The sequence below is a fragment of the Bradyrhizobium sp. 35 genome, assembly GCF_023073215.1.
Classification (GTDB): Bacteria; Pseudomonadota; Alphaproteobacteria; order Rhizobiales; family Xanthobacteraceae; genus Bradyrhizobium; species Bradyrhizobium canariense_D.
The window spans coordinates 56,282-110,585 of record NZ_JADPJC010000092.1; the positions used below are offsets into that span (position 1 = coordinate 56,282).

At 64.3% G+C, this 54,304-nt stretch carries 55 protein-coding genes and 1 pseudogene (1 of these 56 only partly in view); 36 read left to right on the forward strand and 20 right to left on the reverse strand.

Annotated features, from left to right (window positions below; all coding sequences use genetic code 11):
* Window positions 1-32 carry the end of a tripartite tricarboxylate transporter substrate binding protein BugD gene (locus IVB36_RS19915; protein WP_018458053.1) on the forward strand. The gene continues 937 nt to the left of window position 1, outside the view, so only the last 32 of its 969 coding nucleotides appear in the window; its start codon lies off the left edge, out of view; the stop codon is at window positions 30-32.
* A gap of 32 nt (window positions 33-64) precedes the next feature.
* Here the strand turns inward: IVB36_RS19915 and IVB36_RS19920 are convergent, their stop codons facing one another.
* The 3 genes from IVB36_RS19920 to IVB36_RS19930 form a co-directional block, all read right to left on the reverse strand.
* On the reverse strand, window positions 65-451 hold the full coding sequence (locus IVB36_RS19920; protein WP_018458052.1) for a response regulator: 387 nt from the start codon (window positions 449-451) through the stop codon (window positions 65-67).
* A gap of 85 nt (window positions 452-536) precedes the next feature.
* Window positions 537-1,208 carry a response regulator transcription factor gene (locus tag IVB36_RS19925; RefSeq protein ID WP_247369927.1) on the reverse strand — a complete coding sequence of 224 codons (672 nt, stop codon included), beginning with the start codon at window positions 1,206-1,208 and terminating at the stop codon, window positions 537-539.
* Window positions 1,205-3,640 carry a PAS domain-containing sensor histidine kinase gene (locus IVB36_RS19930; protein ID WP_247369931.1) on the reverse strand — a complete coding sequence of 812 codons (2,436 nt, stop codon included), beginning with the start codon at window positions 3,638-3,640 and terminating at the stop codon, window positions 1,205-1,207. Before IVB36_RS19930 ends, IVB36_RS19925 begins: the two co-directional genes overlap by 4 nt.
* Before the next feature lie 744 nt (window positions 3,641-4,384).
* Here IVB36_RS19930 and IVB36_RS19935 point away from each other — a divergent pair.
* Genes IVB36_RS19935 through IVB36_RS19945 form a run of 3 tightly spaced genes read left to right on the forward strand, consistent with a single transcriptional unit; the run spans window position 4,385 to window position 5,295 of the window.
* On the forward strand, window positions 4,385-4,753 hold the full coding sequence (locus IVB36_RS19935; protein ID WP_231188449.1) for a hypothetical protein: 369 nt from the start codon (window positions 4,385-4,387) through the stop codon (window positions 4,751-4,753).
* Window positions 4,750-4,938, forward strand: coding sequence for a hypothetical protein (locus IVB36_RS19940; RefSeq protein ID WP_039800268.1), 189 nt, complete (start codon window positions 4,750-4,752; stop codon window positions 4,936-4,938). The genes IVB36_RS19935 and IVB36_RS19940 overlap by 4 nt, the downstream gene beginning before the upstream one ends.
* 57 nt (window positions 4,939-4,995) lie before the next feature.
* Window positions 4,996-5,295 (forward strand): hypothetical protein, encoded by a 300-nt coding sequence (locus IVB36_RS19945; RefSeq protein ID WP_247392810.1) that lies wholly within the window; start codon window positions 4,996-4,998, stop codon window positions 5,293-5,295.
* Window positions 5,296-5,386: 91 nt separating this feature from the next.
* Here IVB36_RS19945 and IVB36_RS19950 read toward each other — a convergent pair whose 3' ends face one another.
* Entirely contained in the window at window positions 5,387-7,576 is a 2,190-nt protein-coding gene (locus tag IVB36_RS19950) for a lytic transglycosylase domain-containing protein (RefSeq protein ID WP_018458046.1), read from the reverse strand.
* A 324-nt stretch (window positions 7,577-7,900) separates the two neighbouring features.
* Between IVB36_RS19950 and IVB36_RS19955 the strand changes: the two genes are divergently transcribed.
* The 5 genes from IVB36_RS19955 to IVB36_RS19975 all read left to right on the forward strand — a co-directional run bounded on the left by IVB36_RS19955 (window position 7,901) and on the right by IVB36_RS19975 (window position 11,386).
* Entirely contained in the window at window positions 7,901-9,637 is a 1,737-nt protein-coding gene (locus IVB36_RS19955; protein ID WP_018458045.1) for an adenylate/guanylate cyclase domain-containing protein, read from the forward strand.
* Window positions 9,638-9,742: 105 nt separating this feature from the next.
* Entirely contained in the window at window positions 9,743-9,919 is a 177-nt protein-coding gene (locus IVB36_RS19960; RefSeq protein WP_018458044.1) for a hypothetical protein, read from the forward strand.
* Between the two features lie 149 nt (window positions 9,920-10,068).
* Entirely contained in the window at window positions 10,069-10,281 is a 213-nt protein-coding gene (locus tag IVB36_RS19965) for a hypothetical protein (protein ID WP_018458043.1), read from the forward strand.
* Window positions 10,282-10,347: 66 nt separating this feature from the next.
* Window positions 10,348-10,650 (forward strand): hypothetical protein, encoded by a 303-nt coding sequence (locus IVB36_RS19970; RefSeq protein WP_247296609.1) that lies wholly within the window; start codon window positions 10,348-10,350, stop codon window positions 10,648-10,650.
* 157 nt (window positions 10,651-10,807) lie between these two features.
* Complete coding sequence (locus IVB36_RS19975; RefSeq protein ID WP_204511293.1) at window positions 10,808-11,386, forward strand: hypothetical protein; 579 nt, start codon at window positions 10,808-10,810, stop codon at window positions 11,384-11,386.
* 26 nt (window positions 11,387-11,412) lie between these two features.
* Here IVB36_RS19975 and IVB36_RS19980 read toward each other — a convergent pair whose 3' ends face one another.
* Together IVB36_RS19980 and IVB36_RS19985 are read right to left on the reverse strand one after the other, a co-directional pair.
* On the reverse strand, window positions 11,413-11,634 hold the full coding sequence (locus IVB36_RS19980) for a hypothetical protein (RefSeq protein ID WP_018458040.1): 222 nt from the start codon (window positions 11,632-11,634) through the stop codon (window positions 11,413-11,415).
* The gene (locus IVB36_RS19985; protein ID WP_204511292.1) at window positions 11,634-11,900 is read right to left on the reverse strand and encodes a hypothetical protein; all 267 of its coding nucleotides are present in this window, start codon (window positions 11,898-11,900) and stop codon (window positions 11,634-11,636) included. The genes IVB36_RS19980 and IVB36_RS19985 overlap by 1 nt, the downstream gene beginning before the upstream one ends.
* Window positions 11,901-12,600: 700 nt before the next feature.
* Between IVB36_RS19985 and ilvD the strand changes: the two genes are divergently transcribed.
* Window positions 12,601-14,325, forward strand: coding sequence for a dihydroxy-acid dehydratase (gene ilvD / locus IVB36_RS19990; protein WP_027518135.1), 1,725 nt, complete (start codon window positions 12,601-12,603; stop codon window positions 14,323-14,325).
* Window positions 14,312-15,133: a tetratricopeptide repeat protein gene (locus IVB36_RS19995; protein ID WP_007590646.1), complete on the forward strand. Its 822-nt coding sequence runs from the start codon at window positions 14,312-14,314 to the stop codon at window positions 15,131-15,133. Before ilvD ends, IVB36_RS19995 begins: the two co-directional genes overlap by 14 nt.
* A gap of 15 nt (window positions 15,134-15,148) precedes the next feature.
* Here the strand turns inward: IVB36_RS19995 and xth are convergent, their stop codons facing one another.
* The gene (xth, locus tag IVB36_RS20000; protein WP_007610740.1) at window positions 15,149-15,946 is read right to left on the reverse strand and encodes an exodeoxyribonuclease III; all 798 of its coding nucleotides are present in this window, start codon (window positions 15,944-15,946) and stop codon (window positions 15,149-15,151) included.
* A gap of 133 nt (window positions 15,947-16,079) precedes the next feature.
* Here xth and IVB36_RS20005 point away from each other — a divergent pair, with 133 nt between their 5' ends.
* Window positions 16,080-18,410, forward strand: a complete 2,331-nt coding sequence (locus tag IVB36_RS20005) for an ATP-binding protein (RefSeq protein WP_247392811.1) — start codon at window positions 16,080-16,082, stop codon at window positions 18,408-18,410.
* Window positions 18,411-18,419: 9 nt separating this feature from the next.
* Here the strand turns inward: IVB36_RS20005 and erpA are convergent, their stop codons facing one another.
* On the reverse strand, window positions 18,420-18,749 hold the full coding sequence (erpA, locus tag IVB36_RS20010; RefSeq protein WP_007610737.1) for an iron-sulfur cluster insertion protein ErpA: 330 nt from the start codon (window positions 18,747-18,749) through the stop codon (window positions 18,420-18,422).
* Between the two features lie 132 nt (window positions 18,750-18,881).
* Here erpA and IVB36_RS20015 point away from each other — a divergent pair, with 132 nt between their 5' ends.
* The 12 genes from IVB36_RS20015 (at window position 18,882) to surE (ending at window position 31,003) form a co-directional block, all read left to right on the forward strand.
* Window positions 18,882-20,090, forward strand: a complete 1,209-nt coding sequence (locus IVB36_RS20015; RefSeq protein ID WP_085362127.1) for a deoxyguanosinetriphosphate triphosphohydrolase — start codon at window positions 18,882-18,884, stop codon at window positions 20,088-20,090.
* 9 nt (window positions 20,091-20,099) lie between these two features.
* Window positions 20,100-21,890 carry an arginine--tRNA ligase gene (argS, locus tag IVB36_RS20020; RefSeq protein WP_247392812.1) on the forward strand — a complete coding sequence of 597 codons (1,791 nt, stop codon included), beginning with the start codon at window positions 20,100-20,102 and terminating at the stop codon, window positions 21,888-21,890.
* Window positions 21,891-22,029: 139 nt separating this feature from the next.
* On the forward strand, window positions 22,030-23,604 hold the full coding sequence (locus IVB36_RS20025; protein ID WP_247392821.1) for an SPOR domain-containing protein: 1,575 nt from the start codon (window positions 22,030-22,032) through the stop codon (window positions 23,602-23,604).
* 45 nt (window positions 23,605-23,649) lie between these two features.
* A complete protein-coding gene (nagZ, locus tag IVB36_RS20030; protein ID WP_247392813.1) occupies window positions 23,650-24,678 on the forward strand; it encodes a beta-N-acetylhexosaminidase in 1,029 nt (342 codons plus the stop codon).
* On the forward strand, window positions 24,675-25,514 hold the full coding sequence (locus IVB36_RS20035) for a ScpA family protein (RefSeq protein ID WP_027518127.1): 840 nt from the start codon (window positions 24,675-24,677) through the stop codon (window positions 25,512-25,514). The genes nagZ and IVB36_RS20035 overlap by 4 nt, the downstream gene beginning before the upstream one ends.
* A 21-nt stretch (window positions 25,515-25,535) precedes the next feature.
* Window positions 25,536-26,288 carry an SMC-Scp complex subunit ScpB gene (gene scpB / locus IVB36_RS20040; protein WP_018458030.1) on the forward strand — a complete coding sequence of 251 codons (753 nt, stop codon included), beginning with the start codon at window positions 25,536-25,538 and terminating at the stop codon, window positions 26,286-26,288.
* Between the two features lie 166 nt (window positions 26,289-26,454).
* The gene (locus IVB36_RS20045) at window positions 26,455-26,691 is read left to right on the forward strand and encodes a twin-arginine translocase TatA/TatE family subunit (RefSeq protein ID WP_007610722.1); all 237 of its coding nucleotides are present in this window, start codon (window positions 26,455-26,457) and stop codon (window positions 26,689-26,691) included.
* 88 nt (window positions 26,692-26,779) lie between these two features.
* Window positions 26,780-27,334 (forward strand): Sec-independent protein translocase protein TatB, encoded by a 555-nt coding sequence (gene tatB / locus IVB36_RS20050; protein WP_247392814.1) that lies wholly within the window; start codon window positions 26,780-26,782, stop codon window positions 27,332-27,334.
* Window positions 27,331-28,143, forward strand: coding sequence for a twin-arginine translocase subunit TatC (gene tatC, locus IVB36_RS20055; RefSeq protein WP_018458028.1), 813 nt, complete (start codon window positions 27,331-27,333; stop codon window positions 28,141-28,143). Before tatB ends, tatC begins: the two co-directional genes overlap by 4 nt.
* A gap of 199 nt (window positions 28,144-28,342) precedes the next feature.
* Complete coding sequence (serS, locus tag IVB36_RS20060) at window positions 28,343-29,674, forward strand: serine--tRNA ligase (protein WP_247392815.1); 1,332 nt, start codon at window positions 28,343-28,345, stop codon at window positions 29,672-29,674.
* Between the two features lie 94 nt (window positions 29,675-29,768).
* Window positions 29,769-30,131: a hypothetical protein gene (locus tag IVB36_RS20065; protein WP_247392816.1), complete on the forward strand. Its 363-nt coding sequence runs from the start codon at window positions 29,769-29,771 to the stop codon at window positions 30,129-30,131.
* A gap of 104 nt (window positions 30,132-30,235) precedes the next feature.
* Complete coding sequence (surE, locus tag IVB36_RS20070; RefSeq protein WP_085353192.1) at window positions 30,236-31,003, forward strand: 5'/3'-nucleotidase SurE; 768 nt, start codon at window positions 30,236-30,238, stop codon at window positions 31,001-31,003.
* 35 nt (window positions 31,004-31,038) lie between these two features.
* Here surE and IVB36_RS20075 read toward each other — a convergent pair whose 3' ends face one another.
* Complete coding sequence (locus IVB36_RS20075; RefSeq protein WP_007590670.1) at window positions 31,039-31,410, reverse strand: response regulator; 372 nt, start codon at window positions 31,408-31,410, stop codon at window positions 31,039-31,041.
* 225 nt (window positions 31,411-31,635) lie between these two features.
* On the opposite strand from IVB36_RS20075, the gene IVB36_RS20080 reads away from it, so the two are divergent.
* Both IVB36_RS20080 and IVB36_RS20085 read left to right on the forward strand, forming a co-directional pair.
* Window positions 31,636-32,286 carry a protein-L-isoaspartate(D-aspartate) O-methyltransferase gene (locus IVB36_RS20080; protein ID WP_026233485.1) on the forward strand — a complete coding sequence of 217 codons (651 nt, stop codon included), beginning with the start codon at window positions 31,636-31,638 and terminating at the stop codon, window positions 32,284-32,286.
* Between the two features lie 109 nt (window positions 32,287-32,395).
* Window positions 32,396-33,781 (forward strand): LysM peptidoglycan-binding domain-containing M23 family metallopeptidase, encoded by a 1,386-nt coding sequence (locus tag IVB36_RS20085; protein WP_204511287.1) that lies wholly within the window; start codon window positions 32,396-32,398, stop codon window positions 33,779-33,781.
* Window positions 33,782-33,938: 157 nt separating this feature from the next.
* Here IVB36_RS20085 and IVB36_RS20090 read toward each other — a convergent pair whose 3' ends face one another.
* Complete coding sequence (locus IVB36_RS20090) at window positions 33,939-34,955, reverse strand: ATP-binding protein (RefSeq protein WP_204511286.1); 1,017 nt, start codon at window positions 34,953-34,955, stop codon at window positions 33,939-33,941.
* 180 nt (window positions 34,956-35,135) lie between these two features.
* On the opposite strand from IVB36_RS20090, the gene yajC reads away from it, so the two are divergent.
* The 6 genes from yajC to IVB36_RS20120 are packed head-to-tail and all read left to right on the forward strand — an operon-like array spanning window position 35,136 to window position 40,789.
* Window positions 35,136-35,501: a preprotein translocase subunit YajC gene (gene yajC, locus IVB36_RS20095; protein WP_007610701.1), complete on the forward strand. Its 366-nt coding sequence runs from the start codon at window positions 35,136-35,138 to the stop codon at window positions 35,499-35,501.
* A 59-nt stretch (window positions 35,502-35,560) separates the two neighbouring features.
* Complete coding sequence (secD, locus tag IVB36_RS20100; RefSeq protein ID WP_018458020.1) at window positions 35,561-37,165, forward strand: protein translocase subunit SecD; 1,605 nt, start codon at window positions 35,561-35,563, stop codon at window positions 37,163-37,165.
* Between the two features lie 10 nt (window positions 37,166-37,175).
* Entirely contained in the window at window positions 37,176-38,195 is a 1,020-nt protein-coding gene (gene secF / locus IVB36_RS20105) for a protein translocase subunit SecF (RefSeq protein WP_018458019.1), read from the forward strand.
* A 60-nt stretch (window positions 38,196-38,255) separates the two neighbouring features.
* Window positions 38,256-38,639 (forward strand): Mth938-like domain-containing protein, encoded by a 384-nt coding sequence (locus IVB36_RS20110; protein WP_204511285.1) that lies wholly within the window; start codon window positions 38,256-38,258, stop codon window positions 38,637-38,639.
* Window positions 38,636-39,499 (forward strand): phytoene/squalene synthase family protein, encoded by an 864-nt coding sequence (locus tag IVB36_RS20115; protein ID WP_204511284.1) that lies wholly within the window; start codon window positions 38,636-38,638, stop codon window positions 39,497-39,499. The genes IVB36_RS20110 and IVB36_RS20115 overlap by 4 nt, the downstream gene beginning before the upstream one ends.
* Window positions 39,500-39,544: 45 nt before the next feature.
* A complete protein-coding gene (locus IVB36_RS20120) occupies window positions 39,545-40,789 on the forward strand; it encodes a threonine ammonia-lyase (RefSeq protein WP_018458016.1) in 1,245 nt (414 codons plus the stop codon).
* A 16-nt stretch (window positions 40,790-40,805) separates the two neighbouring features.
* Here IVB36_RS20120 and IVB36_RS20125 read toward each other — a convergent pair whose 3' ends face one another.
* The 5 genes from IVB36_RS20125 to IVB36_RS20145 form a co-directional block, all read right to left on the reverse strand.
* Window positions 40,806-41,984, reverse strand: coding sequence for an aminotransferase class V-fold PLP-dependent enzyme (locus IVB36_RS20125; protein ID WP_231188453.1), 1,179 nt, complete (start codon window positions 41,982-41,984; stop codon window positions 40,806-40,808).
* 78 nt (window positions 41,985-42,062) lie between these two features.
* Entirely contained in the window at window positions 42,063-42,641 is a 579-nt protein-coding gene (locus tag IVB36_RS20130) for a CAP domain-containing protein (protein WP_247392817.1), read from the reverse strand.
* Between the two features lie 84 nt (window positions 42,642-42,725).
* Window positions 42,726-43,820, reverse strand: coding sequence for a serine/threonine protein kinase (locus tag IVB36_RS20135; RefSeq protein WP_247392818.1), 1,095 nt, complete (start codon window positions 43,818-43,820; stop codon window positions 42,726-42,728).
* 7 nt (window positions 43,821-43,827) lie between these two features.
* The gene (gene trmFO, locus IVB36_RS20140; RefSeq protein ID WP_247392819.1) at window positions 43,828-45,255 is read right to left on the reverse strand and encodes a methylenetetrahydrofolate--tRNA-(uracil(54)-C(5))-methyltransferase (FADH(2)-oxidizing) TrmFO; all 1,428 of its coding nucleotides are present in this window, start codon (window positions 45,253-45,255) and stop codon (window positions 43,828-43,830) included.
* 126 nt (window positions 45,256-45,381) lie between these two features.
* Entirely contained in the window at window positions 45,382-45,534 is a 153-nt protein-coding gene (locus IVB36_RS20145) for a DUF1127 domain-containing protein (protein ID WP_018458011.1), read from the reverse strand.
* Between the two features lie 617 nt (window positions 45,535-46,151).
* On the opposite strand from IVB36_RS20145, the gene IVB36_RS20150 reads away from it, so the two are divergent.
* Complete coding sequence (locus IVB36_RS20150; protein ID WP_018458010.1) at window positions 46,152-46,478, forward strand: hypothetical protein; 327 nt, start codon at window positions 46,152-46,154, stop codon at window positions 46,476-46,478.
* Window positions 46,479-46,554: 76 nt separating this feature from the next.
* Here the strand turns inward: IVB36_RS20150 and IVB36_RS20155 are convergent, their stop codons facing one another.
* Complete coding sequence (locus IVB36_RS20155; protein WP_018458009.1) at window positions 46,555-47,379, reverse strand: lytic murein transglycosylase; 825 nt, start codon at window positions 47,377-47,379, stop codon at window positions 46,555-46,557.
* 128 nt (window positions 47,380-47,507) lie between these two features.
* The gene (locus IVB36_RS20160) at window positions 47,508-48,416 is read right to left on the reverse strand and encodes a DUF2189 domain-containing protein (RefSeq protein ID WP_026233481.1); all 909 of its coding nucleotides are present in this window, start codon (window positions 48,414-48,416) and stop codon (window positions 47,508-47,510) included.
* 334 nt (window positions 48,417-48,750) lie between these two features.
* Here IVB36_RS20160 and IVB36_RS20165 point away from each other — a divergent pair, with 334 nt between their 5' ends.
* Window positions 48,751-49,134: a DUF3597 domain-containing protein gene (locus tag IVB36_RS20165; protein WP_085384623.1), complete on the forward strand. Its 384-nt coding sequence runs from the start codon at window positions 48,751-48,753 to the stop codon at window positions 49,132-49,134.
* Between the two features lie 53 nt (window positions 49,135-49,187).
* Here IVB36_RS20165 and IVB36_RS20170 read toward each other — a convergent pair whose 3' ends face one another.
* Together IVB36_RS20170 and IVB36_RS20175 are read right to left on the reverse strand one after the other, a co-directional pair.
* Window positions 49,188-49,463: a GNAT family N-acetyltransferase gene (locus IVB36_RS20170; RefSeq protein WP_247370322.1), complete on the reverse strand. Its 276-nt coding sequence runs from the start codon at window positions 49,461-49,463 to the stop codon at window positions 49,188-49,190.
* Between the two features lie 248 nt (window positions 49,464-49,711).
* The gene (locus IVB36_RS20175; RefSeq protein ID WP_018458005.1) at window positions 49,712-50,068 is read right to left on the reverse strand and encodes a hypothetical protein; all 357 of its coding nucleotides are present in this window, start codon (window positions 50,066-50,068) and stop codon (window positions 49,712-49,714) included.
* A gap of 179 nt (window positions 50,069-50,247) precedes the next feature.
* Here IVB36_RS20175 and IVB36_RS20180 point away from each other — a divergent pair, with 179 nt between their 5' ends.
* Both IVB36_RS20180 and IVB36_RS20185 read left to right on the forward strand, forming a co-directional pair.
* Window positions 50,248-51,855 carry an acyl-CoA synthetase gene (locus tag IVB36_RS20180; RefSeq protein ID WP_085353178.1) on the forward strand — a complete coding sequence of 536 codons (1,608 nt, stop codon included), beginning with the start codon at window positions 50,248-50,250 and terminating at the stop codon, window positions 51,853-51,855.
* 9 nt (window positions 51,856-51,864) lie between these two features.
* Complete coding sequence (locus IVB36_RS20185) at window positions 51,865-52,725, forward strand: DUF296 domain-containing protein (protein WP_085353176.1); 861 nt, start codon at window positions 51,865-51,867, stop codon at window positions 52,723-52,725.
* 16 nt (window positions 52,726-52,741) lie between these two features.
* On the opposite strand, the pseudogene IVB36_RS20190 reads toward IVB36_RS20185, so the two are convergent.
* A pseudogene (locus IVB36_RS20190) lies at window positions 52,742-54,196 on the reverse strand (DUF1217 domain-containing protein); the annotation flags it as partial.
* Window positions 54,197-54,304: the final 108 nt, after the last annotated feature.

A 54,304-nucleotide genomic window follows, 5' to 3' on the forward strand; every position in this document is an offset into this window, starting at 1 on the left:
TGATCAAGGCGGCGAACATCAAGGTAGAGTGAGCGCCGTGTCGCCAGGGCTCGGCGCCAGCGTATCACGTCTCGGTTTGATCGGAGCCGGACAGGGCCATCCGCAGACATTCAAGCAGAGCGGGCGTGGAGAACGGCTTCGCCAGAAAGCAGATAGCGCCCGCTTTCAGCGCGCGGTCGCGCACGGCATCGTCGGGAAAAGCCGTCATGAAAATGAAGGGCGTGTGGTGACCAAGGCTGCGCATGTGCGTCAAGAGCTCAAGGCCGCCCATCAACGACATCTGCACATCCGCGATCACGCAGGACGTCGTCTTCAGTTCGGCCGATTGAAGAAATTCGTCAGCGGAGCGAAAGATGTTGACCGTGTATCCCCGCGACGTCAGCAGATTATTGGTCGCAAGGCGGACTGATCGATCATCGTCGATGACGGAAATGGCCGAGGGGATTGACAAAATGATCGCTCCTGATCGGGGAGCCGCCGATCACGGTGCCGCACTTGACGAAAGTGAGCCCTTGGAGCGAGCTTGAAAAGCATACTTAGGTTTGCACCTTTCCGCCCGGGCGTGAGATTCCGAGCGCCTCCACCATTCTGACGAGATCGGCCAACGACTTGGCGCCCATTTTCCGCATGATCTGCCCGCGGTAGATCTTGACGGTAATCTCAGCCAATCCGAGCTCGGCAGCGACTTGCTTGTTCATCAGGCCGGACGCCACCAGGGCGAGGATGTCGCGCTGGCGCGCGCTCAAACCCTCGAATCGGGACCGCACTCCCGCGACCGACTCCTCGGCATTGCGTCGCTTGCGATCCCGTTCGATCGCGGCCTGAACCGCATCCAGCATGTCCTGGTCGCGCACCGGCTTGGTCAGAAAATCGATGGCGCCGCTCTTCATGGCCCTGACGGTCATCGGAATATCACCATGACCGGTGATGAAGATAATGGGCGTGTGAATGTTCGCCTTCGCTAGGTCCGACTGCAGGTCAAAGCCGCTTGAGCCCGGCAGGCGGATGTCGAGCACAAGGCAGCTGGGGACCGCCGGTGGCTTGGCTTCCATGATCTCCGCCGCGGAGCCGAAAGCCTCGACCTTGAGGCCGACGGATTGAAAGAGGTTGGTGAGCGCACGGCGCATCGATGGATCGTCGTCGACGATCAAGACGATCGGATCGTCGGAACTCGTCTGCACCGTCGCCACCTTGAGATGGTCGGTCACGACGTGTCCTCGATCGGCAAGGGCAGGGCAATCTGGAATGTTGCTCCGCTTCCGTCATTGGGGAAGGCCGAGAGCCGGCCCGCATGAGCCTCGATGATCGATCGGCAGATCGACAGTCCCATCCCCAGGCCGCTCGGCTTTGTCGTGAAGAAAGGTGTGAAGATGCGCTCCGTCGCGCCGTCGCCGAGGCCGACCCCGCTGTCTGTCACGATCAGGAGCATGCGGCCTTCGCCGTGCTCGCTCGCCTGGCTGGAGCGGATCGCAAGCTCGCGCGGACGGTCCACATTGGCGTGCATGGCTTCAATCCCGTTCATGACCAGGTTGATCAGCACCTGCTGCAGCTGGATCCGGTCGCCGCAAACGCTGGGTAGAGCGGACGCCAGCTCCATTCGTACCGACACGGCATGGGTGGCAAGCTCGCGGCGGACGAGCGCCACCGTCTCCCTGACGAGCTGGTTCATGTCGACCGGAGCCATCTCGATCTCGGTCTTCTTCGCAAGCGTTCTGATCCGGCGGATCACCTCGCTGGCGCGATTGGCGTCCTCGACGATCCATTCCACGGAACGGCGTGCGGCATTCAGTTGGGCTGGTTCGCGGCCGAGCCATCCGATACAGGCATCCGCATTGGAGATCACGGCGGCCAAGGGCTGATTGATCTCGTGGGCGATCGAGGCCGTGAGTTCGCCGAGCATCGTGACGCGCGTCACGTGAGCTAGTTCGGCTTGCGCCTTGCGCAGTGCTTCTTCGGCCTGCTCGGCGCGGATGGCCGCCGTCACGTCGCTGCTGACGCCACGATAACCGAGAAAGTTGCCGTTCGCGTCGTGCAAGGGCTTGCCGCTGGTGCGCACGTAGATCGGAGATCCGTTGCGATCCTTGCTTCGGTAGACCAGGTCGCGAAACGGAAGGTGGGCATCGAGCGTCGCGCGATGCCGCTCCCACTTCTCGGGCTCGAGCTCGGCATCGGGTGGAATGTCCCAACGGGCGAGGCCGATCACGCCCGTGGGCACGGGACCGGCCGTGTCGGCATGTTCCGAAATCCGTGTGATACGGTGGTCCGGCCCGCTCTCCCAAAACCAGTCCGAGGCGGTTTCGGCATAGTCGCGAAATCGCTGCTCGGACAGCTTGAGCTCGTCAAAGGCTTTTTGCAGCGCTTGTCTGGCGGCAAACTGCTCGGTGACATCGACGTGGGTGCCGATGATTTCCGTGACATCGCCGTCCCCGCCGACGACGGGATGCCCCTCCGTATGGACGTGTCGTACGGAACCGTCCGGACGCAAAATCCGAAAATCAACTTCGAAAGGCTGCTTTTGCCGGATTGCCTGACGTTCCACATCGACGATCCGGCGAAAGTCTTCGGCGAGGATCCGTTGTTGGAAAGCCTGCGCCGACAGATCGATCTGGTCCGGGTTGAATCCGAACAGGCGATAGAGTTCGGCCGATCGGTAGGCAAACTCCTGACTGCGCACGTTCCAGGCCCAGCTGCTCGTGTGGCTGAGGCGCTGGGCTTCGGTCAGATAGGCTTCGCTGCGACGCAGCCGCTGTTCGGTTTCCTTTGCCGTAGTGACGTCAGTGACCGCTCCAACAAACTCGATGTGGCCGGATCCATGTCTCACCACGCGTGCCACGGAATGGAGATATTTGATGGTTCCATCGGGCATCAGCAGGCGATATTCATGGTCGAAATCGCCGACCTCACGGAAGGCCTGATCAAGGGTCTTGCTGACCGCATTGCGATCTTCCGGATGAATGCGCTGGAAAACGAAATCGAGCGTCGGTTTGACCTGCGGGTCACATTGGAAGATGCGAAAGGTCTCCCTGGACCAGACGGCCTCGCGGGTTGCCAGGCTCAGGCCGAAGCTGCCGGTGCGGCTCAACTCCTGCGCTTGGGCAAGGTAGGCCTCGCTCTGCCGCAGCGCATCCTCCGCCTCCTTGCGCTGGGTGATGTTTTCGCAGGCGACCAGCACGATCGGCGTGCCGTCGCCGCGTCGCATGGCCTTGGCGTTCTCACGGACCCAGAGAACCGAGCCGTCCTTCCGGATCTTGCGAATCTCCCAGGTGTGCGACTGGTCCACGGTTTCCAGGCACAGCCCGACACAGCGACGGACGAAATCGCGGTCCTCTTCGAAAAAGACGTTCAGCACAGATTGGCCGGTCAACTCGGCCGCCGTGTAGCCCAGTTGCGCGGCGCCAAATGTATTTACGTTGAGCACCGTTCCGGCCGGATCGACCATGAAATACATGACCGGATTGTGCTCGAACACTTGTCGCCATTGCTTCACGGCGTCGCGCAGGTCGGCATTGTCCTGCCGCCAGCCATCCCCAGTCGCGGACTCGCCTTTCCCCGCATTGCCGAGAGATCGAAGCGCCGCAAGGCCGCCGAGCAGGAATTGCGCGGCCGAATTCCCTAGTTTTGCGATCTGGCCAGGCATCATCGCAAGCGTCCCGGCCCGCGTGGGGCAGGGAGAGTAGAGCACTTTGCGACAGCAGGGGCAATTCCCTGATCAAAGCAGGATTCCGCATCGAAAGTTCGCGGGCTCCGTGCAGCTTGCCAGCGTTGCGCCGTCTCGTTGCGAGCGGACGAAACTCCGGTAAATCACCGGACAAACCTATGTATAGGTCGCGCAATCCTAGTCATACGCTGCATTTACCTCCGTACAATTGAGCGGCCCGTCACATGGGGACTAGTCTCACCGGCAATCCAGTGGTGTCGATCGCAACGCTTGAACAGTTGAGTAGCGCGGGGTCGTGCACTCAAGAGGCCAGCTTCGCCTCCGCCGGCGCTGACTTGCCGATGATCTGGTCACGATTGAGAAGCCGCATTTCGTTGACGAACGTGATGATTGTGCATCAGCGCCCGTGGGGATCCTCGACCGTCAGAGGCGCCCATCAGAGGCCAGGAGGAGAGGATCATGTGCGATAAGCCCGAACACTCCGAGCGCCCTTCCGCCGCAAAAAGCTGCGCCGTCTGCAGCGGGAAGTTCGGCCTGATCCGGTATTATTCCTGGCGAGCGCCGCTTTGCTCCCGGAAATGTCTCGATCGCTTCAGAGCGCGCCGCGAACGCGATCGCCGATGGCTGTTTCGGTCTCAGGCGGCGTAAGCACCAGTCACCGGATCTGCTGCGTTCGGCAATTCTGTATCGGGAGGCTGCGCGTTGAACCGTTGTTGCAAGCTCCTCTTGGCGATCACGCTGCCGCTTTCGTTGATGACTGGAGCGGAGGCGGACGAGGCCGGACAGGATGGCGCACATCGTCATCCGCCTCGGGATCTGCTCCTCCACGAGCAGTTCTATTCGAGTTGGCACATGCCGGACAATCCGGTGCTGACTTGCTGCAACAACGCCGACTGCTACCCGACCGAGATACGGCGGGTCGAGGGGAGCATCTACGCGCTGCGCCGGGAAGACGGGAAATACATCCTCATTCCGCCTCAGAAGGTCGAGCGAAACAGGGATAATCCCGACGGCCGCAACCATCTTTGCGCGCCGCCGCCGTCCGCCTCTCTCGTCGACACGGTCTACTGCTTTGCGCTCGGAGGTGCCACATGAGGTTCATATTGGTGAACGGCAGGACCCCTTTTCGCAAAACGTCCTGCCTCTGGTGCTGCGAGGAGATCAGCGGCGGCTATCTGCGCGATGCGAAGACGCTGCTGCCCTACTGCGGCTACGAGTGTTACGCGCTTCATGGCGAAGCTGCGCCGCTGATCGAGGGGCGCACACGAGCGGCGTCTTGAGCGGATAGGAGGGCGAAACGGGCGGTGGATTTGCCGTCCGGGCGAGAGGACATCGCGATGAGATTCATGTTCGTCAATCAGGAAGGGCCTCGCCACGGCGGTACCTGCAGCGCGTGCGCGCAGCCGCTGGGCGCGAGTTACGTCCGCCATGTGCCCGCTGAGCGGCGGTACTGCGACTATGATTGCTACCGTCGATATCAGCAGACGGCGGTGGAAATGCTCTGGCCTTACCGCAGTTCGCTCGAAGCGATCACGGTGTCGAGCTGGAACTGGATACTGCAGACGGGCGCGCTCTCGCGCTCGCTGACGCAAGCATTTCTGCGCGCGTACGAACCCTCTGACCACGGAAGGAGGTGACGGCTCGCCAAACGATGCGGACCCGCGCAGAGAGGTCGGTCGCAGTCACTGCATCCAGCTTCACGCCGCGTCCAGCCCCGGCGTCGCGAAGCTAGGGCGCGGCGGCTGCGGCCGATGCCGTCGGCATCGCGCCCCTGTTCGGCGTCGTAACGCGCTGCTCGGACTTCCCCGCGACGACGCTGCTGGCCTCAAACCTCGCACGATAGACCAGCACGTTCTCGATCACGCGCTGGACGTAGTTGCGCGTCTCCGACAGCGGGATGCGCTCGACCCAGTCGACCGGATCGACCTTGGGATCCCTGGGGTCGCCGCGCGCCTGCACCCATTCGCGCACGCGGCCCCGGCCGGCATTGTAGCCGGCGAAGGTCATGATCTGGTTGCCGCGATATTCCGACATGAGCGCACTGAGCTCGGCCGCGCCCATCTGCGTGTTGTAGACGGGATCGGAGACCATCTTGTCCCAGTCATAGGTCAGGCCGAAGCGCTTTGCGGTGTCGCGGCCCGCTTCCGGCGTCACCTGCATCAGCCCGACTGCGTTGGCGGCCGATTTGTCGCGCTGGTCGAACGAGCTTTCGGTGCGCGCCACCGAATAGATCACGCTGGGATCGATCGCGGGCGCCACCTGCTTATGTTCAGGGATGCCGATGGTCGGGAAGGCGTAGTGATCGAGCGCGAGCCCGCGCGCCAGCGCCGACTTGCCGACCTCCAGCATCACGCGCGCATCGTTGCGCCGGCCGGCGAGCTCGCCGAGCGCTTCGAGTGCGGCGACGTCGGTGCTCTCCTTGGCAAAATCCTCGGCGAAGTAAAACACCATGTCGCGCTCACCGACGCCGTAGAGCATGTCGGCGGCGCGCACGCGCTCGTCCGCGGGCGGCGCGTCGACTGCTGCCAGCACGGGCGAGGGCGCACGCAGCTCGATGCGGTCGAGACCGAGCCTGGCGCGGGCGAGCTGGCCGTAATAGGCGGTCGGATAGCGCGCCGCCGCCTGATAGCTCAGGCGCGCATCGGCCGGTGCGTTCATTGCCTCGGCCGCGCGGCCGCGCCAATAATGCGCGCGCGACAGCGCGATCGGATTGGCGGAGCCTTCGTCGATCGCGGCGAAATGCGTCATCGCCGCCTTGGGATCATCGAGATAGCGCAGCGCGATCCAGCCGCACATGAAGTGATAGTCGGCGCGATAGACCTCCATCGCGGGCACGGCTGCCGAGCGCACCAAATCATAGGCGGTTTTGAACTTGCCCTGGTCGAGCAGCTTTCGCGCGAGCAGGCGGCGCTCGCGCCACCAGGCGTCGGTGTCTTGCGCCGCCATCGTATCGGGCGCGGCGGCCAGGATCACCTCGGCCGCGTCGTCGATGCGGTCATTCTGGAGATGCCATTGCGCGCGGCACAGCACATAGCCGAGGTCGCGGCGCGCCTCGGCCGAAATGTCCTCCAGGTAATCCTTGGCCTTGCTGGCCTTGCCGGTGACTGCGGCGCAGGCCTTGACGATCGCGAGCGCATCCTCGCCGAGCCGCTTGGCTGCGCGCCGCGCCCCCGCATAGTCCTTGGCGCCGAGCCGCTTGTCCATGCGGGCGCGATGATCCTCGGCGGTCAGGAGATCGCGGAACGCTTGGTAGGAATCCTCCTCACTGCGCTCGGACAATTCGTCCGTGCGCCAGGCATCGCGCACGAGACGCGCGGCCCTGTCGCTGTCGCCCTCGGTCATCAGCACGCGGGCGAGCGCGAACTTGCCCTTGGCGCTGGTCGGCCGGTCCATCGTGAATTTGTGCACGGTCGCCGCGTTGGCCTTCTCCTGCCACAGCCGCGCCTCGGCGCGGCGGCGGAGCAGCGCGCTGCTCGGCCAGTCCGGATTGGCGGCGAGGAAGGCGGCGTAGCGCTTGAAATTCGCCGTGCTTTCGGAATGGCGCAGCATAAACCAGTCGGCGAGTTTCTGTCCGGCCGGGTCGGCAATGCGGTCGCGCGCCGCGCTGGCGTCCTCGGTCTTGCCCTTCCGCGCGAGATCGATGGCATCCTTCAGCGCGGCGAGATCGCCAGTCAGCGGCGGGGCTGCCGGCTTGTCCGAGGGCGCGTCGTCCTGCTTCTTCGACTTGCGCTTGGCCTCGGCATGCTTGCCGTGCCGCGCCTTGCCGGCGGAGGCGTGGCGCTGCTTGCCGGTTTTCGCCTCATGCGTCTTCTTCGGCGCGGACGATTTGTGACCGCTCTTCGCTGCCAGCTCTGTAGGGATGAAGGCCAAAGCGGCCACGGCAACGACACACGCGAGCGAGCGTAGGCACTGGTTCATTCCGTGGTCCCCCTGCGAAACCAGTACAAACCAAAGTCCGCGACGAGATGCGGCTCGAGAATCAAAACGGCGTCAAAATGGTGACACGACGTCGTTTCGCATCCTGAAGCTGTTCCAACAATGCGGCGAAATACGGATGGAGCCAGGGAACCTGTGCAACGGCGGGGCGAGCGGGTCTCTTAACCTTCATTAACGAATACGGCTCGCGCGACGGTTGCGGCGGTTCAGGACGCCTCCAAGCGGCCAAATTGCGCGTATTCCCGGCGGCAAATCCGTTGTATTGGGTTCCAAAGCCTTTCCCCTTCAGCCCATTGTCCCGCGCCCATGCCGATTTTCAACCAGTCGATCCGGCGCAAGATCGTCGGGATTGCGCTCGGCCTCATCATCCTGATGGTCGTCACCGCGATCCTGTCGATGGTGATGTCCAGCCGCGTCGGCCATCTTCTGGATGAGCTGACCGCGCGGTATATTCCGGCTTACGGCCACCTGGCGCGGTCCAATGTGCGTTCGCTGGAGCGGGCGCTGGCGATGCGGCGCATGGTGATCGCCAAAATGCAAACGCCGCCGGACGAGGAGGGCTTTGCGGCGCGGCTGAAGATCTTCAGGGAAACGGACGCCCAGGTCGAGCAGGAGGCCGAAGCCGCGCGAAAGCTGATCAACGCGATCATCGACGATGAGAGCACACCGTCGGACAACGCGGCACTCGCCCGGATCGAGACGCGCATCGAGAATGCAGTCAAGGAGCTTCGCCGCGAACTCGACGAGGAGGACGCCAAGCTGCTCCGGCTGCTCGATGCCAAGGACTTTGCGGCCACGCGCGACGTGCTCGTCCATGTGGACGCGCTCCGCGATCTCTTCACCCAGCGGATCGATGCGATCCGCGCCGAGATGCTCTCGCAGGTGTTCGTGAGCACCGCGCAGGTGATCCGCCATCAGCGCCAGGCGATCATCGTCTCGGGCATCGTGACCATCCTCGCGGCGATCGTCGGACTTGCCTTTGCGATCATGGTCTCCACCGGGATCACGCGACCGGTCCGGCTCTTGCTGGCCGGCACCCGCGAAGTCGAGGCGGGCCGCTTCGACAAGACCATCAGTGTCTCGACGCAGGACGAGATTGGCGAACTCGCCTCCGCCTTCAATCGCATGGTCGAGCAATTGCGCCAGAACGAGCGCATCCGCGAGACCTTTGGCCGCTACATCGATCCCAAGGTGGTGCAGGGGCTGATTGACCGGCCGGAGGTCGCCGTCGACGGCCAGCGCCGGGTGATGACCATCATGTTCTGCGACATGAGCGGCTTCACCGCGATGAGCGAGGGCATGACCCCGCGCGGCCTGGTCAAGGTGATGAACCACTATTTTACCGTCATGTCCGGTCCGATCAGGAGCAACCGCGGCATCATCGACAAATATATCGGCGACGCCATCATGGCCTATTGGGGCCCTCCCTTCATCGAGGAGGAAGAGCCGGCGCTGCTCGCAGGCCTTGCTGCGATCGAAATGGCCGATCAGGTGCCCGCGCTGCAGAAGCAATTGCCGGATCTGCTCGGCATCCGCGCCATGCCCGGGCTTTGCGATCTGCGGATCGGCATCGCCACCGGCGAGGTCCTGACCGGCAGCATCGGCTCCGAGCTGATGATGAGCTTCACCGTGATGGGCGACGCCGTGAACCTCGCCTCACGACTGGAGGCCGTCAACAAGACCTATGGCACCCGTATCCTGATCTCGCAGGCGACGGCGGACGCGATCGGCTCGCACCTCGGATTGCGCGAGGTCGACCGTCTTGCGGTCGCCGGCCAGAGCGCGCCGCAAACGATCTTCGAGGTGATGGGCCGGGCAGGCGCACTCACGGCCGCGCATGAGAGCCTGCGTTCTCACTACGCCGAAGGCCTCGCCGCCTATCGCGCCCGCCGCTTCGACGAGGCCCGCGCGGGCTTCAACGCGGCACTTGAAGCCGTCCCAGGCGACGGCCCCTCGCGGGCAATGCTTGCTCGTATCACGCGGTTCGAGGCCCATCCGCCGGACGAGGGCTGGGACGGCGCCTGGCGGTTGGAGCAGAAATAGTCGGCCGCGCGGGAAAAATTGATTCTACTCGATAACGATGTTCGCAGTGACCTATTTCCCGGGCTTAGGTTTGGTGTCCTTGAGGCGTTTGATGGGGACACGCCGATGACAGAACTTGAGAACAGGCTCGAACGGTTCGAGACGCTCACCGCCGAATGCGAGCTGATCGCCAGGCTCGCCACCGACAGCACCAAGCGTGAGTTTTATCTGAAGCTCTCGGAGCGGTATCGCCAGCTGGCGGTGGACATGCGGCAGGCCATAGCGAGCCAAGCTGCGGCCTGACGCCGGCAATCCGTTCTTAACACTTGGCGCGCATCCTCAATGCAGATGCGGGGACGCCTCCGGTGATTTCCCGCTGTGGTAATGCCGGGGCTCGCTGCGGTGCAGCGCGCGTCGCGAGATTGTTTTGTCGTGCCTAGCAGGGCGATCCCATGCGCCTTTTTGCGGTCATCATGTTTGGACTCATGACGGCAGCCTGCAACCAGGAGCAGGAGATCACCGGCTCGACCCCGGTCTGCGCGATGCGGAACTACACTTCCTTCAATCCCCGCGACATGACCCAGTGCGTTGCCGCCTGCAAGGCGTGCGACCACGGCAACACGGTCACCTGCAGCACGTCGTGCACGCTCAAGGGCGCCCGCTGAGCGGCTCCGCCTCCTGGTTCGGGGCCGATGGTGTCTCGACGGTGTTTTGGCACCGGAACGATTCACATGGATCAATCATTGAAGGGATGGCAGGACGCGGAGTCCTTTGGAATGGGTATGCTCGATCCCGGTCGGTTCCTGGTGTCATGCTCTCACTGCGCAGCCTGGCCGATGGCCGCCAATGTAAGACGTTCGAGCTGGTCGGCTTCGCCGAACGAGGTCCGCTTCGTTTGCCCGCGCTGCCGCCGCGAGGAGACCGCGATCATCTCCGCCTCCGGCGAGTTGACGCCGATCCGGCGCGTCGACGTCCCGCCGCGCGACGTCACCGCGGCCTGGGCTCAGGCCCAGCGCCCAAGAGGGCGAGCGTAGCCCGCCGTTTAAGGAGAAGAGGGCCGAGCGCAGCCAGCTGAGGGCAAGAGGGCGCGCGTCACCATCCGTCGGGACCTCTGATGAGGCGGTTGGAACTGCCGCGGGAGGTGATCCAAGCAGGTGCAAATGTGCTAGGATCGTCGGCATGAGTTCATCCATGCCCCGTCCAATCCTGCCGCCCCTCGGCGACCGTTTCCGCCTTAACCCGGTCGCGGCGCGCCTTGCGCCGCTGTTCGGCTTCGCGCTGCTGATCGTGTCATGCGCGCTGGCAAGCTTTGCATTCGCCTGTGCCACGCCGTTTGCGGCTTGCGCGGTTGTCGCCGCCGCCATGCTGCCGCTGCGTCCGGCGCTGCTCGTCGTCACCGGCGCCTGGCTGGTGAACCAGGGCATCGGCTTCGGCGCGCTGCACTATCCGATCGACCCCAGCACTATCGCCTGGGGCTTCGTCATCGGCGCTGCTGCGCTGCTATCGACCGCAGCAGCATCGACGGTCCTCCGTAGGCTGCCGCGAGGCCGCACGCCACTGATGCTTGCGATTGCATTCGTTGCCGCCTACGCGGTCTATGAGTTCGCGCTGCTTGCCGCGACGCCGGTCCTGGGCGGCGAGGGCGCCTTCACCGCCGCCATCGTGACCCGGATCGGGCTGACCAGCGCCATCTGGCTCGCCGGCCTCGTCGCCGTCTGTGAGATCGTCCGTCTGGCCGATCCGTTCGGGCGCGCGATGCGGAACGCCTGAGCGCCAACCAAGGCACTGAAGTCCGGTCATGCCGATAACCGGACCTTTGCCCAGCGCTGCAAGGCGACCGCTGTCCAAACCGTCTCGACAAACCCGAACGGCCAGGCGCCCTGGAGAAAGCCATAGACCCCGCTGAACGCGCAGGCTGCCGCGAAGGCCAGCACGAAATGCGGTCCGCGCGGCTCAAGCGCGTAAAACAGCAGCATCGCACTGACCGACAGCACTCCGAAGATTGTGATTGCGTCCATCAGCCGGCCGGAGGCTTCGGCTTCTTGGCGACACCGAGGGTGTGGACGACGGCGGGCCCCATAACCGGCCACAGCGCGGCCGTCGCGGTCAGAACGGTCGCGGCGCACATTGCAGCCAGCACGGACGATCGGATTTTCAAGCCGCGCGTCCGCGATCGACAGACGATCCAGACCCAGGCGCAGACCACGACGGCGATGGACAGTTTCGTCATCAGCCCGTGCGCATGGTCGAGCACCGCGATCAGGCTGCCCACGCTGGCGAGCACGACAGCGGGTACCCTGCGCCCTCTTGGACAAGAGGGTGAAGCGACGAAGCAAAGCTCGGGCGGAATCAGCCGCGAGAACGCGAAGCGTGTCTGCAAGTTGAATCTGCATTGGCGGATGGCGATTGCTGCCCCTTGCTCCGTCATTGCGAGCGCAGCGAAGCGATCCAGAGTCTTTCCGCGGAGGATTCTGGATTGCTTCCGCCTTCGCTAAAGCTTCGGCGGACAAGTCGCTCCGCTCGCAAAGACGATGTGGAGAGAGTGTGCACAACACTTCGATCTGTGGCCTGGACGCAGCGCCCTTGCGGCGCGTCCGGACAGGCGGGGAGATGATGAAGCGCCGACTCACCTTGGCTGCGCCTCGTCGTCGCGCCGAAGTTGCAACGCAGGCACGCACCAGAAACTTGAAGTTGTGGGATTGTCCTCCCGCCGGGGGTATCGCAGTAAGCTCGATCGTGTCCTCACGGCCACGATTGTGCCGTCCGTGCAACACTCGTCACGGATTTAACCATCTTCTCTGTCCGTTCGCATCGACGCCGCTTTTTGGCCACACCCGAACATGAATAAAATCACTCGAATATTTTAGCGGCAGCGGTGATCCTGGAAGACGACGGAAATCCCCAAGGTCGATTCAAAAGGTCGATTCAAATCTTGGCTCTGATTTTTCGGGTCTGAAAGGGTTGGCCGGGGAAACTGGTTTGCGATGGACGCGAAGAGCAACATCAAGCAGAGGCTGCCGAGCCGTCACGTGACGGAAGGTCCTGCGCGCGCGCCCCATCGCTCCTACCTCTACGCCATGGGTCTGACCACCGACCAGATCCACCAGCCCTTCGTCGGCGTCGCCTCGTGCTGGAACGAGGCCGCGCCCTGCAACATCTCCCTGATGCGCCAGGCGCAGGCGGTGAAGAAGGGCGTCGCAGCCGCCGGCGGCACGCCGCGCGAGTTCTGCACCATCACCGTGACCGACGGCATCGCCATGGGGCATGACGGCATGCGCTCCTCGCTGCCGTCGCGCGAATGCATCGCCGATTCCGTCGAATTGACGATCCGCGGCCACGCCTATGACGCTCTCGTTGGCCTGGCCGGCTGCGACAAGTCGCTGCCGGGCATGATGATGGCGATGGTCCGTCTCAACGTGCCCTCGATCTTCATCTATGGCGGCTCGATCCTGCCCGGCAATTTCCGGGGCCAGCAGGTGACCGTGCAGGACATGTTCGAAGCCGTCGGCAAGCACTCGGTCGGCGCAATGTCGGACGAGGACCTCGACGAGATCGAGCGCGTGGCGTGCCCCTCGGCGGGTGCCTGCGGCGCGCAGTTCACCGCCAACACGATGGCGACCGTCTCCGAGGCGATCGGGCTGGCCTTGCCGTACTCGGCCGGTGCTCCGGCACCCTATGAAATTCGCGACGCCTTCTGCATGACCGCGGGCGAGCAGGTCATGGAGCTGATCGCCCAAAACATCCGGCCACGCGACATCGTCACCCTCAAGGCGCTGGAGAATGCCGCCGCCGTGGTCGCCGCGTCCGGTGGCTCGACTAATGCTGCACTGCACCTGCCGGCAATCGCGCATGAGTGCGGCATCAAGTTCGACCTGTTCGACGTCGCCGAAATCTTCAAAAAGACACCGTACGTCGCGGATTTGAAGCCAGGCGGCCGTTATGTCGCCAAAGACATGTTTGAAGTAGGTGGCATACCGCTTCTGATGAAGACGCTGCTCGACAACGGATTTCTCCACGGTGACTGCATGACCGTCACCGGTCGAACGATCGCCGAAAACCTCAAAAGCGTGAAGTGGAATCCGCACCAGGACGTGGTGCACCCGGCAGACAAGCCCATCACCGTCACCGGCGGTGTGGTCGGTCTGAAGGGCAATCTGGCGCCAGAAGGTGCGATCGTGAAAGTCGCGGGAATGTCCAACCTCAGGTTCACCGGTCCGGCCAGGTGCTTCGACCGTGAGGAGGATGCTTTCGAGGCCGTCCAGAAGCGCACCTACCGCGAAGGCGAAGTCATCGTGATCCGCTACGAGGGGCCGAAGGGCGGTCCCGGCATGCGGGAAATGCTCCAGACCACCGCGGCGCTGACCGGCCAGGGCATGGGCGGCAAGATCGCGCTCATCACCGACGGCCGCTTCTCCGGCGCCACCCGCGGCTTCTGTATCGGCCATGTCGGGCCGGAAGCCGCCATCGGCGGCCCGATCGGGTTGCTGGAGGACGGCGATATCATCGAGATCGACGCGGTCGCCGGTACCCTTAACGTAAAATTGAGCGACCAGGAGCTTGCCCAACGCAAGACCAAATGGACCGCTCGCGCGACTAACCACACGACGGGCGCGCTCTGGAAATATGCTCAGCAGGTTGGACCAGCGGTCGGTGGGGCAGTGACCCATCCGGGCGGCGCGCACGAGAAACAGTGCTATGCGGACATCTAGGCGTACCATCGTTGCATTTGTGTTGGGGGCTACTGCGCTGGCCGCGCCGGCGCTCGCCTTTGACGGCGCACCCGTCAGCCAGAAGGATGCGACCATCCCGGTGGTCACGACCTTGCCGGGCGCAGCAGGCAAGGTGCGCAATGTACCGCCAGTCGTACCCCAGGAAACCTCGCTCAGCGCCCTGCAATATGCCGCGGAGGGTGGCCACCCCATCGCGCAGTGGAAGCTTGGCCGCATGTACGCCAATGGCGACGGCGTCGCCCAGGACGATGTGCGTGCGTTCGAGTATTTCACCCGCATCGCCAACGCGCACGCCGAAGACAGCCCGTCCGCGCCGCAGGCGCAGATCGTCGCCAACGCCTTTGTGGCGCTCGGCCGCTATTATCTCAGCGGCATCCCGAATTCGAAGGTCAAGCCGGACCAGGAGCGGGCGCGGGAGATGTTTTCCTATGCCGCGTCCTATTTCGGCAATGCGGATGCACAATACGATCTCGCCCGCCTGTACCTGAAGACGCCGGACGCTTCGCGCGAGGATTTCCGCTACGGCGCGCGCTGGCTTGGGCTCGCCGCGCAGAAGGGCCAGCACGAGGCCCAGGCGCTGCTCGGCCAGATGCTGTTCAACGGCGACCGCCTGCCGCGGCAGGCCGCCCGCGGCCTGATGTGGCTGACGCTGGCGCGCGACAGCGCAGGCAGCGACGAGACCTGGATCAAGGAAAACTACAACCGCGCCTTCGCAAAGGCCTCCGACGACGATCGCGCCATGTGCCTGCAGATGCTGGAGCAATGGGTGCAGGGTCGACGGGAGTGATGGGTTGAGGCGGCCTCACGCCGCCTCAAGATCGAGATCCGCCCACACCGGCACGTGGTCCGACGGCTTCTCCCAGCTGCGCACATAGCTGTCGATGCCGACATTGGCGAGCCGGTCGCTGGCCTGTGGCGACAGCAGAAGATGGTCGATCCGCAGGCCGTGGTTCTTCTGCCAGGCGCCGGCCTGGTAGTCCCAGAAAGTGTAGAGCCCGGGCTCGTCGGTGACGGCCCGAAGCGCATCGGTCAGGCCGAGGCCGAGCAGGGACTGAAAACTCTCCCGCGTCTCGGCCTTGAACAGGGCGTCCTCGGTCCAGGCGGCGGGATTATGGACGTCCCGGGCATGCGGGATGACGTTGAAGTCGCCTGCGAGGATCAGCGGCTCCTCGGTCTTGAGGCGCTCCTTCGAATACTCAAGAAGCCGCGACATCCATTTGAGCTTGTAGGGATATTTCTCGGTGCCGACCGGATTGCCGTTGGGCAGATAGAGGCAGGCGATGCGCAGCACGCCGGACTTGAGCGTCACCACGCCTTCGAGGAAGCGGGCATGGGCGTCCTCGTCGTCGCCGGCCAGCCCCGACTTGGTCTCGTCGAACCGGAGCTTGGAGAGCAGGGCGACACCGTTGAACGTCTTCTGGCCGTGGGTGACCACGTTGTAGCCGAGCGCCTCGATCTCCAGCCGCGGGAAGGCTTCGTCGACGCATTTGATCTCCTGGAGGCAGACGATGTCCGGCTGGCACTCCTTCAGCCAGGTCAGGAGGAGATCGATGCGCTGCCGGACCGAGTTCACGTTCCAGGTGGCTATTCTGATGGGCATCTTGGCGGCTCCGGGCAGGGGCCATGGTTAGAACAAAATGCAAACGCGCCCGTCAAGGACGCTGCGAAATCTCCCACAAAATTAACCCGGCTTAAGTCGGGCCTGGGCCATTGATCGTGGAAAGGTTTTTCGAATGGGACGGCCGAACAAAGCCATGAAGCCAACCGAGCCCCGCGACGGGTTGATCGGCGCGTTCCTGTACTGGCTCGGCGGCTACGAGATCGAGGACGGCCTGACCGCCGGTCTCAGCGACCGCGAGCTGAGCCGCATCCGCGCCAAGCAGATCGACGCGGTGATACGCCTGATCCCCGTGACGATGGCCGTCGCCATGCTCAACGTCGCCGTTGTGCTGATTTTGTTCTGGGGTCGTGGCTGGAACGACTTTCTCGCGATCTGGGGCATGACCCTCGCGACCGCCGCCTCGCTCGCGGTGCGCGCGTGGCGGCGCTCCCACCAAAGCCCGCCTCAGGAAGCCTCACCCCGCGCCGCGCGGCAGATGTTGCGGCAGGCGTTCTTCCTCGCCGCAATCTGGGGCACGCTGCCGGTCGCGCTGTTCAGCCGCATCGAGCCGACCAGTCAGCTCATTCTGGCCTGCCTTATGGTCGGCATGATGTCCGGCGGTGCCTTCACGCTCTCGACCTTCCCGCGTGCGGGCCTTGTCTATCTCGCGACGACGACGATCGCCTGTGCCGGTGCGTTGCTGTTATGCGGCACCGGGCCTTACCTCGTGACCGCCGTGTTCCTGCTGCTGTTCGCGTTCTTCATGGCGCGCAACATCGTCTCGCAAGGCAATCTGTTCCTTGGCAATCTCAAGGCCCAGCTTGAGCTCGAGCGCCAGACCGAGATCATCTCGCTGTTGCTGAAAGATTTTCAGGAGAACGCCAGCGACTGGCTGTGGCAGACCGACGCCGAAGGGCATTTGGTCGACGTGCCCGAGCGCTTCGCCGCGGTCGCACAGCTGCCACTGCCCTTGCTGAAGGGCTCGCATTTCGCCGACGTGCTCGACATGCTGTGCCCCGAAGACAAGAGCGCGGCCTACAATGTCGTCGGCCTGATGGAGCACGCCGAACCGCTGCACGAGATGAATCTCAAGGTCGTCGCCGGCGGCGAGGCGCGGCTGTGGTCGCTCACCGCGAAGCCGGCCTACGACCGCGACGGTCAATTCCTCGGCTATCGCGGCTTCGGCCGCGACGTGACCGAGCGCTGGCGCGCGGAAAAGGCCGAGGCCGAGAGCCGCGCCAAATCGGATTTCCTCGCGGTGATGAGCCACGAGATCCGCACGCCGATGAACGGCGTGCTCGGGCTTGCCAGCATGCTTCTGGAGACAAAACTCGATCCGGAGCAGCACGAGGCCGTCACCACGATCCGCGAGTCCGGCGACAATCTCCAGCGCATCCTCAACGACATCCTGGACCTCTCCAAGCTCGAGGCTGGACGCTTCGCGTTCGAGGTGATCGACTTCGCGCCGCAGGCGCTGGTAGAGACATTGGCGACCGTCGTGCGCGCGAGTGCCAAGAGCAAGGGGCTCGCGGTCAAGGTCAAGCTCGATCCGAACCTGCCGCCGACGCTGCGCGGCGATGTCGCGCGTATCCGCCAGGTCCTGCTCAACCTCGCATCCAACGCGGTGAAGTTCACCGACCAAGGCGAAGTCACGATCGCAGCCGTCTGTCAGGCCCGCCGCGATCTGCTCGCCACCGTCGAATGGAGCGTGACCGACAGCGGTATCGGCATCGCCCCCGAGAAGCTTGGCCAGCTCTTCTCCGACTTCGCGCAGGCCGACGCCTCGATCAGCCGCCGCTTCGGCGGCACCGGGCTTGGGCTTGCGATCTCCCGGCGCATCATCGAACAGATGGGCGGCACCATCGGCGTCACCTCGACGCCGGGCGAGGGCTCGACATTCAGCTTCACGCTGGTGCTGCCCTGGAGCCAGGAGCAGGCATCCGACTACATTGCCGACCGCGACGAAGCCGACTACCTCAAGGCGCGTATCGCGAGTCTCGACCGACCGCTGAGGGTGCTGGTCGCCGAGGACGACGCCGTCAACCGCATGGTCGTGAGCAAGATGTTAGGGGCCTTCGACGTCGAGCTGCGCGTCGTCACCGACGGCGTCGAGGCCGTCGCGGCGGCCTCGGAGGAAGACTACGATCTCGTGCTGATGGACGTGCGGATGCCCGACATGGACGGCCTTGCCGCAACCCGGGCGATCCGTGCGCAAGGTGGCCGATTCGAATCCTTGCCGATCATCGCGCTCACCGCCAATGCCTTCCCCGAGGACGTCAAGATCTGCCGCGAGGCCGGCATGTCGGACTTCCTGGCCAAGCCGCTACGCAAACCCGCGCTGCTGGCGGCGCTGCTGCGCGCGCTCGATGGACATGTGATGGCGGGAGACGCACCACTTCAGCCGGAGCTCATGTCGGTCGACGTGGAGTGGACGGACGAGGAAAGGCAGATGACCGGCGCCTAGCCGGCGACGTCAGATCGAGAAGCTGGTCCCGCAGCCGCAGGACGCCGTGGCGTTCGGATTGTTGACGCGGAACGAGGCGCCGATCAGATCGTCGACGAAATCGACCTGCGACCCCGCCAGGAACGGCTGCGAGGCGGAATCGACCAGCACCACCGCATTGTCCTGCTCGATCACGAGATCGTCGTCAGTGCGGGCACGGTCAATGTCGAACTTGTACTGGAAACCGGAACAGCCTCCGCCCTCGACCGAGATCCGCAGCATCGCGCCAGACCCTTCGCCCTTGAGGATCTCCCCAATCCGGCGTGCGGCCTTGTCACTGATGGTCACGTCAGTCGTCATCGTTCGTCTCCGATAGGCCCGCTCACACCAAGGTCACCTGAAGGTCACGTGCCCTATTCAGTTGGTATCCCGCGTCCGGCATAGTTAAGTGCCACCATACGCAGAATCAAATGGATAGAGACTAAATTCGCCGTGTCCGTCGGAATGGCTGCCCCCCACGCGCCCTATGCCTGCGATCCCGAGCGCAGTCGCGGCCGATTGGTCGCGGAACCGCCAAGCCGGACCCGCAGCCCGTTTCGACGGGATTGCGACCGGGTGATCCATTCCACCGCGTTCCGCCGGCTGAAATACAAGACCCAGGTGTTCGTGTTCCACGAGGGCGACCACTACCGCACCCGGCTGACCCATTCGCTGGAGGTGGCGCAGATCGCCCGCGCGCTGGCCCGGCAGCTCGGGCTGGACGAGGACCTCACGGAAACCCTGGCGCTCGCCCACGATCTCGGCCATCCGCCGTTCGGGCACGCCGGCGAGCGGGCGCTGGACGCCTGCCTGAAGGATTTTGGCGGCTTCGATCACAACGCCCAGACGCTCCGCGTCGTTGCGGCCCTGGAACAGCGCTATCCCGAATTCGACGGGCTCAACCTGACCTGGGAAGCGCTGGAGGGCATCGTCAAGCACAACGGCCCGCTGACCGATCGCAGCGGTGCGCCGGCCGGGCGTTATCGCGAGCGCGGCGTTCCCGTCGGCATCGCCGACTACATCAAGATCTATGATCTCGAATTGTGGAGTTTCGCCTCGCTGGAGGCACAGGTCGCCGCGATCGCGGACGACATCGCCTATGATGCCCACGATATCGACGACGGTCTGCGCGCCGGCCTGTTTCACCTCGACGACCTCAAGGTGATGCCGCTGACCGCGGAGATCATCGCCGAGACTTCTGCGCATTACCCCGATCTCGAAGACGTCAGGCGCGGCGCCGAGCTGGTGCGCGAGCTGATCTCACACTTGATCGGTGCCGTGTTCGCCGAGGCCCAGATAAACCTTACCGCCGTGAAACCGCAATCCGCACAGGACGTGCGCCAGCAGAGCCGGGCATTGATCGCATTCCCCGCCGCGGTCGCCGAGGAGGAGGCCGCCATCAAGCGCTTTCTCTATCAGCACATGTACCGCCACAAGCGGGTCATGCGGGTGATGGGCGAGGCGGAACAGATCCTGTTCGACCTGTTCGCAAAATACCTCACCTCGCCCGGCGAGCTGCCGCCGGAATGGCTGGTCGGGGCGGAGGCGGACAACGAGGGCGACCGGGCCCGCCGGATCGGGAATTTCATTGCCGGAATGACCGACCGTTTCGCCCTGACCGAGCACCAGCGGCTCTTTGACTCGACCCCGGATTTGCGTTAGGCGGCGCCCATGCCCGACACATCCTCAGCACTGCACCTGTTCGCCGACGTGCTCGCACGCGTGCACGCGGTCTGCCGCGCGCTCGCGGCGGAAGCCAACTGGCCCGAGGGCATCGATTTCTCGCGCGTGGTGGTCGAGCCGCCGCGCGATGCTTCCCATGGCGACATGGCGACCAACGCAGCCATGGTGCTTGCGAAAGAGGCAAAGGCAAAGCCGCGCGACCTCGCCGAGCAGATCGCCGAACGGCTGCGCGCGGACCCGTTGATCGCCAAGGTCGACGTCGCAGGTCCAGGCTTCATCAACCTGACGCTGGAGCCGGCCGCATGGGCCGAGGCGCTACGGACCGTGCTGCGCGAGGGCGCCGATTACGGCCGCGTCCGCGGCGGCTCCAAGGTCAACGTCGAATATGTCTCCGCCAACCCCACCGGACCGATGCATGTCGGCCATTGCCGCGGCGCCGTGTTCGGCGATGCGCTGGCGAGCCTGCTTGAATTCGCAGGCCGTGACGTCACGCGCGAATATTACATCAACGACGCCGGCGCGCAGGTCGACGTGCTCGCCCGCTCCGCGTTCCTCCGGTATCGCGAGGCGCTCGGCGAAGACATCGGCGCGATGCCGGAAGGCCTTTATCCCGGCGACTATCTGAAGCCGGTCGGGCAGGCGCTGGCGCAGGAGCACGGCGACAAGCTCCTCGCCGTGAGCGAGGGCGCGTGGCTACCGACGGTGCGCGCCAAGGCGATCGCGATGATGATGGACGAGATCAAGGATGATCTCGCCGCGCTCAACATCCGCCACGACGTGTTCTTCTCCGAGCGCTCGCTACAGAACGCCGGCAACAACAAGGTCGCCGAGACCATCGATTTCCTGCGCGCCAAGGGCGACGTCTACCAGGGCCGTCTGCCGCCCCCAAAGGGGGCTCCGACCGAGGATTGGGAAGATCGCGAGCAGTTGCTGTTCAAGGCGACCGCCTATGGCGACGACGTCGATCGCCCGCTGATCAAGTCGGATAATTCCTACACCTACTTCGCCGCCGACATCGCCTACCACAAGAACAAGTTCGATCGTGGTTTCGCGGAGATGATCGACGTCTGGGGCGCCGACCATGGCGGCTACATCAAGCGCATGCAGGCGGCGGTGAAGGCGACCACCTCCGGCAAGGGGGCGCTCGACGTCAAGATCGTCCAGCTGGTGAAGTTGCTGCGCAACGGCGAGCCGGTGAAAATGTCCAAGCGGAGCGGGGACTTCGTCACCTTGCGTGAGGTGGTGGATGAAGTCGGCCAGGACGCCGTCCGCTTCATGATGCTCTACCGCAAGAACGACGCGGTGCTCGACTTCGACCTCGCCAAGGTCATGGAACAGTCGCGTGACAACCCGGTGTTCTACGTGCAGTACGGCCACGCCCGCGGCCACTCGATCTTCCGCAACGCCCGGGCCGAGGTGTTCCCGGAACTCCCGGAGGAAACGGAAAAGCGCATCGCCTGGCTGGGTGAGTCGGCGGTGGAACGGCTGTCGAACCCGGCTGAACTCGACCTTCTTAAGCGGCTCGCAATATTTCCGCGCATGCTGGAAGCGGCCGCAACCGCCCACGAGCCGCACCGAATTGCCTTCTATCTCTATGATTTAGCCAGCGAATTTCATGCACTTTGGACGAAGGGGCGCGATTTGCCCTATTTACGCTTCATTATCAATAATGATGCAGATCTAACGAAGGCGCGGCTGGCCATGGTCCAGGGCGTCGTCTCTGTCCTGGCATCGGGCCTCGCCATCCTCGGCGTCCATGCTCCGGACGAGATGCGGTAGTTTGGGGCGAACTACTTAAGGGATTTCGGGGGTAACCGGCAGAAGCCGGATCGCTTAGACTTGGTTGAAAGCCTTGTGGGTCGAAAGCCGCGCCTTGGTCGAGGGGCGCGCGGCTTTCCCGAAGGGACGCATCATCACGATGGCCGAACGATATCAGGACAGACCGTTTCCTTCCGATGACTATCGCGGTGGCGATCAGCATGGGAGGGCGGAGAACGGTGATCCCTTGGCCGAACTTGCTCGCCTGATCGGGCAAACCGATCCGTTCGCAGCGCAAGGGCGGCCGGGCGTGCACCCGCCTGCAGCACCTGCGCCTGCCCAGAGCTATCAGGACGATGACTATCGCCAGGACGATGGCCAGCAGGACTATGCCGAGCAGGCCCCGCCGCCGCCCGGGCCACCCTCATGGATGCGGCGCGCCAATGTGCAGCCGCAGACGGTGCCAGCTGAGCCTGCCTATCCCGCTTCCGTAAACCCGGTTCATCCACTGCATCGTTATTCAGCCCAGCCGACTGCGCCCGAGCCTGAACCTGATTATCGTCAGCCGCAGGCCTATCCGGATCAGGCCTATCAAGCTCGCACCCATCAGGGGCAGGCCTATCAGGATCAGGCATATCAGCAGCCCGATCAGGCTTACCAGGAGCAAGCCCACCAGCAGCCCGATCCGGCGCGCTACGACGAGGCGCTCTACGGACGGCTGGAGGCGGGCGAGCAGGACTATCAGCGCGATCCCGCCTATCCCGACGATCCTTACGCGTTCCAGAGCGACTATCCCGAGGCCGATCTCGACGAGCCGAAGAAGCAGCGCGGCGGCATGATGACCGTCGCGGCGATCCTGGCCCTTGCCGTGGTCGGGACCGGCGCTGCGTTCGCTTACAAGACCTATGTGGGCTCGCCCCGCAGCGGCGAGCCGCCGATCATCAAGGCCGACAACACGCCGACCAAAATCGTGCCGGCGCCGTCGGACTCCTCAGCCAAGGTACCGGACCGCATGGTCACCGGAGATGGCGCCGAGAAGATAGTGCCGCGCGAGGAGGCGCCTGTCGACGTCAACGCCAAGGCGGGAGGTCCCCGCGTGGTGTTCCCGGCGCTGAACCAGAACGCGAACCCGCCGCCAGTCGCGAGCGTGTCGCCGTCCAGCATTCCGCTGTCGAGTGCGGGCCCGAATCCGAGTAACGGCACGCTGCCGAACAATTCGCCGCGCGCGATCAGGACCGTGGCCGTGAAGGGCGATCAGACCGACGCCACCGCGTCGCAAGCGGCCACGGCCGCGAAGCCGACAGCTCTCCCGAAGCCCGTTGCGGCACCAGCTGCACCACGCACGCCGCCGACCTCGGCCAATGCCAGTGCCAATCAGCCGCTCTCGCTGGCGCCGCAATCGGCGCCGGCCGCGGAGCCACCGCAGCGGATGGCTGCGACCAATCCGACGCAAATTGCGCCCGCGAGCAGCGGTGGCGGCGGCTACGTCGTGCAGGTCTCCTCGCAGCAGACCGAGGATAGCGCCCACGCCTCCTACCGGGTGCTTCAGAGCAAGTACGGCAGCGTGCTTGGCTCCCGCGCACCCGTGGTCAAGCGGGTCGACCTGACCGACAAGGGCAAGGGAATCGTCTACCGCGCCTTCGCTGGGCCGTACGGATCGCTCGAAGAGGCGAACCAGGCCTGCAACAGTTTGAAATCCGCTGGCCTGTCTGCCTGCTTCGTCCAGAGGAATTAACGGCCGTTTCCTTGACCCTCTCGCGGGTCAGGGTTAATCGGCCGTATGAGCACGCGGGCCTTCATTACCGGCGTTTCCGGAACGGAACTAACCGCCGCCGAGCGGAAGTTTATCCGCAGCGAACGCCCGTGGGGCTTCATCCTCTTCAAGCGCAATGTCGAGACGCCGGCTCAAGTTGCTGCACTCGTTGCGGAATTGCGGGCGGTTGCGGGTTTCGGTGATGCCCCTGTCCTGATCGATCAGGAGGGTGGGCGGGTGCAGCGCCTGGCGCCGCCGCATTGGCCGGTCTATCCGCCGGGCGCTATTTTCGCAGGCCTCTACGATACTGATTCGGCGCTCGGGCTGACCGCGGCGCGCCTCAGCGCCCGGCTGATCGCGTGCGATCTCGCAGATCTCGGCATTACCGTGGATTGCTTGCCGCTGGCCGACGTGCCGGTGGCTGGCGCCAACGCCGTCATCGGGAACAGGGCTTACGGCACCGAACCGGGAAAGGTCGCCGCGATCGCCCGCGCGGTCACCGAGGGCCTGGAACAGGGTGGCGTGTTGCCGGTGCTCAAGCACATCCCCGGCCATGGCCGAGCTACGGCCGATACCCATTTCAATCTGCCGACGGTCGACACGTCGCGCGACGAACTGGATCGCACCGACTTCGCGGCATTCAAGCCTTTGGCGCATTTTCCGATGGCCATGACTGCACATGTTGTGTTTAGCGCGGTCGACCCCGCCCATCCGGCGACGACATCTGCGACAATGATCGCTGAGGTGATTCGCGGCGCAATCGGGTTCCAGGGTTTGTTAATGAGTGATGACGTGTCGATGAACGCGCTGTCGGGCAACATCGCCGAACGGACCCGCGCCATTTTTGCGGCCGGCTGCGACATGGCCCTGCATTGCAACGGCAACATCGAGGAAATGCGTGAGGTCGCCGGCCAGACACCCGAACTGGCGGGCAGGGCGCTGGAGCGGGCGAACGCCGCGCTCGCTGCGCGTAAAGGACCGCAACCGTTCGATCGCGCGGCCGCGCGCGCCGAACTGGAGGCATTGATCGCACGGGCAAACACGGCATCGGCATGACCGCAGAAATCCTATCGTTTGAAACCGGGCGGCCCGCAGAGCTCGCCGAGGGTGAGCCGGCGTTGGTGGTGGACGTCGAGGGTTATGAAGGTCCGCTCGACCTGCTGCTCGCACTGGCGCGGCAGCAGAAGGTAGATCTCGCCAAGATCTCGATCCTGGCGCTCGCCGACCAGTATCTCCACTTCATCGAAGCCGCGCGAAAGATCCGCCTCGAGCTCGCCGCCGACTATCTCGTGATGGCGGCATGGCTCGCCTTCTTGAAATCGCGTCTGCTGCTGCCGGAGCCGCCGAGTGCGGAAGGCCCGAGCGCCGAGCAGATGGCAACGGCGCTCGCCAATCGGCTGCGCCGGCTGGAGGCCATTCGTGAAGCCGCCAACCGGCTGATGAACCGGCAGCAATTGCTGCGCGACATTTTCCCGCGCGGCGAGCCCGAGCAGATCGCCGAGATCAGGCATCCGAAATATACCGCGACGCTCTATGACCTGCTCACCGCCTATGCCGCGCAGCGCCAGTCGCGCGTGCTGGCGAGCGTGCATCTGGCCAAGCGCACGGTGTGGTCGCTCGCCGAGGCGCGCGCCACGCTGGAGCGGCTGGTCGGCAGCATCAGCGAGCAAGACGATTGGGGCGTTCTCGACGATTTTCTGCTTCAGCATGTCGCCGATCCGACGCAGCGCGCGACGGTGCTCGCCTCGAGTTTCGCGGCTGCGCTCGAGCTGGTGCGCGAAGGTCAGCTCGAGCTGAATCAGAAAGAGGCGTTTGCGCCCATCTATTTCCGGAAGGGGCGCCCCAAGCCGGTCATGGACGCAGCTCCTGCGCCCGATGCGCCGGTCGCTTAAGTGCAACAAGGAGAATCTGCCATGGCAAGCCTGGCTGAAGTGCGGGTAGAAGAGGCCGAGCCGATGGAGAACGAGTCCCAGGCACGTCCCGAAGAATTGCGGCTGCTGGAAGCGCTGCTGTTCGCTTCGAATGAACCGCTGGACACCGCGACGCTGGCCAAGCGCATGCCCGAGGGCGTCGACGTGAAGGCCGCGCTCGAGCAGTTGCAGGCCGACTACTCCCTGCGCGGCGTGAATCTCGTGCGGGTCGCCAACAAATGGACCTTCCGTACCGCGGGCGATCTCGCCTGGCTGATGACCCGCGAGAGCACCGAGACCCGCCGCCTGTCGCGCGCCGCGATCGAAGTGCTGGCGATCATCGCCTATCACCAGCCGGTGACGCGCGCCGAGATCGAGGAGATCCGCGGCGTCGTCACCTCGAAGGGCACGCTGGACGTGCTGCTGGAAACCGGCTGGATCAAGCCGCGCGGTCGTCGCAAGACGCCGGGCCGTCCCTTGACCTTCGGAACCACCGAGGACTTCCTGTCGCAGTTTACTCTGGAACAGCTCGGCGATTTGCCGGGCCTGGAGGAGCTGAAGGGCACGGGCCTGCTGGATTCGCGCCTGCCGACCGGATTCAGCGTGCCGACGCCGTCGGATGACCCGACTTTGCGGGAAGACGAGGATCCGCTGGAGCCGGGCGAGGACCTTGATCTGGCGCTGGCGCCCGCGGTCGAGCCTGAGACGCCGCCGGAAGGCGGCCATGAGGGGGGCGGGGGTGGCAGCGAGGACTGAAGTCCCGGCCTTTTACCGGCCGCCTGCGACCAGTTAACACTAGCAAAATTACGTAGCGCCAACAGCGAATTGGCGCTGCCTTGGTCCTTGTTTTTGACACCTGCCAAGCCTAGGTTTCGGTGAAGATCGGCCGGTCCCCGGCCATGCGCGTTTGGAGGGTTGCAGGATGGGTTCACTCAGCATTTGGCACTGGGTCCTGGTGATCGCAGTGGTCCTGCTGCTGTTCGGTCGCGGCAAGATCTCGGATCTGATGGGCGACGTGGCGCAGGGCATCAAGGCGTTCAAGAAGGGCATGCAGGACGACGACAAGGTCGCCGACAAGCCCGAGCCGGCCAAGTCCATCGAGCACAACAATGCCGCGCCGACCGCGGCACGGTCGGACGTCGGCAGCAAGGCCGTCTGAGCCAGAGAGCACGCGAGACGCGGGTAGCGGACCCGATCCTGCGCGCGAGGGATTGGGCCGGCTGCGGCTGGCGTGAACGGAAGACCTCATGTTCGACATCGGGTGGAGTGAACTGGTCCTGATCGGGGTCGTGGCCCTGATCGCCATCGGCCCGAAAGAGCTGCCGGGCGTGCTGCGCATGGTCGGGCAGTGGATGGGCAAGGCGCGCAAGATGGCCGCCGAATTCCAGGGCCAATTCCAGGAAGCGATGCGCGAGGCCGAAATGGCCGACCTCAAGAAGAGCTTCGACGAGGTCAAGGAAGCGGCTTCCGGCTTCGCCGGCAACAATTTGATGACCTCGCTCCAGAAAGACGTCAGCGACGCGCTCCGCGTCGATGCGCTGGACAAGCCCGCCGAGACCTCGATCTCCACCGCTGTCGAACCGTCGGCGACTTCAAGCGAAGTGCTGACGACGCCCACCACGCCGGAAGCGCCGACGCCGGAGACCTTCGTGGAAGCCGAGGCACATGCGGCCGTGAACGAGCCGCTCGCCATCACCCGTGAGGTCGAGCAGGCGCAGGTCGCTCAAGGTTCGGTCACGCAAGATTCGGTCACCCAGGACACTGCGCCGGCCGAGGCGATTAAGGGCGCCAAAGCGTCATGAGCGCCGCCGATATCGAGGCCAGCAAAGCTCCCCTGATGGACCATTTGATCGAGCTGCGTTCGCGGCTGATCAAAGCGCTGCTCGGCTTCGGCATTGCCTTCATCTTCTGCTTCTTCTTCGCCAAGCAGATCTACAACGTGCTGGTCTGGCCGTTCGTGTGGATCGCGGGTCCCGAGAACTCGAAATTCATCTACACCGCGCTGCTGGAATATTTCATCACCCAGCTCAAGCTCGCGCTGTTCGGCGCCGGCTTCATCTCGTTCCCGATCGTCGCGACACAAATCTATAAGTTCGTCGCTCCCGGACTCTACAAGCACGAGAAGCAGGCCTTCCTGCCGTATCTGGTCGCGACCCCGTTCTTCTTCGTGCTGGGCGCAGCACTGGTCTATTTCGTCGTGCTGCCCATGCTGGTCCGCTTCTCGCTCGGCATGCAGCAGGCCGGCAGTGACGAGACCGCGCAGATCCAGCTGCTGCCCAAGGTCGGCGAATATCTGTCGCTGATGATGTCGCTGATCTTCGCCTTCGGCATCGCCTTCCAGCTTCCGGTGATCCTGACGCTGCTGGGGCGCATCGGCATCGTCACGTCTAAAATGCTGCGCGAGAAGCGCCGCTATTTCATCGTCGTTGCCTTCGTCATCGCGGCCGTTCTGACCCCGCCCGATGTGCTCAGCCAGTGCTCGCTCGCGATTCCCTTGCTCGCGCTCTACGAGGGCTCGATCATCGCGGTGGGAATTGTGGAGAAGAAGGCTGCAGCTTCGCAAGCCTCTAGCGGCACCGACGTATCGACGCCGGCCAATCCGGCAGAGTAGGGCGCCCCATACTCCGGTGTCATTCCCCGCGAAAGCGGGGAATCCAGTACGCCGCGGCCTATCGGGGAATCAGTGATGTTTCTGGAATACTGGATCGCCCGCTTTCGCGGGCGATGACAGCCGTGCTAGGGGAAGCAGCCATTTGCATAAATGCAAATCCAGGATTTGCAGGGTTGCAACAAGCCCCAGGACCACGGCCATGCACGACATCAAATCGATCCGCGACAACCCGCAAGCCTTCGACGCCGGCCTCGCACGACGCGGCCTGAAGCCGATGTCGGCATCGCTGCTTGCGATCGACGAGACCCGGCGTGCGGCGATCCTGGCTTCCGAGCAGGCGCAGGCGCGGCGCAATGCGGCCTCAAAGGAAATCGGCGATGCCAAGAAGACGAAGGACGAGGCGCGCGCGGCGAAGCTGATGGCGGAGGTCGCCGAGCTCAAGACCACCATGCCGGAGCTCGAGGCGACCGCGAAGGCTGCCGACGCGGAGCTCGCCAAGGAGCTGGCGGCGATCCCCAATCTGCCGCTCGGCGAGGTGCCCGATGGTGTCGACGAGCACGGCAATGTGCAGCGCCATGTCTTCGGCAACAGGCGCAACTACGCGTTCGTGCCAAAACCCCATGACGATCTCGGCGCCGCGCTCGGTGACATGGATTTCGAGACCGCAGCGAAGCTCTCCGGCGCGCGCTTCGTCGTGTTGAAGAAGGGACTGGCGCGGCTCGAACGCGCGCTCGGCCAGTTCATGCTGAATCTACACGTTGACGAGCACGGCTATACCGAGATCAATCCGCCGCTGCTCGTGCGCAACGAGATCATGTTCGGCACCGGACAATTGCCGAAGTTCGAGGACGACCAGTTCTGGGCGATCAAGGGCGAATTGCTCGCCGCGCCCGACCATGAGCGGCTCCGGACCGAGCGTCTCGGGATCATTCCGACCGCGGAGGTGGCGCTCACCAATCTCGTCCGAGAATCCATCCTCGACGAAAAGCAGCTGCCGATGCGGCTGACTGCGCTGACGCCGTGTTTTCGCGCGGAGGCGGGCGCCGCAGGGCGCGACACCCGCGGCATGATCCGGCAGCACCAGTTCACCAAGGTCGAACTGGTCTCGATCACGACGCCGGAGACGAGCAAGGACGAGCACGAGCGCATGCTCGCCTGTGCCGAGGAAGTGCTGCGACGGCTTGAGCTGCATTACCGCGTGATGACGCTGTGCACCGGGGATATGGGTTTCTCGTCGCAAAAAACCTATGACATCGAGGTCTGGATGCCGGGTCAGGGCGACGGCGGGGCATTCCGCGAGATCTCAAGCTGCTCGGTTTGCGGCGATTTCCAGGCCCGCCGGATGGACGCGCGCTCGCGCGGCCCCGATGGCAAGCCGCGGTTCGTGCACACGCTCAACGGCTCCGGCACAGCGCTAGGCCGCGCGTTGATCGCCGTGATGGAGACCTATCAGCAAGAGGACGGCTCGATTGCGGTCCCCAGCGTGCTCCAGCCCTATATGGGCGGGCTGAAGGTGGTCGCACGCGACTAGGCGTGCCGCCAATCTGAAACGGAGAAACGTTTGGTTGCGAAGATCGGGCGGCCGGTTATCCTGCCGGCCACCCGACAACGCGAACCGATCGTTCATGGCCTTGCACCGCGATATCTTCTGGGTCGGCAGACAATGGGCGGTGACGGGTGCCGGTATCCAGGCCGTCGATCAGCGGCTGCGTGGCGTGCTCGACATCGCGATCACGCGGCTCTGGGACGACGATCTGGTCCAGAGCCGGCGCGCCAAGCCCGGTGTGAATGCCGCGGATTTCGACCAGGCACTGTCGCTGGCACGCGAACGCTTTCCGCAGGCGCCGGTGCCGGACGCGTTCGTCGCACAGCTGGAGGCGCTCGGCGTCATCGAGGCTCCCATCGTGAGCCCGGTCGTGCCGGCGATGAAATTGCACGCGGAGGGCCGGCTGGCGCGCTTCCTGCCGCAATGGCGCGTTCGCCGATAGCCGGCCAAGCCGGCAACCGGGTGCCGCCCCCAGCCGGCCGGTTTGCCTGATCGGCCCCGGCCGGATAAGACGGCTCAGACCCGCTTCAGGAATCGACCTTTCCCATGCGCATTCTCTGCACCAATGACGACGGCATCCACGCCCCCGGCCTCAAGGTCCTGGAGGAGATCGCGCGTGCATTGTCCGATGACGTCTGGGTGGTCGCGCCTGAGCTCGACCAGTCCGGCGTGTCGCATTCGCTGTCGCTGAACGATCCGCTGCGCCTACGCGAGGTCGGACCGCGGCATTTCGCGGTGCGCGGCACGCCGACCGACTGCGTCATCATGGGCGCGCGCCACATCCTCGGCGCCAAGCTGCCCGATGTCGTGCTGTCCGGCGTCAACAAGGGCCGCAACGTCGCCGAGGACGTGGTCTATTCCGGCACCATCGCCGGCGCGCTGGAGGGCACCATCCTGGGGCTGCCGTCCTTCGCCCTGTCGCAGGAGTTCAGCGTGGAGACCCGCGACCGGCCGCTGTGGGACACGGCCCGCAAATTCGGGCCCGACATCCTGCGCAAGGTGATCGCCGCCGGCATCCCGAAGGACACCGTCATCAACGTCAACTTCCCGGCCTGCGCGCCGGAGGATGTGCTGGGCATCCGCGTGACGCGGCAAGGCAAGCGCAATCTCGGCTTCCTTAGGATCGACGAGCGCAGGGACGGCCGTGGCAATCCGTATTTCTGGATCGGCTTCGAGCGCACCGCGATGATGGATACGCCGGCCGACGGCACCGATCTCGCGGCGCTCCGCGAACGCTACGTCTCCGTCACGCCGCTCAGGCTCGACCGGACCAACGAGGCGTTTTCCGAGGCGCTGAGTGCGACGCTGAAGTAAGTCCGACGCTGAAGTAATCCGACCTGGAATGGGGCCTAGCCGCCGCGAAGCGCGGCTTCGATGGTCTTGCCGAGGGCGTCGAGCTGAAATGGCTTCTGAAGCGCCGGCCGATCGCGGTACTGCTCGGGCAGGCCCGAGGAACCGTATCCGGTGGCGAAGATGAACGGGCAGCCCTTCGCCTTGATGACATCGGCGACCGGCGAGATGACCTTGCCGTTGACGTTGACGTCGAGAATGGCGATGTCGAACTCGGTTGCCTGGGCGAGCCGCATGGCTTCGGTGATGTCGCCCGCCTCGGCTGCGATCTTGTAGCCAAGCTCTTCGAGCATGTCCGCGACCATCATCCTGATCATCACCTCGTCTTCGACGAGGAATACAGAGCGGCCAGTAAGCCCCGTCGCGGTCATGGTCGAGTCCTTGCCCATTGCCAAAAACGTTCGCAGATAACATGAATCGACGCAATGCGCGTTTCGACGAACGGATGCCTGAAAATGGCCATCGCGGCTCGCCCGTTGCAAGCCAATTTATGGTCAACTACGCCATCCGAAGCCTATCATGGGTTCCCTGAGCCCGAACAGGAATCTCGCGCCCGGGTTGGGCGTCCCGGACCGCAAACACAGCACAAGCAGGCAATGACCCCCCATCAGCACCCGCCGGAAAAGATGATGTTTCAGCTCACGCTGAGGCGTCGGGGCATCAGCGACCAGGCGGTCCTGAGGGCCATGGAGGAGGTGCCGCGCGATCAATTCGTCGACGACGCCGATCGGGACGGCGCATATCGCGACAGCGCGCTCCCGATCGCCTGCGGGCAGACCATCAGCCAGCCCTTTGTCGTCGCCTACATGACCGAGCAGCTCCAGCTTCAGAAGAAGCACCGCGTCCTCGAGATCGGCGCCGGCTCGGGCTACCAGGCGGCGGTGCTGTCGCGGCTCGCCGGCCAGGTGTTGACGGTCGAGCGCTACCGCAAGCTTGCGGATGCCGCACGTATCAGGCTTGAAAAACTCAACTATCACAACGTCGAGGTGATGCTGGGCGACGGACTCAATCTGCCCCCCAATATTGGCCCGTTCGATCGCATCATCGTCACGGCCGCGATGGAGCAGCTCCCGGAGAACCTGGTCGAGCGGCTGGAGGTGGGTGGCATCCTGATCGCGCCCGTCGGCCCGCATCAGGGGGTGCAGACGCTGATCCGGCTGAGCCGGACCGAAGCCGGGATCGAGCGCAAGGAACTCGTCGAGGTCCGCTTCGTGCCGGCGCTGCCCGGCGTGGCGCGGGAGCTGTAGAATTCCGGATTGGCTGCGCTGCCAACATCTTATTGGGAGGGTTAAGCCGTTATTTACTCGGCGCGTGTTTACTTAAAACACCAGTTCTGTTGCGTACGAGTGAGTAACCATGTCCGTTGCCGCCGAGTTGCTTTACTCGCGCCGTGTGCCGCAGGTCGCGGTGCTGGCGCTGATCTCCTTCAGCTTCGCAGGGTGCAGCGCCGACATGTCGTCGCGCATGTCCCAGTCGAACTTCTCCAATCCCTTCGCGCAGGAATCGACCGGTTCAGTGCAGCAGGCCCCGCCGCCGCAGCGTGAGTTGCCGCAATATTCGCGGCCGCAGACGCAGTCCGGTTATTATCAGTCGCAGCCTTTGCCGCCGGCGGTATCCACGCCGCAATCCTACCCCGTTGCAGCAGGCGGTGTGTCCGGAGGCGGACGCGGCGTGGGCTCCTACGCACCCCCGGCGCAGCCGCATCTCGAGACCACGGCCACCGTGCCGCCACGCTCGGTTGCAGCCGCCCAGCCGGTCGGCGGAACCAAGATCATCGTCGGCACCAGCGATACGCTCGACCTGCTTGCCAAACGCTATCGCGTCACGCCGCAGGCGATCCTCGCCGCCAACGGCTATAAGGGGCCGCGCGCGCTCTCGCCCGGCCAGCAACTGATCATTCCGCACCAAGCTACGGCGGCTGCGCCCGCGCCGCTCATGGCTCCCGTTGCCGCTGCCCCAGCGCCCGCTGCGAAGCCGGTTGCGGCCGTTGCCGCGCCGTCAAGCACGCACTTCGTGAACCACGGCGACACGCTCGCCAGCATTGCCCGCAAGAACCATATCTCGGCGGCCGAATTGGCCCGCGCCAACGGCCTCGATCCCTCTGCAAAACTCAAGCTCGGCGCCAGGCTGGCCGTGCCCGGGGCCAAGACCGCCGCTGTCGCAGCACCGCTTGCCGCGGCTCCGGTCGGAGCCGCTCCCGTCGCGGGGACGCTGCAGCCGGTTGCTGCCGCGCCTGCGCCCGCCACCAAGATGGCCGCCGTCGCCGCGCCGGTGCAGAGCGCGCGCCTGGCCCAGGCCACCGCCAACGTCGAAGACAAGGCCGCGGACACTCCCGCGAAAGCTGCGGAGACCACCAGCGCGCTGCCGACTTTCCGCTGGCCGGTGCGCGGCAAGGTGGTCACGAGCTACGGCGCCAAGACCAATGGCAAATCCAACGACGGCATCAATCTCGCGGTGCCCGAGGGCACGCCGGTCAAGGCGGCCGAAGACGGTGTCGTTGCCTATTCCGGCAACGAGCTGAAAGGTTACGGCAATCTGGTCCTGGTTCGGCACTCCAACGGCTACGTCACCGCATATGCCCATGCGAGTGAGCTGATGGTGAAGCGCGGCGATACCATCAAGCGCGGCCAGGTCATTGCCAAGTCGGGTCAATCCGGGGAGGTGGCGTCGCCGCAGCTCCACTTCGAGATCCGCAAGGGATCGAGCCCGGTTGATCCGCTTCAATTCCTGAACGGGGCGTGATGAGGCCTACATTGTCTCCCAACTGAAGCTGTCGTCGCCCGGCTTAACCGGGCGACCCAGTACGCCGCGGCCTCTCGATCGATCACAACCGTCTCTGGAATACTGGATCGCCCGCTTTCGTGGGCGATGACAGTTTTGGGTTGGGCTATGACTGTGGCTACGTCGCCGCCAGCTTGACGCCGAGCCGTCCCGCAAGCTCCTGGACGAACTGCCAGGCGACACGGCCCGAGCGCGAGCCGCGCGTCGTCGACCATTCAAGTGCCTCGCGTTCCAGGGCGTCATCGTCGATCTTCACGCCGAAATGGCTGCAATAGCCCCGCACCATGGCGAGATATTCGTCCTGGCTGCACCGGTGGAAGCCGAGCCAGAGACCGAAGCGATCCGACAGCGAGACCTTCTCCTCGACGGCTTCGCCGGGATTGATCGCGGTCGAGCGCTCGTTCTCGATCATCTCGCGCGCCAGCAGATGGCGGCGGTTGGAGGTGGCGTAGAGGATGACGTTCTCCGGCCGCCCCTCGATGCCGCCTTCGAGCACCGCCTTGAGCGATTTGTAGGACGCATCATTGCCGTCGAACGAGAGGTCGTCACAGAACACGATGAAACGGAAGGATGAGGCGCGAAGCTGCTCCATGAGGGAGGGCAGGCTCTCAATGTCCTCGCGATGAATCTCGATCAGCTTCAGTCTGTCGGCCGGTTTGCGCTCCGCGTTGATGCTGGCATGCGCCGCCTTCACCAGCGACGACTTGCCCATGCCGCGCGCGCCCCAGAGCAGCGCGTTGTTGGCGGGCAATCCGTTGGCGAAACGCTCGGTGTTCTCCATCAGGATGTCGCGCATCCGGTCGACGCCCTTGAGCAGGAACATTTCGACGCGGCTGACCCGCGGCACCGCCGCAAGGCGGCCGTCCGGGTGCCAGACGAAAGCATCCGCCTGCTTGAACGACTCGCGTTCGGCGGCGGGCTTGCCTTGCGCGGAGAGGTGCGCCGCAATCGTCTCCAGCGCGCGAACGATGCGCTGCTGGGAGACGTTTTGGTTCGTCTTGGACGTCGTCTTGGAAATCGTCTTGGAAGCCGCCTTGAGGGCCACCTTGGGACGTTTTGCCGCGACGCCGGCTGCCTTCGCGGCAGGGGTGCGAGGGCCTTTGCCGGCCGGGCTTTTGCTTGGTTTTTGGGGCATGTCCGAAGTTCCTGAGAATGCAGCCTTATCGGGCCTGTGCGCGCGCCGCAAGGTAGCTAAAAGGGCGGTCTGGCAGCGTTGCAATTGGGGCAATGGCCGCTATAGTCCGCGCGAATTTGACCGAACCGGTCGCCATTTGGGCATGACCGGTTTTCCCCCGTTCTCACGAGGATCGTCCGAATGCTGATTACCCCTGCGTATGCCCAGGCTGCGGGCGCCGGCGACACCAGCGGCATGTTGATGTCGCTGCTGCCGTTCGCCCTGATCTTCGTGATCATGTACTTCCTGATTCTGCGTCCGCAGCAGAAGAAGGTCCGTGACCACGCCGACCTGGTGAAGAACATCCGCCGCGGCGACACCGTCGTGACCTCGGGCGGTCTCGTCGGCAAGGTCACCAAGGTCGTCGACGACGACCAGATCGAGTTCGAGATCGCCGATGGCGTGCGCGTGCGGCAGATGCGCTCGATGGTCTCCGGCGTACGCGCCAAGGGCGAGCCGGCCAAGGAATCCAAGGAAAGCGCCAAGGAAGACGCCGCGTCGAAGTGAGTGCTTCCGCGAGTCTCTCAAGTTTTCCTGCAAATCTCCTGATCTGACAGGTCCAGTCGATGTTGTATTTCACGCGGTGGAAGGCGCTCGGGATTATCCTGACGGCGCTGATCGTGTGCCTCTGCGCGGTCCCGAACTTCTTCCCCGAAGCGCAGGTCAAGACCTGGCCCGCCTGGGCGCAGCGTCGGCTCGTGCTCGGCCTCGATCTTCAAGGCGGCTCCTATCTGCTGCTCGAGGTCGACGGCAACTATGTGAAGAAGGAAAGGCTCGACCAGGTCCGCGACGATGTTCGCCGGACGCTGCGCGATGCCAAGATCGGCTTCACCGGCGGCGTCACCGTGCGCAACGACGCGGCCGAGGTTAGGATCACCAAGGAATCGGACCTGCAGCCTGCGCTCGCCAAGCTGCGCGAGCTGTCCCAGCCGCTGGGCGGACTGGTCGGATCCAGCGGTCAGCGCGACCTGGATGTGACTGACGCCGGCGGCGGCGTGATCCGCCTTACGATCCCGCAGGCCGCGATGCTCGACCGCATGCGCAAGACGATCGAGCAGTCGATCCAGATCGTCGAACGCCGCGTCAACGAACTCGGCACCGTCGAGCCTGTCATCCAGCGCCAGGGCAACGACCGCATCCTGGTGCAGGTCCCCGGCCTCCAGGACCCGACTCGTCTGAAGGAATTGCTGGGCAAGACCGCGAAGATGGAATTCCGCATGGTCGATACGTCGGTGCCGCCCGATCAGGCGCAGCAAGGACGTTTGCCGCCGGAATCCGAGCTTCTGATGAGCGCGTCACCGCCGCCCACACCCTATGTGGTCAAGAAGCAGGTGCTGGTCGCCGGCGGCGACCTGACCGATGCCCAAGCGAGCTTCGACCAGCGCACCAGCGAACCCGTCGTGAGTTTCAAGTTCAATACGTCGGGCGCGCGCAAGTTCTCGCAGGCCACGCAAGAGAACGTCGGGCTGCCTTTTGCGATCGTGCTCGACAACAAGGTCATCTCGGCTCCCGTGATCCGCGAGCCCATCACCGGCGGACAAGGCCAGATCTCGGGCAGTTTCACGGTGCAATCGGCCAACGATCTCGCGATCCTGCTGCGCGCCGGCGCGCTGCCGGCACCGCTCACGGTGGTCGAGGAGCGCACCGTCGGTCCGGGCCTCGGCCAGGACTCGATCGAAAAGGGCGAGCTCGCCGCCTATGTCGGCTCGATCTTGGTCATCATCTTCATGCTCTTGACCTACCGGCTGTTCGGCGTGTTCGCCAACATCGCGGTGGCCATCAACGTCGCCATGATCTTCGGCCTGTTGTCGCTTCTCAACGCCACGCTGACGCTGCCCGGCATCGCGGGCATCGTGCTCACCGTCGGTATCGCGGTCGATTCCAACGTGCTGATCTACGAGCGCATCCGCGAGGAGTTGCGTGGCGGCCGCAACGCGATCTCGGCGATCGACGCCGGCTTCAAGCGGGCGCTTGCGACCATCCTCGATTCCAACATCACCACTTTTATTGCCGCCGCGGTGCTGTTCTACATCGGTACCGGTCCGGTGCGCGGCTTCGCCGTGACGCTCGGAATCGGCATCATCACCACGGTGTTCACCGCTTTCACCCTGACCCGGCTGATCGTGGCCTGGTGGGTGCGGTGGAAGCGGCCGCAGAGCGTGCCGATCTAGGAGCCTGATCGTGAATCACACTGTTCTCATCGGGCTCGGCGTCCTCATTGCCATTCTCACCGTGGTTGCGGCATTCGGCTGGCTGCCGTCGCTGCGCATCGTCCCCGACGATACCCATTTCGACTTCACGCGTTTTCGCCGGATCAGCTTCCCGATCTCGGCGGCGTTGTCGATCGTCGCGATCACGCTGTTCTTCACCCATGGACTGAATTTCGGCATCGACTTCCGCGGCGGCACCCTACTGGAGGTGCAGGCCAAGTCCGGCACCGCCGATATTGCGGCGATGCGTACGACGTTGGATGCCCTGCGTCTGGGCGAAGTCCAGTTGCAGCAATTCGGCGGCCCCGCCGATGTCCTGATCCGTGTCGCGGAGCAGCCGGGCGGCGACGCCGCCCAGCAGGAGGCCGTGCAGAAGGTCCGCACCGCGCTTGGCGATTCCGTCGACTATCGCCGCGTCGAGGTGGTGGGACCGCGCGTATCGGGCGAATTGCTCGCCTACGGCATGCTCGGCCTGATGCTGGCGATCGTCTCGATCCTGATCTACCTCTGGTTCCGATTCGAGTGGCAGTTCGCGCTTGGCGCCATGATCGCCAACGTGCACGACATCGTGCTCACGATCGGGTTCATGTCGATCAGTCAGGTCGATTTCGACCTGACCAGCATCGCGGCGCTTCTGACGATTTTGGGCTATTCGCTCAACGACACCGTCGTCATCTACGACCGCATCCGTGAAATGCTGCGGCGCTACAAGAAGATGCCGATGCCGCAGCTCCTCAACGAATCAATCAACTCGACGCTGTCGCGCTCGATCATCACCCATTTCACTGTGACGCTGGCGCTGCTGGCCCTGCTGCTGTTCGGCGGCCATGCCATCCACAGCTTCACCGCGGTCATGATGTTCGGCGTGGTGCTGGTCGGCACCTATACCTCGATCTTCATTGCGGCCCCGATCCTGATCTATCTCGGCGTCGGCGAGCATCGCGAGGATGCGGTCGATAAGGCTACGCCGGCGAAGAAAAGCAAGGCATGATCCGAACCGCATGCCCTCGCAGGAGTTTGGGAGGGCAGTAAGCTCATTCGGACGAAGCTCATGGCCGGCGATCCCAACGCACCGCATTTTCCCCGCTCGGCGCCGATCGAAGCCTATGGCAAGGGCGGCTTTGCCTTTGCCGGCATGTCGCATCGGGGATCGCTGCTTTGCCTGCCCGACGCGATCTGGGCCTGGGACATAACGGACCCTGCAAAGATCGACCGCTATTCGCTGGATCGAGTCTTCAAGTCTGCCAACAGCATCGACACGCTCCTGGTCGGCACCGGAACCGGGGTCTGGCTGCCGCCGCCGGAACTGCGCCAGGCGCTCAAAGCGGCGAGGGTGGTGCTGGATGCGATGCAGACCGGTCCCGCCGTGCGTACCTACAACATCATGATCGGCGAACGGCGGCGCGTCGCGGCCGCGCTGATCGCCGTGCCATGAGTGGCTCCGCGCCGCCGCCGGATTCTGCTGCGTTCTGTGCTGACCTCGTGCGCAGCCACGACTTTCCGCACTATGCCGCGACCCTGTTCGCGCCCGCTGCCGAGCGCCGCGGGCTGCTGGCGCTCTATGCCTTCAATGTCGAGATCGTCCGCGTCCGCGATCAGGTGAGCCAGCCCTTGCCCGGTGAAATCCGCCTGCAATGGTGGACCGACATGCTGTCGGGCCAAGTCCATGGCAGTGCCGAGGGCAATCCGGTGGCGGCGGAGCTGCTCCGCGCAATCCGTGATTTCGACCTGCCGGTCGAGCCGCTGTCGCTGCTCGCCGACGAGCATCAATTCGATCTCTACAACGACCCAATGCCAACAATGGCGGCGCTGGAGGGCTACCTCGCGGCGACCTCATCGGCGCTGTTCGATCTCGCCGCCCGGATCATGGGACCACCGTCGGCGGCGGCCGAGCATCTCGCCCGCCATGCCGGGCTGGCGCAGGGCATCGTACAGGTCATCGCCAATCTGCCGCGCGATGCGGCGCGCCGGCAATTGTTCCTGCCGCAGCAGGTGCTGGCGAGCCACGATTGCGACGTGGAAGACGTGTTCGCCGGAAAGGAGACGCCAAACTTGCGCGCCGCGCTGGGCCAACTCTCGGGCGAGGCGCAGCAACATTTGACGACGGCCTTGTCGCTGCTGGTGGAGGTGCCGGCATCGGTGCGTCCAGCGTTCCTTCCGCTCGGACAAGCGCGGGCCGACCTCAAGCGCCTGTCGCAACCCGGGCGCAATCCATTTACGCCGCAACCGTCATCGCGGCTGCGTACGCTGTGGACGCTGTGGCGGGCTTCACGTTCGCGGGAATTTACCAAATAGCGGTTGGCTTATCGCCGGAGCCGGGCAAATGCTCTATGTTGTCCTATGGCTGAGTTGTCCCAAACCATATCTTCCGATCTGGGCGGCCTTCCGGTCGTACCGGCCGACATCCATGCCGCCGCCGAGACGATCCGCGGCGCCGTCGTCGAGACGCCCTGTAGCTACAGCCGCACGCTGAGCAATATCTGCGGCTGCGACATCTGGCTGAAATTCGAGAACCTCCAGTTCACGTCCTCGTTCAAGGAGCGCGGCGCGCTCAACCGCCTCAAGGCGCTGACGCCGGAGGAGCGCGCGCGGGGCGTCGTCGCGATGTCGGCGGGTAACCACGCGCAGGGCGTCGCCTATCACGCCAAGCGGCTCGGCATTCCCGCCACTATCGTCATGCCGGTCGGCACGCCCATGGTGAAGGTCGAGAACACCAGGCATCACGGCGCCGAGGTGGTGGTGACGGGCGCCACGCTGGAGGAGGCGGCCGCGTATGCGCGCAGCCACGGCGAAGTCCATGGCATGATCTTCGTCCATCCCTATGACGATCCGCTTGTCATCGCAGGGCAGGGCACGGTCGGGCTGGAAATACTCGAGGCCGTGCCGGAGCTCGATACGCTGGTCGTCCCGATCGGCGGCGGTGGCCTGATCAGCGGGATCGCCATTGCCGCGAAATCGATCAAGCCGTCGCTGCGGATCCTCGGCGTCGAGGCCTGGCTCTACCCCTCGATGTACAATGCCATCCATGACGGCAATTTGCCGGCACGTGGCGACACACTCGCGGAAGGCATCGCGGTGAAGTCGCCCGGCAAGATCACGACCGAAATCGTCCGCCGCCTTGTCGACGACATTGCGCTCGTCAACGAAGCCGAGCTCGAGCGCGCGGTGGCGACCCTGATCTCGATCGAGAAGACGGTCGTCGAAGGCGCCGGTGCCGCTGGCCTCGCCGCGCTGATGTCCGACCCGTCCCGTTTCGCCGGTCAGAAGGTCGGGCTGGTGCTGAGCGGGGGCAATATTGACACACGTCTGATCGCATCGGTCCTGACCCGCGAGTTGGCGCGCGAGGGGCGGCTCACCCAATTGTCGCTCGACATTCCCGACAGGCCCGGCCAATTGGCTGCGGTCGCGGCACTGCTGGCCGAGGCCGGCGCCAACATCATCGAGGTCTCGCACCAGCGCACGTTCTCGGATCTTCCGGCCAAGGCGACGTTGCTGCAATTGGTGATTGAAACCCGCGACAGCGCCCATCTCGACGAGGTCATGGCGAAGCTTGGCGCATCCGGATTGAGTGCGCGCTGTACCTGAGCGTGCATGATCGCCGCTATCGCCGCGTCAAACCCGCCAAATGGACGATCAGCCGATCGATCTCCGCGTCCGTATTGTAGTAGTGCGGGGAGGCGCGCACCACCGGCGGCAGCGAGCGGATTTCGGCATCGATGCGCGTGCTCGACGGATCTGAGGCACCGATCGTGATGCCGGCTGCGGCCGCGTCGCTGACGACCGCTTCCGCCTCGTACCCTTCCACCGTGAAGCTGACGATGGCTCCCGGAGCGCGTCCGAGGTCGCGAACTCTGATGCCGCGAATGGATGCAAGGCCGCCCCGGAGGCGGTCCGCCAGCATGCGGCAACGCCGCTCGATCGGGCCGATCCCGATATCGAGGGCATAGTCGACAGCCGCGCCGAGCCCAAGCCGGGCTGCGTAGTTGTTCTCCCAGGTCTCAAAACGGCGCGCATCGTCACGCAGCCGAAAAGCGTCCCGGGAGACCCAGGGTGCGGCGAAGTGATCGATCATTGGCGGTTCGAGCCGCTGCAGCATTTTTCGGCCGACGTAGAGAAAGCCGGTGCCGCGCGGGCCGCGGAGGAATTTACGCCCGGTCCCCGACAACATGTCACAGCCGATGGCCTCGACGTCGACCACCATCTGTCCGACTGCCTGGCAGGCGTCGAGCAGATAGGGGATGCCGTGCGCCCGCGCTATCTTGCCGACGGCTGCAGCCGGATTGACCAGCCCGCCATTGGTCGGAACCCAGGTGATCGCAATCAGCTTCACGCGCTCATCGATCATGCGTTCGAGCGCGTCGACGTCGAGCTCGCCGCTGGCATCGCTCGGCACGACGTCGATCGCGACGCCTGTTCGGTTGGCGACCTGAAGAAAGGCGACATAGTTGGCCGCGTACTCCGCCTCGGCGGTCAGGATCCGGTCGCCCTTGCTGAATGGAAGCGCGTAGAAAGCCATCTGCCAGGCAACCGTCGCGTTCTCCATGAGGGCGATCTCATCGGGCGCGGCGTTCAGGAGGCGGGCGACCGAGCCGTAAACGGATTCAAGTCGGCGCGCCTCGCGGTCGGCGGCGGCATAGCCTCCGATCTCGCTCTCCAGATCGATGTGTTCCTTCATCGCCGCAACAACCGGCGCCGGCATCAGCGCTGCGCCCGCGTTGTGGAGATAGGCGAGCCGAGAGGCAGCCGGCGTGTCGCGACGAATTCGGTCGATATCCATCATCCATGCCTCCGCGTCTCGCGATCCTCGTGCATGGATTAAACGCGTCGAGGGATGCGGACAAGATGGCCAAGCTTGGTCTCAGATGCAAAGGCCGAGCAGCTTGATGTGGCAGCCGCTGGATTTTGGCTTGCTGGCGGGCGCAGCCTCGCGCTTCACCGCAACCAGCGGCTCCCCGTCTTTCTTGCCTTTGCCTTTGCCCTTCGCCTCGTAGTCGCCGGCGATCACCATTGCCCAATAGGTGCGCTTGCCGCTAGCGTTTTTCGCGCTCGCGATCCCGACGCGGGAAGCGTTGTGCAGCAGCAGATTCTTGCGGTGTCCCGACGAGTCGATCCACTGTCCGAGGGTCTTCTCGAAATTGTCGTAGCCGTAGGCGATGTTCTCGGCGGCGCGGCCTGCGCCGGCCGGTGCGACCCGGCGGTTGAACGGGCCGAGGGCGTCGTGACTGAGGTCGTCCTTCGTCGCCATCGCGCGCGCCTGGTCCATGGCGATGCGGTCGAGGGTCGAATCGCGGACGACGCGGACCTCACCATGCTTGAGGCGGAAGCTCGAGATCAGCTCGGCGGGGGACTCGGCCATTGCGGACGTGGTGGCGAGCAGCAGAAGGCTAGCGATCAGGCCGCCAACCACACGATGCATCATGTACCCCCGAGTGCCCATGACCCCGCCAAGTCCCCCCACCAAGTTCGAATTATCGGATCGCTTCTCTATCGCCAATGTGGACGCTTCAAGGCGTGATCCACGTTAGCTCGCCGGCAGGTCGGCCTCGAAATTGAAGCGGTCGCGCAGGTTCTTGCGCTGCTCCAGGATGTCCTTGAGGAAAGCACGGTCCTGGTCGTTCTTCATCATCGGCTCGATCAGGTCGAGCTGGTTCATGGCGACCAGTTGCAGGATCTCCGTGCGCGGCTTGCCGTCCGGATTGCGTGGCAGTGCGTGCACGACCTGGATGTGTTCCGGCGGCTTTGGCCCCTTGGCAGCGGTGAGCTCGTTGCGCAATTGGCCTTCGAGCGCGGCCTGATCGGCTTCGACGAAGGCATAGAGGCCGACACCGGAGCGGCGGTCGGCAAAGGCGACGATGGCGGTGTCGCGCACGGCGGGGTTCTTGCGGATCAATTCTGCCAGCACCGGCGCGTCGTTGACGAGCCTTCGGCCGCCGCCTTCACGGTCGGTGAAGTTGAACAGGCCGCGGGTGATCGCCCGATAGACCTTCTTGCCGGTGGCGAGCCAGAGGCTGGCGGCGAACGACTTCTTCGCCAGGATCTTGCGCTCGCGCGGCGTCAGCGCCTCGGGCGCGTAGGATCGCTTGTGCTTGAGCAGATGCCGGAGATCTTCATAGGCCAGAATCCGGTAAAGCCGGCCGCGACGGTCGAAGCAGGCGGCGAGCTGGAAGTCGGTCACATAGGCGCGACCGTCGCGGCCGGCCAGCCAGTTCTGTTCCTTGGCAAGATCGTTGTGGCAGATTCCGGCGCGGCGCAGCCGTCGCAGCGCGGCCTTCGCCGAGCGAAAATAGGCGAGGTCGCCATGCGGTTTCGCCAGATGCAGCGCGACACCATCGACGAAGCTGCGCACCAGCGCGCGGCGTCCGGCCCACAGCAGCTCCGGGCCGACATCGAGTCCCTTAGCGAGTGCCAGCGCATGCTTCTCGCGGGCGAACAGGTGGCGCGCCAAAAGGAATGACCACCACGGCACCTCGTCGAGGCGGCGCAGCACCGCGTCGACCTCGCCGTCATCGTCGCGGAATCGGCCGCGCTCGACGGTCGAGAACACGTCGCGCTTGAGCAGCACGCCCTCGGTCCAGCGCGCCGAGAGTGTTGCGGCGTCGTCTTTGGGAAGGTTCATCGAAAACTCACGCCGCGGCGGCAATGCGCAGGTGATCGGCGATCCAGCGATCGAGATCGGCGAGCGCCAGCGCGCTCATCGCCTGCTTTTTGGCCACCGTCTTCTCGTTCCCGCGCAGCCGGCTTCCGTCGGGCTTCTTCGTCGGTGCGCTGGCGAGCGGCGGGAACAGGCCGAAATTGATGTTCATCGGCTGGAACGAGCGCGTGCCGGGCTCGATGGTCTCGATATGGCCGCCGGTGATGTGGCCGAGCAGGGATCCGAGCGCAGTCGTGACCGGCGGACTCGCAAGCGTCTCGCCGCGCACCTCCGCTGCCGCATAGAGACCGGCAATCAGGCCGACGCTGGCGGATTCCACATAGCCCTCGCAGCCCGTCATCTGGCCGGCAAAGCGCAGCCGCGGCTGCGCGCGCAGGCGCAATTGGCCGTCGAGCAGCTTTGGCGAGTTGAGAAAGGTGTTGCGATGCAGGCCGCCGAGGCGAGCAAATTGGGCCTTCTCCAGCCCCGGAATGGTGCGGAAGATGCGCTGCTGCTCGCCGTATTTCAGTTTCGTCTGGAAGCCGACGATGTTGTAGAGCGTGCCGAGCTTGTTGTCCTGGCGCAGCTGCACGACCGCGTAGGCCTTGGTGGTGGGATCGTGCGGATTGGTGAGGCCGACCGGCTTCATCGGTCCATGGCGGAGAGTCTCGGGGCCGCGTTCCGCCATGACCTCGATTGGCAGACAGCCGTCGAAATAGGGCGTGTTGGTCTCCCATTCCTTGAACTCGGTCTTCTCGCCGGCGACCAGCGCTGCGACGAAGCCGTCATACTGCTCCTTTGTCATCGGGCAGTTGATGTAGTCGGCGCCGGTGCCGCCGGGACCGACCTTGTCGTAGCGTGACTGAAACCAGGCCACCGACATGTCGATGGATTCGCGATGCACGATCGGCGCGATCGCGTCGAAGAAGGCGAGGGCGTTCTCGTCGGTCAACTCGCGGATCGCATCGGCCAGCGGCGCCGAAGTGAGGGGGCCGGTCGCAACGATGACGTTGCTCCACTCGGCCGGCGGCAGGCCTGCGACCTCACCGCGGGCGATCTCGATCAGCGGATGATCGTTCAGCGCCTTGGTGACGGCCGCCGAGAAGCCGTCGCGGTCCACCGCCAGCGCGCCGCCGGCGGGTACCTGGTTGGCGTCGGCTGCGCGCATGATCAGCGAATCGAGGCGGCGCATCTCGGCATGCAGCAGGCCGACGGCGTTGTTGGCGGCATCGTCCGAGCGGAACGAATTGGAGCAGACGAGCTCGGCAAGCCCATCGGTGCGGTGTGCCTCGGTCATGCGGGTCGGCCGCATCTCGTGCAGCACCACGGGCACGCCGGATTTGGCCACCTGCCAGGCGGCTTCGGAGCCGGCAAGGCCTGCGCCGATCACGTGCACGGTATTTGATTGGGGTCCTGTCATGGGGCGGACAGGTAGCGCTTTTCGGCGATCAGTGGAATCGCCGAGATCGAGTTTTCTGCCTCCGGATGCGACAACGCCCGCACGAGGCGGGCGCTATCGGTCCGTCCGGTTCAGGGCTGAACGATATCAGCCCTGATACTGACCGGCGGCAACGCGCGGGATGTCCGAGCGATCGAGGCCGATATCGGAAAGCTCGCGATCGCTGAGCTGGGACAGCTCGGCAACATTGCGCTGATAGTCCCGGAAAGCTTGGATCATGCGGATGAGCGAGAGCAGCATTGGTAATCTCCTGTAGTTCGATTCAGCTCTTGCTCGAGCCTCATCGTTGAATTGAATATAGGTGAGAGTGGTGCAGTGCGAAAGTTCCGATGCTGCGATGCAGCTAAGCGCTGAATGCATGGCGCTGGTAACGGACGATTAACCCGAAAGCACTCCCGCCCAAAGCGTAGGCGGAACAGGGAGCACAGGTCTGAAGTCCCGTGAATTCACGGATTTGCTATGGGCTAGTCGGTTCCGTTCGGAGCGAAATAAGTCGCTTTGCTCTTGTCCGCAAGCGGATCGACTAGCTTCTATAACCAAGTCTCACATGCGAGAATCGCATGATTCTAATGAACTTATAATCATTACTTGGCGCGTGCGTACACTTTTGCCAACTCTCGCCAGCGGTTCGCCTGGTTGCAGCGGATCCACATGACGAAGGGCGGCGAGTCAGGACTATCCCGCTTGGTTAGCCACAACCGTCCCCGCTCGCAGTGCACACACGCTGAACGTGTGGCGTTGATTACAAGCGTGTAATGAAAATCAGAAATTTTGCATGCAGCTCTGCGCGCCGCGCAACATCACGCAATTCTCGCGGGGAATTCATTGCGTCAAGTTGCCGCGCCCGGAGGAAGGTGATGTCGCAGATTCCGGCAATGTCGCTGGCTCTGGCCCAAGAACAAGAGAAGGAAGGTAACGTCATGACGAAGTTACTCGGGGTTATCGCAATTGCCGCCGTTGCGTTCGCCGTCACGCCGGCCCAGGCCGCCAAGCACGCCGCCGGCGGCTGCAGCTCGGCCAATCTGGAGAAGACAGAGACCGCGATCGAAAACATGGCCGATGGTGACGGCAAGTTCGTCGCGCAGAAGGAGATCGCGGCCGCGCAGGACTCGCTGCTCAACGGCAAAATGGGTGCGTGCGGCGCGCATCTGAACAAAGCGATGCACGCCACCATGGGCAAATAGGAACTTCAGGAACGCATTAGGAGAGGGCCGGTCGCCGAGCGATCGGCCCTACGCTTTTGTCCTGCAAGCATCTCATCTAAGGGGCGCGCGCGAGCTGGGTGGCGAAATAGGCGACGGTCTTCGAGTAGACCTCGCTCTTGTTCCACTGCTGCAGCACCGCGAAATTCGGACTGCCCGGCTGCCAATCCTTACCCTTCTGCCAGCCATAACCGGCAAGATAGTTCGCGGTGGAGGCGAGCACGTCAGGGGCGTTGTGCAGGAGATCGCGCTTACCATTGCCGTCGAAATCGACGGCGTATTTCATCCATGACGACGGCATGAACTGGGTCTGTCCGAGCTCGCCGGCCCAGGCGCCCTTCATGTCGGCCGGTGCGAGGTCGCCGCGCTGGACAATGCGGAGCGCATCCAACAGCTCGGCGCGAAACTGCTCGGAGCGCCGGCAGTCATAGGCCAGCGTCGCCAGTGAGCGGATGGTCGCGAACTTGCCGGTATTGACGCCGAAATCGGTCTCGAGACCCCAGATCGCGACCAGCACCTCGCCAGGCACGCCGTAGGTCTGCTCGATACGCGACAGCACCGAGCCGTATTGCTTCATCATGTTGGAGCCGCGCGTCAGGCGCGGCGGCACCATGCGGCCGGAAAACTCCTCGAAGGTCTGGCTGAAGACCTTCTGCGAGCGGTCGCGGTTGAGCACGTTCTGATCGAGCGTCACACCGGCGAGCCCGGCGGAAATGGCCTGTTGCGAGACGCCCTTGGCCGCGGCGTCCGTTTTGAAGTCTGCAAGCCACGCGTCGAAATTGCCTGAACCGCAGGCAACAGCGGCGAGCGCTGGCTGAGCGGATAGGATGGACGCGGTGATGGCTAAGGCTGCGAGGGCGAGACGAGAAATCGTCGGGGTCATTCGAGCAAATAAATTCCGTGAAGTGATCTGAACGGCGCGCAATCTCGATGGAAACCGCGGCCAAAGCAAGGCGTATGACAGTGCGCGATCCTGCCCGCACCGGGGCAGGATCGCATGTCACGATATCGTCAGGCGTCGGTCCGATTGCGCCAGGGGAAGAGGTTGGCGGGGAAGTCGGCGGCCGGCTTGCGTGCACGATGCGGCGGAGGCGGCACCGGACGCGCGCCCGGATCGGCCGCGATCACCTTGCGGTAGAGATGCCAGGTGGCATGGCCGAGCACGGGGACCACCACGGCAAGGCCGAGGAAGGCCGGAATGGTGCCCAGCGCCAGCAGGACGGCCACGATCAGGCCCCAGGCCGCCATCGGCACCGGGTTCTTCGCGACGACGCGCAGTGACGTCACCATGGCCTCGAACGCGCCGGCATGGCGGTCAAGCATCAGCGGGAACGACACGGCGCTGATGCACAGCGCGGCAAGGGCGAACAGGAAGCCGGTGCCGCAGCCGACCACGATCAGCCACCAGCCTTGCCGGCTCGTGAGCACGCGCGTCAGAAAATCCGAGATCCCGGATGCGCCTTCATAGCCGAAAGCGGCGACATAAATTGCCTGCGCGGTCGCAACCCAGGTCACGAACAGGGCCAGCAGCAGCGCGCCGAGACCGAGCATGGCGCCGAACGAGGGCGAACGCAGCACCTCCATGGCATCCCAGGCGCTGGCCTCCTCATGGCGCTCGCGCCGGCTGGAGAGCTCGTAGAGACCGAGAGCGGCGAACGGGCCGATTAGCGCGAAGCCTGCGGCCAGTGGGAACAACAACGGCAACACTGAATAGCCCATCACCACGCGGGCGAGCACGAGGCCCAGCACAGGATAGATCACGCAGAGGATGATGGCGTGGCTCGGCACCGCCTTGAAATCGTCCCAGCCGCGCTTGAGCGCATCCTGCAGATCGGAGAGTTGGATGGTTCGGATCACCGGTCCAGCCGCTTCGGCGGTCTGGGCCATGGACGGGACATTGCCCGGGTAGAGTGTGGCCATGGTCGCTAGCTCCCTTGCCATGCGGCCGCATCTGGCGCCAGCAACGGCGCAAGCGGCCGCTATTCTGAGTTTCGCGATCCCCAACCAGACGCGAATTCCGGATGGCATCGCGAACTGAACGTCAACCGTACGCCCATTTGCGAGTCCTGTCCCTCACGCTTGGGTGAGATTCGATGCCGCGGTGCAATCTCTACAGTGTCATTCGGTCGTTATTTCGCCGCAGATAAGCTGATGCTGCGTGCTTGTTCGCGGAACTTTGGCGGGCGCAACGACGCAACTTGGTCTATAAGTGCCACTCAAGGCCCTTCCAGCGGGTCCTTTTCGGGGAGCAGACATGAGCATTTTCGGGAAAATTATGGGCGCGATCTTCGGTAGCCAGCCAGCTTCCGCCGCGCCCGCAGGCAGCGCACCGTCGGGCAGCGCGCCCGCAGGGGCCGCGCCGAGCGGATCCGCGGCGACGGTGGACGTTGCCTCGATCGTCGACGCGGCGGCCGCTGCGCACAAGGGCGAAAAGCTGGAATGGCGCACCTCGATCGTCGATCTGATGAAGGCGCTCGACATCGATTCCAGCCTCGCTGCGCGCAAGGACCTCGCCAAGGAGCTCGGCTACAGCGGCGACACTAACGATTCCGCGACCATGAACGTCTGGCTGCACAAGCAGGTGATGTCCAAGCTCGCCGCCAATGGCGGCAAGCTGCCGCCGGAGATCAAGCACTGACCGATCGCCCGGTCGCAATCCAAGGGCCCGCGATCGCGCGGGCCCTTTTGCATTCAGGCGACGAGATCCGCATCTTCCGGATGCCTGTCGAGATAATCGACGACGAAACCGCAACCGGCAATCACCTTCCTGCCGTCGCGCCGGATCAATTCCAGCGCGCCCTTGACCAGCTCGGAGCCGATGCCGCGGCCGCGCAGCGCGCGCGGCGTCTCGGTGCGGGTGATGATCACCGCCGACGGCGTCAGCCGGTAATTGGCGAAGGCGATTTCGCTGCCGACATCGAGCTCGAAGCGGCTTCTGTCCTTGTTATCCCGTACCGACGGCGCCATGCAAAAATCCTTCCGACATGCTGCTTGCCCCTGATCTAGGCGCCTCAACCGGTCCTTGCCAAGGTGCGAGCAAGAGTGGTTGCCGCAGGGGAGATATCCGGAAACTGCGTGTCCCGCTCAGCCTGGAATTGAAGCCGGGCTTGCCGACGGTGCAGGAGTCGTTATGGAAGCTCGGGGCGTTGTAGCCCCCCGCCGCTTCTCGCAACGTCGGCGTTGGATCTCTTCCTAGGCCTGATCGCCCGGATGCTTCAATCGGTCGCCTTGGCGAGCCTGGAATCCTCCGGCTGCGCCTGCGGGCGCAGGCATCCCTGGCAGATGACGAGGGAACGGTTGACCATGGCGTCCCGTTCCTCCTCGATGCCATCCTTCGCCTGCCACCATTCCTTTGAATAGGGCTGAAGCGCGGCTTGCGACCTGTTGCGCTCGGATCGGGCCGCGCGCACTGGTTCTGAAGCAGCGCGCGGGTGATTGGGATTTTCGCCGGCGCCGTCCCAGGCATAGCGCGCGGGCTTGAAGGCAGGATCGGAGGCGAGGTGCGCTTGTGGGCCCACGGCACACCCGGCAAGCGCCAGCGATAACATGAGGAGGGCGGGCGCTTTGACCATGATGCGGCACTCTGTACGCGAGAACTGAGCGAGGTTGCGCCGATCATGTTTAAAATTTCCTGAACGGTTGGATGGGCTGCGCTGCGCCCGGCAACCTTGCAGGGCTCCTGGCGATGGCGATAAATGGGCTGCAATGAGCGGGCGGCTCGCGTGCCGTCCGCCGCCGAAGAGGAAGCCCGATGCAGCCCCTGCGCATGTCCCGCCGCGTCATGAATCTCGCTCACATGCTGACCCAGAATGCGCGGCGGCATGGGGCGCGTCCCGGTTTCGTCTGGGGCGACAGATCCTGGACCTGGCGCGAGATCGATGCGCAGGTCTCGGCACTGGTAGCCGCTCTCGCGGCGCGCGGGATCGCGAAGGGCGACCGCATCCTCGTTCATTCCAAGAACGGCGATGAGATGTTCTTCTCGATGTTCGCCGCGTTCCGGCTTGGCGCGGTCTGGGTACCCACCAATTTCCGCCTGATGCCGGACGAGGTCGCCTATCTCGCGCAGGCCTCCGGCGCGAAGGCGTTTCTGTGCCATGTCGATTTTCCCGAGCACGCCGCGGCCGTAAGCGGTGGCGCGCTGGAATTCACCTGGAGCATCGACGGTCGGGCGCCGTTTGCCGAGACGTCGGTTGCGGATGCCGTCGCGTCGCGCGCCGGCACGGTGGTCGAGAACGTCGCAGTCGAGCACGACGATCCCTGCTGGTTCTTCTTTACATCGGGCACCACCGGCCGCTCCAAGGCTGCGGTGCTCACCCACGGTCAGATGGGTTTTGTCGTCACCAACCATCTCGCCGATCTTACGCCCGGCGTCACCGAAGCAGATGCCTCGCTGGTGGTGGCGCCGCTGTCGCATGGCGCCGGCGTGCATCAGCTGGTGCAGACCGCGCGCGGCGTGTGCACCGTGCTGCTGCCGACGGAGAAATTCGACATTGACGAGGCGTTCCGCCTGATCGAGGCGCATCGCGTCAGCAATCTCTTCGTGGTGCCGACCATTCTGAAGATGATGGTCGAGCATCCCGCCGCCGACAAATACGATCATTCCTCGCTGCGCCATGTGATCTATGCGGGTGCGCCGATGTATCGCGAGGACCAGAAGGCTGCGCTGAGGAAGCTCGGCAAGGTGATCGTGCAGTATTTCGGCCTCGGCGAGGTGACCGGCAACATCACCGTGCTGCCGGCAGCGCTGCATGACCCCGAGGACGGGCCGCACGCGAAGATCGGCACCTGTGGCTTCGAGCGTACCGGCATGCAGGTCTCGATCCAGGACGACGAGGGCCGTGAACTCGGCGCCAACCAGAGCGGCGAGATCTGCGTAATCGGCCCCGCGGTGCTGGCCGGCTACTATGACAATCCCGAAGCCAATGCGAAGGCGTTCCGCAACGGCTGGTTCCGCACTGGCGATCTCGGCCACATGGACGAGGAGGGGTTCGTCTACATCACGGGACGAGCCTCCGACATGTACATCTCCGGCGGCTCCAACATCTATCCGCGCGAAATCGAGGAGAAGATTCTGACCCATCCTTGCGTCGGCGAGGTCGCGGTGCTCGGCGTGCCCGATGCGACCTGGGGCGAGGTCGGCGTTGCCGTCTGCGTCGCCCGCGAGGGCGCGAAGCCGGTGAGCGAAGCGGAGATGGCGGCATTCCTCAGCCCCAAGGTGCCGCGCTACAAGATGCCGAAGCGGTTCTTCTTTTGGGAGGCCTTGCCGAAATCCGGCTACGGCAAGGTTCCCAAACGGATGGTTCGCGACGAGCTCGAGGCGCGCGGGCTGCTCGATCTCGACAAGACACGGGCGGGCTGAGCGAAGGTCATGCGCAGCATCAAGCAGCCCGGCGCGCCGGTCGCCGAGCGCATCCAATGGGCGGAGGCGAGGGGACGCGCTTTCTCCTTCACGCTTCAAGCAGGTCTGCCGCTGCTGGAGGCGGCGCGCCGCGGTTTCGCCGCGGAGGGATTCGCCGGCGGCGTGCTCAGCTTCGAGCGCGGCGCGCTCGGGCCGTTCGGCTATGTCATGCCGGCGCTGTCGAAGACCAGCGAGAACGCCGCGTTTTATAGCGACACATTCCGGCCAAGCGGCGTGACGCGCACCAGGCTCGGCAGCATGACGCTGGGCATGCGCGATGGCGCCCCGTTCTTTCATTGCCATGGGCTGTGGACGGAGGCCGATGGCCGCGCCGGTGGTGGCCACATGCTGCCGGACGTGACCGATGTCGCCGAGCCGTTCGAGGTCGAGGCCTTCGGCATCGATGGTGCGATGTTCGCCGCAGAGCCAGATCCCGAGACCAATTTCAAGCTGTTCGGGCCCGTGGCGGCTGCGAGCACCGGCGCACGCACGACCAGCCGCGCTTTCGCGCTGCGGCTGCGCCCCAATCAGGATTTCGCGGGCTGTCTCGAAGACTTCTGCCGCGCGCAAGGCATCGCGCGCGCGAGGATCCATGGCGGTGTCGGCTCGACAATTGGGGCGCGCTTCACCCATGGCGGCGTGACTGAGCCCTTCGCGACCGAGCTTGCGGTAACCGGCGGCGCGATTGCGGCCGGCTCCTCCGGCGCCCTCGAAGCCGCACTCGATGTCGCCCTGATCGACTACACTGGCGGCATAGCGGAGGGCCGTCTGATTCGTGGCGACAATCCCGTGCTGATGACCATGGAGCTGGTGCTCGAGGTGTTGGGCTAGTATCGGCGAGCGATCATCAGCGGGTGCGTAGCTTGGCGATGGCCAAGTATGTGGAGTCACTGATCCCCGAACTGGATCCCTGAAACAGGTTGAGCAGGGGGGATTGACCCTGGCCGGTGCTCTGGCTGTTTCTGATGTCATACATGGCGGAGAAACGGCTCAACAGCTTTGTCACCTTCGCGGGATCGGACAGATCCTTGATCTTCATGAATCTGTCTACGAACTTGGCCTGCTGATCGATCGGCATCGCCGCCATCGAGTCAGGCAAATCGAAAGTGGTCCTGAACACCTCCGAAAGAGCCTTGTCGGCAAGGATGTCGTATGCGGACGTGATGTCCCCCGCCTTTCGCTGGAAATAGAGCGCAAGGCGCACGCCGGGATTGGCATCGCCCTGCTGCTGCTCCAGGCTTTGCTCGACATAGTTCGCTTGTGTTTCCCGAAACTGATCCCGCTTTTGCGGACCCATCATCGGAAGACGCGCGACGTTGCCTTTACTGTCGAAATTGAACGACGCCACGATTTCGGCAAAGCGAGGATCGCTCTCGGTGTTCGCGAAGCTCTTTGGATCGTTCAGGTCGGAGCTGAAGATCTTCTTGAGAAATTCGGTGCTGACCTTCCTGGGATCCAGACCCTTGGCCAAGAGAATGAAATCGACCATCGGCCTGTTTGCGAGAAGATCGGAAACACTGTCGATGCCGGCGATGGCCTGCTGATATTCCGACGCATCCTTCGTGGCCTGTGCCCGAACTGCGGCCTGCTGCTGGGGAGTCGCCGTGCTGGCGCTCTTCACCGCTCCAATGACGTAGTCCTTGGCGATCTGGAGGACTTCAGCCGAGTCCTGAGCCACCAAGGGGGTGGTCAGATTGCCTTTTGCGTCGAAGTTGAAGGCGCGTGCCAGCTCCAAATATCGATTGTCCTTGAGGGTACAGACGTAGCTTTTGGGGTCGTTGATGTCGCTTTCGAGCACGGCCTTGACAGTCGCCGGCGAGACGTTCACGGGCTCGAGGCCGACAGCTCCCAGCGCAAATTCATACACGCCCGGTGTCGATACGAACGCCTGGACTGAATTGATCTTGAGGATGGCAGTTCTAAATTGCCTGATTGCAAAAGCTTCGTTCAACGGGCTCGCCGCCGAATAGACGGCGGACTTGCTGTCGTCGAACTTCTGTTTCGTGATCGTGACATTTGCAGCAGTCTGCGCCGACACACCTGACGGAAGCGACCCGTCGGAGGAAAACTCGAACGCACCGGCCAGGTCGACGAACCCGCCAATCGTCCCTATCTGCTCGCTAAGGCTGAAAATGCTGCTCGCATATGACTCCAAATGATGCTTTTCGACCAGAATCTGGACGTTCAACTGGGCTACGTTCGCGCCCGGTTGCGATAGTTGGGCGGTGTAGTCGGCGATCCTTGAATTGGCCGCGGTGACATCCGATCGGGCCTGAGCAAGGTCGGCGTTGAGGCCACTTAGGTGTTGACGTAGTCGTCCGTGAACAAGGCACTAAGCGATTGAGCAGGAGTCAGTTTTCCGGTTGCGGCGGCATTTGAGATTGCAGGGATTGGGGGCTTGAGGCCCCCA

Bases quoted from the DNA above. Each gene is read 5' to 3' on its own strand.
- IVB36_RS19930 (WP_247369931.1), bottom strand. From the start codon at position 3,640: ATGATGCCTGGCCAGATCGCAAAACTAGGGAATTCGGCCGCGCAATTC.
- IVB36_RS19940 (WP_039800268.1), top strand. From the start codon at position 4,750: ATGAGGTTCATATTGGTGAACGGCAGGACCCCTTTTCGCAAAACGTCC.
- IVB36_RS19945 (WP_247392810.1), top strand. From the start codon at position 4,996: ATGAGATTCATGTTCGTCAATCAGGAAGGGCCTCGCCACGGCGGTACC.
- IVB36_RS19950 (WP_018458046.1), bottom strand. From the start codon at position 7,576: ATGAACCAGTGCCTACGCTCGCTCGCGTGTGTCGTTGCCGTGGCCGCT.
- IVB36_RS19955 (WP_018458045.1), top strand. From the start codon at position 7,901: ATGCCGATTTTCAACCAGTCGATCCGGCGCAAGATCGTCGGGATTGCG.
- IVB36_RS19960 (WP_018458044.1), top strand. From the start codon at position 9,743: ATGACAGAACTTGAGAACAGGCTCGAACGGTTCGAGACGCTCACCGCC.
- IVB36_RS19965 (WP_018458043.1), top strand. From the start codon at position 10,069: ATGCGCCTTTTTGCGGTCATCATGTTTGGACTCATGACGGCAGCCTGC.
- IVB36_RS19970 (WP_247296609.1), top strand. From the start codon at position 10,348: ATGGATCAATCATTGAAGGGATGGCAGGACGCGGAGTCCTTTGGAATG.
- IVB36_RS19975 (WP_204511293.1), top strand. From the start codon at position 10,808: ATGCCCCGTCCAATCCTGCCGCCCCTCGGCGACCGTTTCCGCCTTAAC.
- IVB36_RS19980 (WP_018458040.1), bottom strand. From the start codon at position 11,634: ATGGACGCAATCACAATCTTCGGAGTGCTGTCGGTCAGTGCGATGCTG.
- ilvD (WP_027518135.1), top strand. From the start codon at position 12,601: ATGGACGCGAAGAGCAACATCAAGCAGAGGCTGCCGAGCCGTCACGTG.
- IVB36_RS19995 (WP_007590646.1), top strand. From the start codon at position 14,312: ATGCGGACATCTAGGCGTACCATCGTTGCATTTGTGTTGGGGGCTACT.
- xth (WP_007610740.1), bottom strand. From the start codon at position 15,946: ATGCCCATCAGAATAGCCACCTGGAACGTGAACTCGGTCCGGCAGCGC.
- IVB36_RS20005 (WP_247392811.1), top strand. From the start codon at position 16,080: ATGGGACGGCCGAACAAAGCCATGAAGCCAACCGAGCCCCGCGACGGG.
- erpA (WP_007610737.1), bottom strand. From the start codon at position 18,749: ATGACGACTGACGTGACCATCAGTGACAAGGCCGCACGCCGGATTGGG.
- argS (WP_247392812.1), top strand. From the start codon at position 20,100: ATGCCCGACACATCCTCAGCACTGCACCTGTTCGCCGACGTGCTCGCA.
- IVB36_RS20025 (WP_247392821.1), top strand. From the start codon at position 22,030: ATGGCCGAACGATATCAGGACAGACCGTTTCCTTCCGATGACTATCGC.
- nagZ (WP_247392813.1), top strand. From the start codon at position 23,650: ATGAGCACGCGGGCCTTCATTACCGGCGTTTCCGGAACGGAACTAACC.
- IVB36_RS20035 (WP_027518127.1), top strand. From the start codon at position 24,675: ATGACCGCAGAAATCCTATCGTTTGAAACCGGGCGGCCCGCAGAGCTC.
- scpB (WP_018458030.1), top strand. From the start codon at position 25,536: ATGGCAAGCCTGGCTGAAGTGCGGGTAGAAGAGGCCGAGCCGATGGAG.
- IVB36_RS20045 (WP_007610722.1), top strand. From the start codon at position 26,455: ATGGGTTCACTCAGCATTTGGCACTGGGTCCTGGTGATCGCAGTGGTC.
- tatB (WP_247392814.1), top strand. From the start codon at position 26,780: ATGTTCGACATCGGGTGGAGTGAACTGGTCCTGATCGGGGTCGTGGCC.
- tatC (WP_018458028.1), top strand. From the start codon at position 27,331: ATGAGCGCCGCCGATATCGAGGCCAGCAAAGCTCCCCTGATGGACCAT.
- serS (WP_247392815.1), top strand. From the start codon at position 28,343: ATGCACGACATCAAATCGATCCGCGACAACCCGCAAGCCTTCGACGCC.
- IVB36_RS20065 (WP_247392816.1), top strand. From the start codon at position 29,769: ATGGCCTTGCACCGCGATATCTTCTGGGTCGGCAGACAATGGGCGGTG.
- surE (WP_085353192.1), top strand. From the start codon at position 30,236: ATGCGCATTCTCTGCACCAATGACGACGGCATCCACGCCCCCGGCCTC.
- IVB36_RS20075 (WP_007590670.1), bottom strand. From the start codon at position 31,410: ATGACCGCGACGGGGCTTACTGGCCGCTCTGTATTCCTCGTCGAAGAC.
- IVB36_RS20080 (WP_026233485.1), top strand. From the start codon at position 31,636: ATGACCCCCCATCAGCACCCGCCGGAAAAGATGATGTTTCAGCTCACG.
- IVB36_RS20085 (WP_204511287.1), top strand. From the start codon at position 32,396: ATGTCCGTTGCCGCCGAGTTGCTTTACTCGCGCCGTGTGCCGCAGGTC.
- IVB36_RS20090 (WP_204511286.1), bottom strand. From the start codon at position 34,955: ATGCCCCAAAAACCAAGCAAAAGCCCGGCCGGCAAAGGCCCTCGCACC.
- yajC (WP_007610701.1), top strand. From the start codon at position 35,136: ATGCTGATTACCCCTGCGTATGCCCAGGCTGCGGGCGCCGGCGACACC.
- secD (WP_018458020.1), top strand. From the start codon at position 35,561: ATGTTGTATTTCACGCGGTGGAAGGCGCTCGGGATTATCCTGACGGCG.
- IVB36_RS20110 (WP_204511285.1), top strand. From the start codon at position 38,256: ATGGCCGGCGATCCCAACGCACCGCATTTTCCCCGCTCGGCGCCGATC.
- IVB36_RS20115 (WP_204511284.1), top strand. From the start codon at position 38,636: ATGAGTGGCTCCGCGCCGCCGCCGGATTCTGCTGCGTTCTGTGCTGAC.
- IVB36_RS20120 (WP_018458016.1), top strand. From the start codon at position 39,545: ATGGCTGAGTTGTCCCAAACCATATCTTCCGATCTGGGCGGCCTTCCG.
- IVB36_RS20125 (WP_231188453.1), bottom strand. From the start codon at position 41,984: ATGATGGATATCGACCGAATTCGTCGCGACACGCCGGCTGCCTCTCGG.
- IVB36_RS20130 (WP_247392817.1), bottom strand. From the start codon at position 42,641: ATGGGCACTCGGGGGTACATGATGCATCGTGTGGTTGGCGGCCTGATC.
- IVB36_RS20135 (WP_247392818.1), bottom strand. From the start codon at position 43,820: ATGAACCTTCCCAAAGACGACGCCGCAACACTCTCGGCGCGCTGGACC.
- trmFO (WP_247392819.1), bottom strand. From the start codon at position 45,255: ATGACAGGACCCCAATCAAATACCGTGCACGTGATCGGCGCAGGCCTT.
- IVB36_RS20145 (WP_018458011.1), bottom strand. From the start codon at position 45,534: ATGCTGCTCTCGCTCATCCGCATGATCCAAGCTTTCCGGGACTATCAG.
- IVB36_RS20150 (WP_018458010.1), top strand. From the start codon at position 46,152: ATGTCGCAGATTCCGGCAATGTCGCTGGCTCTGGCCCAAGAACAAGAG.
- IVB36_RS20155 (WP_018458009.1), bottom strand. From the start codon at position 47,379: ATGACCCCGACGATTTCTCGTCTCGCCCTCGCAGCCTTAGCCATCACC.
- IVB36_RS20160 (WP_026233481.1), bottom strand. From the start codon at position 48,416: ATGGCCACACTCTACCCGGGCAATGTCCCGTCCATGGCCCAGACCGCC.
- IVB36_RS20165 (WP_085384623.1), top strand. From the start codon at position 48,751: ATGAGCATTTTCGGGAAAATTATGGGCGCGATCTTCGGTAGCCAGCCA.
- IVB36_RS20170 (WP_247370322.1), bottom strand. From the start codon at position 49,463: ATGGCGCCGTCGGTACGGGATAACAAGGACAGAAGCCGCTTCGAGCTC.
- IVB36_RS20175 (WP_018458005.1), bottom strand. From the start codon at position 50,068: ATGGTCAAAGCGCCCGCCCTCCTCATGTTATCGCTGGCGCTTGCCGGG.
- IVB36_RS20180 (WP_085353178.1), top strand. From the start codon at position 50,248: ATGCAGCCCCTGCGCATGTCCCGCCGCGTCATGAATCTCGCTCACATG.
- IVB36_RS20185 (WP_085353176.1), top strand. From the start codon at position 51,865: ATGCGCAGCATCAAGCAGCCCGGCGCGCCGGTCGCCGAGCGCATCCAA.